The sequence below is a fragment of the Nocardioides sp. NPDC101246 genome, from assembly GCF_044767415.1.
In the GTDB taxonomy this organism is placed as follows: Bacteria; Actinomycetota; Actinomycetes; order Propionibacteriales; family Nocardioidaceae; genus Nocardioides.
Genome location: NZ_JBIWNX010000003.1, coordinates 387,825 through 444,653 on the forward strand (window position 1 = coordinate 387,825; position 56,829 = coordinate 444,653).

A 56,829-nucleotide genomic window follows, 5' to 3' on the forward strand; every position below is an offset into this window, starting at 1 on the left:
CCAGCAGCGCCAGGAGCGTGCGCGGGCGTCGTCCCGGGACCTCTACGGGCTCGCCTGCGCGCGTGACGATGAGCGGGCCCAGCAGACAGATGCTCACATCCGTCACCGAAGCACCCCCGCCGTCCCGAGCCGTATGCGCCTGAGAGCCACCCCCACACCATAGTCGGGGCGCTCCGGGCCCACGACGAGAATGCGCCCTTTCCGGTACACAATGGGCGCATGTCCCCCTTCGGCAGCACCGCCAACGGTTCGCCCCTGCCCCAGGAGTGCCCGTGCGGCAGCGGCCGACGCTATGCGCTGTGCTGCCACCGGCTGCACCGCGGCGGCGCCCTGGCCGAGACGCCGGAGGAGCTGATGCGCAGCCGCTATGCGGCGTACGCCCTCGGGGACTGGGACTACATCTTCCGCACCTGGCATCCGGGGACCCGCCCCGATGACCTGGGCGTGGCCGCACCCGACGCGCGGCTGACCTGGACGGGGCTGGAGATCGAGGGCTCCGGGCTCGACGACGACACCCACGGCTGGGTGGCGTTCCGGGCGTCCTACCAGGCACCGTCGGGTGACGGGGTGCTCGCCGAGCACAGCCGGTTCGAGGTGCGTGCCGGGCGGTGGCTCTACGTCGACGGCGACGTCGCGGATCAATGAGCAAACGCAAGCATTCGGGTGAGTTTGAGGCAGACAGTGGAGAAACTGTTGCCGATATGTGGACGCGACCGGGTCCGGCACGACAGACTCTGACAAGTGACCACTGACGCGACCGAGGACCTGACCGGTCTCGAGCCATCGGCGCGCTCGCTCTTGGACGCGGTCATCGCGATGTCGGGCGAGCTCGACCTGAACGCCATGCTCGAGAGAATCACCCGCTCCGCCTGCGAGCTGACCGGAGCGAGCTACGGCGCCCTCGGCGTCCTCGGCCTCGACGGTGAGCTGCAGAACCTGATCACCTACGGCAATCAGCAGGAGCCGACGCTGCAGGTCGTGGGCAGGACCCGGGGCCGCCGGGCTCGCGTCGACGTCGACGTCGAGGACGACGGCGAGCCGGAATCGACGACCCGGCCCCGGGGAGCCACCGCTCCCGAGCCTCTCCTGCTGGTCACACCCCGCACCTCTGAGGGCGGCGGCAACCACGCGCTGCGTACGGGCGACCCCGGCAAGCGCAGGTTCATCGAGGTGCCGCTGCGCATCGACAAGCACGACTTCGGCCACCTGCTGCTGTCCGAGAAGGTCGGCGGTGCCGACTTCACCAGCCACGACGAGCAGCTCGTCGTCGCCCTCGCCCGCGCCGCCGGCGCCCAGATCGACAGGGTGCGCGAGCTCGAGCTCAGCGAGCAGCGCCGCAAGTGGCTCGAGGCGAGCGCCGAGCTCAGCCGTGCCCTGACCCCGCCGCTGGACCACCTGGTCGCGCTCGAGCGGATGTGCGAGACCGCGCTTCCGCTGATGCGCGCGATCGGGGTCGGCGCCGGCACCCGCATCGAGCACGGTCTCGTCTCCGGTGTCGCTGCCGCACCCGGTCAGGAGGAGCGGGTCCGGGCGGTGACCGAGAAGGTCCCGCTGCTGATCGACCGACGCATCGTCGAGCCGCTCGACCTCGAGGTCGACGGGCTCCATGTCGTGGTCGCTCCGGTGCGCTCCTCGCTGGCGGGCCGCGGCGCCCTGCTGGCGATCTACGACAAGGCCTGTGCCGCTCACGACGAGCACGAGCGCGAGCTCTTCTTCGGCTTCGCCGGCCAGGCCGCTCTCGCCCTGGACCGCCTCCGTGCGGTCGAGGACCGGGCCGACCTCGCCGTCATCACCGACCGCGACCGGATCGCCCGCGACCTGCACGACGTGGTCATCCAGCGCCTCTTCGCGATCGGGCTCCAGCTCGAGACCCTGGGCCGCAACCCGCAGCGGGTCGAGGACCTGCCCAAGCGGCTCTCGGAGCAGGTCGACGCGCTGGACCAGACCATCAAGGACGTACGCGGCTCCATCTTCGACCTCAGCAACCACGACGCCTCCTCGCTGCGGGCCCAGGTGCGCGACGTCATCCGCGAGTACGCGGGCGTCATGGACTTCACCCCGGAGATCAAGATCACCGGGCCGGTCGACACCGCCGTGCCCGAGGCGGTCCGCAACCACCTGCTCCCGGTGCTGCGCGAGGCGGTCTCCAACCTCGCCCGGCACGCCCAGGCCCACAGCGCCCAGATCGAGCTCACCCTTGAGGACGACGAGATCAGGCTGGTCGTACGCGACGACGGCAGCGGCGTCCCCGACGAGGCCGAGGAGAGCGGGCTGAAGAACGCCCGCGTCCGCGCGGTCCAGCTCGGCGGTCAGCTCGAGATCGGCCCGCGCTCCCCCAGCGGCACCGAGCTGATCTGGCAGGTGCCGATCACCGCTGGGGTCTGAGCCTCAGTTGCCCTTGCGGGGGTGGAGGAGCTCCTTGGCCATCAGCGCCGCCTGCGTGCGCCGCTGCACACCGAGCTTGGCCAGGATGCTGGAGACGTAGTTCTTGACCGTCTTCTCGGCCAGGAACATCCGCCCGGCGATCTCCCGGTTGGTCAGGCCCTCGCCGATGAGCGCGAGCAGGCGCTTCTCCTGGGGCGTGAGCGCCTGCATCTGCGGCGACTCACCATCGGGGTTGCGCATCTTCTCCATGACCTTCGCGGTCATCAGCGGGTCGAGCAGCGAGCCGCCGCCGGAGACGGTGCGGATCGCCTCGACCAGGTCGTTGCCGCGGATGTCCTTGAGGACGTACCCCTTGGCCCCGGCCATGATCGCCGAGAAGAGCGCCTCGTCGTCGTCATAGGAGGTCAGGATGAGCGCGAGCATCTCGGGGTAGGCCGCACGGACCTCACGGCACACCTCGATCCCCGAGCCGTCGGGCAGGCGAGCGTCCAGGACGCATACGTCCGGCCGGAGACGGTCGATGTCCTCGCGTGCCTGGGCGGTGGTGCCGCCCTGGCCGACGACCGCGATGTCGTCATGACTGTCGAGCAGCGTCGTCAACCCTTGGCGCACGACCTCGTGGTCGTCGAGCAGGTAGACCCGGATCGTCCTTGTCTCGGTCAACACCGTCTCACTTCCCCCATTCGTTGAAGGGAGACCACGGTATCGGTCAGCCCCAGTCCGGTCGATGTGTGAGTCATCCACACTACGGCTTTCGTGCCGCCATGCGGACCAGGCTCTGCGCCTGGCTCTGCGCCAGCTGTCGCGCCATCCTCCCGCGCGAGCACCTCACGCGCCAGCGACGCGGCGGTCGCGGTGTCCAGATGAGCCAAAGGTTCATCCAGAACCAGGACCTTGTGCCCTGCCAGCAGGGACCTCGCCACCGCGAGCCTTGCTCGTTCACCTCCGGAGACCTCGGCGGCGCCGTCGCCGAGCCTGGTCCCCAGTCCGGCGGGAAGGGCATCGAGCCAGTCTCCGAGATGGGCGCGCCGGATCGCCTGCTCGACCTCGTCGTCGGTGGCCTCGGGCCGGGCCAGGCGCACGTTCTCGACGAGGCTGGAGGCGAACACGTGCGGGTCGTCGTCGACGAGACCGACGATCTTCCGTACGTCCTGTGGGGCCAGGTCGCGGGTCGACCGGCCGCCGAGCGTGATCGTGCCGGTGTCCGGGTCGAGGAAGCGCAGCAGCAGCGCGGCCAGGGTGCTCTTCCCGGAGCCGGAGGGACCGACGATGCCGATCCGCGCGCCCGGCTCGACGTGCAGGTCGGGGATCTCGACGGCCAGGCCGCCGCCGGGGTGGACGGTGACGTCGGTGACCGTGATCGTGGTGTCGTCGGCGGGCTGCTCGGGGTGCTCCGGGGCCTGGACCGCCGGCGGGCGGCTGGTGAGGTCGTCGAGACGGCGCTGCGCGGCACGGGTGCGGGCCCGGGCCGCGCCGGCGTCGGCGAGGGTCGCCGCGGGCTCGGCGAGCGCCAGCGGGACCAGGGTGAGCAGCGCGAGCATCGGGCCGTCGCCGACGGTCGCGTAGGCAGCGGTCGCGGCGACCGCCCCGCCGGCGGCGACGAGCACGACGGCCTTGGCCAGCGAGGAGGCCGACGCGGCTGTCATGGTCGCCCGGGTGGCGGTGCCGGCCAGGTCGTCGAGGGTCTTCAGCACGGGCTCACCGGCCTGCCACATCCGGCGCTCGGTCGCCGTCTGGGTCGCCTCGACCACCTGCTCGGACACCTGTGCCCGCACCGTGACCGAGATGTGCTCGGCGCGTGCCGCGCCTGCGTACGCGATCCCGAAGGCGGCGCCCGCCGCCAGCACCGTGGCCGTCGTGAAGGCCGCGGCGACCGGGTCGATGAGCAGGGTCGCCAAGACCGCGAGGGCCGCCACGACGGCGTACTCCCGGATCGGCAGCCGCACTCGCAGCTCTTCGTCGAGCACCGCGTCGACGTCGTCGACGACGCTGGCCAGGACGTCTCCCCGGCGACCGGGGAGCGCGCCGGGCACCAACGGCACCAGCGCGTCGTAGATCTCCACCCGTCGCCTGGCCAGCAGCCGCAGCGCGCTGTCGTGCGACCACAACCGTTCCAGGTAACGCAGCACCGGCCGCGCGATCCCGAACGTACGCACCCCCACCATCGCGGCGACCAGCGTCATGATCACCGGGTGGTAGGAGGCCTTGATGATCAGCCATCCCGCCAGCGCCGTCAGCGCCACCCCAGACGCCCAGCTCAGCCCACCGACCACCGCCGACCCCCACAGCGCCCTCCGCGCCGAGGCGTCACGTACGTCGGCCGAGGCGTCACGTACGTCGCTCGAAGCGTCAGGCGCGTCGGCCGAAGCGTCAGCGGTTGCCCTCTCGGCCGACGTACGCGACGCCTCGGCCAGCGCGGGCGACGCCTCGGCCAGCGCGAGTGACGCCTCGGCGGAGAGGGTGATGACCTGGTCGGCGATGTCGATGAGGGCCGGGCGATGGGCCACGAGGACGACGGCTCGGTCGCGGGCGAGGTCGGCGACGGTCTCGGCGATGATCCGCTCGGTGTCGGGGTCGAGGTGTGCGGTCGGCTCGTCGAGGAGGACCCAGGAACGATCGGAGAGTACGACGCGGGCCAGCGCCAGCCGGGCTCGCTCGCCGGCCGAGAGGGAGCGGCCGTCCTCGGCCAGGTCGGCACCGAGACCGCCGGGGAGCTCGGCGATCCGGTCGGCCAGGGCGACCCGCTTGAGTACGTGCCACAGGTCGCTCTCGCTCGCCTCCGGCGACCCCAGCCGGAGGTTGTCGGCGATGGTCCCGCTGACGAACACCGGACGCTGGGGCAGATAGGCGAACCGTCGCCGCCACTCGTCGCCCGCGGCCGGGGTCGCTCCGTCGAGCTCGACGGTGCCGGCGTACGTCTCGTGGAGGCCCGCGATCGTCGCCAGCAACGTGGACTTCCCGCAACCGCTCGGGCCGACGATCGCGGTGATCCCTCGATCGGGGACCGTCGCCGAGATCGGCGCCAGCGCGGGCCGCTCGCGGTCGCGATAGGTGACCGAGACGTCGACCAGACGGAGCGCCGCGGACCGTGTTGGTTTCGACACCGGCTCGCTGGCGCTCGCCGGGCTCAACCGACTCATACCGGCGGTGGCCTCGAGGGTGGCCGTACCCTCGGCGGCGGCGTGGAACTCCGAACCCATGCGCCGCAGCGGCCAGTAGGCCTCGGGGGCCAGCAGCAGGACCACGAGAGCCGTCTGCAGGTCGACCGAGCCGGCGGCGAGCCGGACGCCGATGATCACCGCCACCAGGGCGACGGAGATGGTGGCGACGAGCTCGAGCACGGCCGAGGAGGCGAACGCGATCTTCAGGGTCTCGAGGGTGCGGCGGCGGTAGCGGTCGGTGATCGTGGCGATGACCCGGGACTGCGCCGGCGCCCGCCCGAAGGCGACGAGCGTCGGCAGGCCCTTCATCACGTCGAGGAAGTGACCGGCCAGGGCCGACATCGCCCGCCACTGGCTGGCCGCCTGGTCACGCGTGGCCAGCCCGACCAGCACCCCGAAGATCGGGATCAGCGGCAACGTGAGCCCCACGATGAGACCGCTGAGCGGGTCGGTCCACGCGATCACCGCGAGCACCATGACGGGCAGCACGCACGCCAGCACCAGCGCCGGCACGTAGCGCGTCAGATACGGCTCGGCCGCGGAGACCCCGCGCGTGGCCAGCGCCGAGAGCGAGCCCGAGCTCCCCGACCGGCCACGCAGGATCGCCCCGACCACCCGGCGCCGCAGGTCCGCCCCGACGTCACCGGCCGCCCGGGCACCGGCCACGTCGGAGACGACCCCGACGACGGCCCGCCCGGCGAAGACGGCCACGACCACCAGGGCCCAGCCGCTCACCGACCCCGTGCCGCGGATCGCTGAGATGAGCAGTCCGGTGACGGCGTACGTCTGGACGATCAGCAGCACCGCCCCCAGCACCCCGGCGGCCACGACCACGGCCAGCGGCCGGCGGGCTACCGACAGCTGGGCGCGCAGTCGTGGGTCGTTCGGGCGCATGTCAATGAGCGGCGGGGATGTGATGGATCGAGATGCGCTTGCGGAAGATCCAGTACGTCCAGGCCTGGTAGGCCAGCACGAGCGGCGCGAACACGGCCGCGGTGATGGTCATCAGCTTCAGCGTGTAGGGCGTCGCCGCCGCGTTCGTCGTGGTCAGCGAGTTCGCGACGTCGGTGGACGAGGGCATCACGTCGGGGAAGAGCCCCACGAAGAGCCCCGCCACGGCCAGCCCGATCGCGAGGAAGGTGCCCGCGAAGGCGTACCCCTCGCGACCGACGTACGCGGCCGCCAGCCCACCCACGAGCGCGAGCGCCGCCACGACGAAGAGGACAGCGGTGCCGAGGTTGCCGGTCAGCACCTGGGTCCAGACCAGGAACACGACGGCCAGCACGGCCGCGACGACCCCGACCTTGAGCGCCAGCGCACGAGCCCGGCCGCGGATCTCGCCGTCGGTCTTGAGCGCGATGAACATCGCCCCGTGGGTCACGAAGAGCGACAAGGTCACCAGCCCACCCAACAGCCCGTAGGGGTTGAGCAGCGTCAGCACCGTCCCCGTGAACTCGAAGTCGGCGTCGATCGGCACCCCGCGCACGATATTGGCGAAGGCCACGCCCCACAGGAACGCCGGGACATAGGAGCCGAAGATCACCGCACGGTCCCACCAGCCGGCCCAGGTGACCGAGGGTCGCTGGTGGCGATACTCGAAGGCGACGCCACGCACGATCAGGGCGATCAGGATCACGAACAGCGGCAGGTAGAAGCCGGAGAACAGGGTGGCGTACCACTCCGGGAACGCCGCGAACGTTGCCGCGCCCGCTGTGATCAGCCAGACCTCGTTGCCGTCCCAGACCGGCCCGATCGTGTTGATCATGACGCGCCGCTCGCGGTCGTCGCGAGCCAGCACGGGGAGCAGCATCCCGACGCCGAAGTCGAAGCCCTCCAGGACGAAGTAGCCGATCCACATCACCGCGATGAGGCAGAACCAGACAGTCGTGAGTTCCATCAGTCGCTCCTCAGTACGCGAAGTTCATCGGCTCGTCGGCATCCGAGTCGGAGCCGCGCAGGGAGGGGTCGGGTGGCTCGACGAACGGGTCCGGACCCTTCTTCACATACTTGACGAGCAGCCCGACCTCGACGACCGCGAGCACGGCGTAGAGCAGCGTGAACCCGATCAAGGACATCCACACCTCCCACGGCTCGACGCCCGGCGAGACGCCGTTGGCGGTGGTCAGGACGCCGAAGACCACCCAGGGCTGACGCCCCATCTCGGTGAAGATCCAGCCCATCGAGTTGCCCAGCAGCACCATCACCGGCGCCGAGATCGCCAGCGCGGGCAGCACCCGTCCGACCAGCCCCGAAGGCGTACGTCCCCGGCGGGTCAGCCACAGGACCGCCAGCCCGACGAGACTGCCGACGACGCCGAGGCCCATCATCCAGCGGAAGGTCCAGTAGGTGACCGGGATGTTGGGGGTGTAGTCGCCGGGCGAGTAGTAGGTCGCGCCCGGGGTCGACCCGTACTTCTCGCGGTACTTCTCCTGCAGGTCGTAGATGCCCTCGACCTTGCCGTCGAAGGTGCCGGTGCCGAGGAAGGAGAGCACGCAGGGCACCTCGAGCGCCCACTTCTCGTGCTTCCCGTCGCGGGTGCCGATGGTGAGCACCGAGAACGGCGCGCACGAGTCGGAGGTCTCCCACAGCGCCTCCGCGGCCGCCATCTTCATCGGCTGCACCTCGGTCATGATCTTGCCCTGGATGTCACCCGAGACCGCCACACCGATGCCGGAGAAGACCATGATCCAGGCCGCCAGCACCATCCCGCGCCGGTACATCGGCCGCTCAGACCCGTCGCGTCCCGGGCGGCGCAGGTAGAGCCAGCCCAGGATGCCGAGCATGAAGGCGGCCGAGGTCAGGTACGCCGCGAGGATGACGTGCGGGAACGTGCCCAGCTGCACCTTGTTGAACATCACCGCCCAGAAGTCGGTGAGCTCGGCGCGGCCGGTGACCTCGTTGAACTTGTAGCCGACCGGGTGCTGCATCCAGGAGTTGGCCGCCAGGATGAACCACGACGACGCCAGGGTGCCAAGGTGCACGATCCACATGCACGCGTTGTGCAGCGCCCGCGGCAGCTTGTCCCAGCCGAAGATCCACAGGCCGAGGAAGGTCGACTCCAAGAAGAAGGCGAGCAGCGCCTCGATCGCCAGCGGAGCCCCGAAGACGTCCCCGACGAAGCGGGAGTAGTCCGACCAGGTCATCCCGAACTGGAACTCCTGCACGATCCCGGTGACCACACCGAGCGCGAAGTTGATCAGGAAGAGCTTCGCGAAGAACTTCGTCAGCCGAAGCCACTCAGGGTTCTTCGTACGCAGCCAGATCGTCTCCAGCACGGCGACGAGCATGGTGAGTCCCACCGTGAGCGGGACGAACAGGAAGTGGTAGACGGTCACGATGCCGAACTGCCACCTGGCTAACTCCAGGACGCTGTCCACGTCAGTCACTATGTCACTGCTGTCTCATGCACCTCAGCACCCCCTCCGACGGGGGTTCGTTTCTTGTGAGCCACCGCACCTCGGCCGGTAGCGGACACGAAGAAACCCGGCCGCCCTGGGCTCGAGGTCACGACCGCGGGGGGATGATCGCGACCTCGAGTCCGGGACGGCCGGGCTCTCTAGGTCTTCGTGTCACCAGGACCGCAAGCAGATGGGGGAGCTGTTGCGGCGACCTGGTGTCACTCAGTGGTGCACAGGCCTAGGTGAACCTCAGCCCGTGAGATCACTATCTCATCATCCGGGGCCAGACGTTGCGGTCTCGGGCGGACTGTTTACGTACTGTAAACAGGTAACCTGCGTATCAGTTGACCTAATACGCGGGCGATACAGCGCCTCCACAGAAAATCGGGTATGCATTTGGATGTACCTTGAGGTTGGGGGGTGAGCATGTCGGATCGCGAAGGTGTCCTCGCGCGGGTCGTCGACGAGGTCATCGACTACGTCGGTGCGGGCCTGAGCGTCCATCTGGTCGGACCCCGCGGATCCGGTCGCAGCGAGCTCTGCTCCCTGGTCGCCAACCGCCTCGAGGACGAGGGCCGGTCCGTGCTCCAGATCAGCGGCCACCGCGCCTGGCAGAACGAGCCGTTCGCCGCGCTGACCGCAGCCGGCATCGGCAGCGCGACCCCCACCGGCCCCCGCCGCACCGTCGGCGAGATGACCACGGCGCTGAGCAAACAACTCGGCAACGGCACTGTGCTGGTGGTCGATGACGCCGACGCGCTCGACACCTACTCGGTCGGCGCCCTGCGCAACATCCACCGCCAGCGACGACTCCTGGCCGTGACCAGCAGCCGCCATCAGCACCCCGTCGCCGAGAACACGCTGATGCTCGGCGTCGCCCCGTCGGTCCAGGTGCGCTCCCCCGCGCTCGAGGTCGACGAGGTGCACGAAGTGTGCCGGGAGATCCTCGGCGGCCCGGTGGAGGCTGGGTCCCTGGCCCGGATCGCGATGGCGACCGGCGGCCTACTCGGCCTGGTCCGGGCCATCGCCACGGTCGGGCCGCGGGCAGGGGTGCTGGAGCAGCTCGACGGGCTGTGGCGGCTGCCGCGGCGTACGGGCTGGGCTCCGGAGCTGGCCTCGGCCGTCGAGCCGCTCGTCGCCGGGCTCGACCAGGACGCCTGGGACGGCGCCACCGCGCTCGCGGTGACCGGGCCGGTGCCGCTGGACGAGGCGGAGAAGCTGCTCGAGCGCAACGTGCTCGACTCGCTCTTCGCCCACGGCCTGGCGCGACACAGCGAGGACGGCCCGGGCAGCGGGGTCGTGGGCCTCTACCCGCCGCTCATCGGCGACTACCTGATCACCGAGGGCTCGGCGTTCGGGCTGGTGATCGCCCGCAACCACCTCGCCGCCGAGCAACCGCTCCTCGACTACGCCACCCACCGGCCTCGAGGCGCCGACGCCGCCGTCCTCCACCAGCGCTCGCTGCGCCAGATGGCCGACGAGGTGACCCGCGCGCGCCGGTCCTGGACCGAGACGCCCTCGGCGGAGACGGCGCTGCCGCTGCTGGTCGCGCTCCGCAACACGGCCGCGCCCAGGGACCAGATCGAGGAGGTCGAGCGGCGCACGCAGCTGACCGACACCCAGGAGTCGGCCTGGATGCTGGCCTGGTTCGCCACCTGGAAGGCGGTCGAGCTGGGAGACCTGAACGCCGCCAAGGCGGTGCTCGACGACGGGCTGAAGCGGCTGCCCACCTTCGCCGCGACGCTCGAGGCCTCCCGCGCCCATCTGCAGTTCCAGACGGAGTACGTCCCCGAGGTACCCACGGTCGAGCCCGACCCGCGCGACACGGTCGGCCCGGAGATGCTCGGCGTCGTCGCCGCCGAGCGCCTCCTCGCCGCCGGGATGGTCGAGCAGGCGCGCAACCTGCTGGAGACCCAGCGCCCACAGAACCCGCAGCCCGCAGGGCTGCATGCCTTCCTCATCGGCCTCGCCGACATGCTCGGCGGCGACCTGGAGCGCGGCATCGACTTCGCCCGCGATCAGCTCGAGGCCGCCAACCAGAGCTCGAGCGCCATGCTCATCCAGGCGCACGCCTACCTCTGCGTACTCGGTCTGAGCATCGCTGGCCGACTGACCGAGGCGAGCCAGGCCGCGTTCCAGAGCCTCTCCTCCTCGAGCGTCGCCGCCTACCGCGACGTCGCCCACACCGGCATCCTGACCCTCGGCGCCGAGATCGCGATGGCGCAGGGCCGCCCGGAGTACGCCCGCAGCCTCGCCTCCCAGATCGGCGGCGCGAAGGTCGCCTTCGGTCCCTGGCCCGGGATGGTGGCCAGCATCATGGCGCCTGCCAGCGGCCGGATGCCGAGCCTCAAGGAGCTGTGCGAGCTCGTCGGCCAGCGACTCGACGCCGGCTACATCACCGGTGGCATCTTCCTCGCCGTGGAGGCGGTCGAGCGCGGCGCCAACGAGAACAAGCACATCACCCGGGCCGCCGGCCTCGCGGCCGGCACCGAGAGCCCGCTGCTGCAGGGCATGGGGGCGTACGCCGCGACCACCGCGGCCGGCGACATCGACGGCCTCCGCGAGGCGATCGTGAAGCTCGCCGATGCCGGCGCCCTCGTGTTCGTGACCAGGGCCGCGATCTCCCTGGCGATCCTGCAGCGTGAGGCCGGCGACCTGGCCGGCGCCGCCGAGACGCTCGACATCGCGTGGGAGCGCTCCGAGATCTCCGGCAGCCGAGCCGGAATGTTCCGTCGCGCGGCAACCCATATCGGGCTCTCCGGGCGGGAGAGCGAGGTGCTCCGGCTGCTGCCCGAGGGCCCCACCACCGCCTCGCTGGCCGCGGACCTCGAGATGAGCACCCGCACCGTGGAGACCCACCTGCACAACATCAGCCGCAAGACCGGGGTCTCCGGTCGCGAGGACCTCGCCCGGGTGGCCAACACCTGGCTACGACCGGCGCCGAACGGCGACTACTCAGCCGGCGACAGGCACTTCACCAGCGGCTCGTAGAGCTCCTTGCTGGCCTTCTGGTCCGCCTTCGAGAGATCCTCCGGGCTGATCGTGGAGACGTCCTCGGCCTCGACCAGAAGGCGTACCGCCTCGTCGGAGAGGTCCGACTCGTAGTAGGTCTTCGCCAGGCACGTGGCCTGCTTCTCGCTCACCTGGTCGCCGCTGCTCTGGGTGATCTGTCCCTCGATGTCGCCGATGCTCGGCCGATCGCTACCGCCGCTGCTCTCGCCGCCGCCACATGCGGTCAGGGAGAACACAGTGATCACAGAGGCCGCAGCAATCGTTGCAAGGCGCCCAGAAATTCCTCGGGCTCCACTTCGGCCGCAAGAAACGCCTCTGGCTCCGCTTCGGCGGTGGGGGTTCGCCATCATGACGACGAATCATGACGTACGCGGTCCCCCACCGCTACTCGGGCCTCAGGCGCTGGTCAGGAAGAAGAGCAGGTCCTGGCGGGTCAGGACACCGACGGGCTTGCCGTCCTCGTGCACCAGCAGCGCGTCGGAGGAGCCCAGGGTGTGGGCGGCGTCGTGCGCGTCGGCGCCGGAGCCGATCGAGGGCAGCGGCGGGGACATGTGCTCCTCGACGGAGTCGGTGAGCTTGGCCTTGCCGGTGAACAGGGCCTCCAGCAGGGTCCGCTCCGAGACCGAGCCCGCGACCTCGGCGGCCACGATCGGCGGCTCGGCGCGGACGACGGGCATCTGCGAGACGCCGTACTCCTGCAGGATGTGCACCGCCTCGGCGATCGTCTCGCCGGGGTGGGTGTGCACCAGGTCGGGCAGCCGGCCCGACTTGCCGCGCAGCACGTCGCCGACGGTCTGCTTGCCGACCTCACCGGTCGCGAAGCCGTACTGCGCCAGCCACTCGTCGTTGAACACCTTGGTCAGGTAACCGCGCCCGGAGTCGGGCAGCAGCACGACGATCACGGCGTTCTCGCCCTCCGGCGTGCCGGCCAGCTCCGCGGCGAGCTGCTTGGCGGCGTACGCAGCCATGCCGGCGCTGCCACCGACGAGCATCTGCTCCTCGCGGGCGAGCCTGCGGGTGTAGGCGAAGGAGTCGGCGTCGGAGACCTCGATGATCCGGTCGGCGACATCGCGGTCGTACGTCTCCGGCCAGAAGTCCTCACCGACACCCTCGACCAGGTAGGGCCGACCGCTGCCACCGGAGTAGACGCTCCCGGCGGGGTCGGCGCCGATCACCTGGACGTCCGGGTTCTGCTCCTTGAGGTAGCGGCCGATCCCGGAGATCGTGCCGCCGGTGCCGACACCGGCCACGAAGTGGGTGATCTTCCCCTCCGTCTGGCGCCAGATCTCGGGGCCGGTCTCCTCGTAGTGGGAGCGCGGGTTGTTGGGGTTGGCGTACTGGTTCGGCTTCCAGGCCCCGGGCTGCGAGGCGAGCCGGTCGGAGACGTTGTAGTAGGAGTCGGGGTGCTCCGGCGGCACGGCCGTGGGCGCGACGACGACCTCGGCGCCGTAGGCCTTGAGCACGTTGCGCTTGTCCTCGCTGACCTTGTCAGGGCAGACGAAGATGCACTTGTAACCCTTCTGCTGGGCGACCATCGCCAGGCCGACACCGGTGTTGCCGGAAGTGGGCTCGACGATCGTCCCGCCGGGCTTCAGCTCACCGGACGCCTCGGCCGCCTCGATCATCCGGGTGGCGATGCGGTCCTTCACCGAACCGCCCGGGTTGAGGTATTCCACCTTGGCCAGAACCAGCGGTCCAGCACCGGGCTTCGACGCCCCGGCGCCGTCCAGTGCACGCCCCAGCCGCACGAGCGGAGTGTTGCCGATAAGGTCGAGAAGCGAGTCCACGTACTCCATGCCGACAGCGTATGTCCACTAGGTGAGATCCCCTATATCCCGATACTGAGTGCCCGGTAGTGGGGCAAAGACTTTAGAGTGGTCCCCGTGGCGAAGAAGAGTCTGGCTCGCAAGACCGCGTACGCCGGCGGTGGAGTTCTGGCCGCGACGGCCGCGTTCGCCGGGGTCCTCGTCGCGGAAGCGGCGCTTGCCGTCCGGGCGACGCACCAGGTCAAGATGCCGGTGGCACCCTCCCCGACCGGGTGGTACGGAGCACGGCATCCGGGACGCCCCATCAGCATCGCGCTGCTCGGGGACTCGAGCGCCGCAGGCTATGGGATGACCGAGGTCGAGGACACGCCCGGCGCCGTCCTCGCCTCCGGGGTCTCCGAGAAGGCGCGCCGGCCGGTGCGTCTGCACGACCTCTCCGAGATCGGCGCCAAGTCGTCCGACCTGCACCCGCAGGTCGAGAAGGCGATCGCCGCCGACGCCGACATCGCGGTCATCCTGGTCGGCTCCAACGACGTGATCCGCCGGGTGCGCCCGCGGGTCGCGGTGAGCCACCTCGCCCAGGCCGTCATCCGGCTCCAGGAAGCAGGGGTGCCGGTCCTCGTCGGCACCGTTCCCGACCTCAGCACCGCCACTCCGATCCTGCCGCCGCTGCGGTCGATCATGCGGGCCTGGTCGATCCGCATCGCCGCCGGGCAGATCTTCCACGTCATCCGCGCCGGTGGCCACACCGTGTCGCTGGGTGACGTCCTCGGTCCGGCCTTCAAGGCCACCCCGGCGTTCTGGTTCGGCGCCGACCAGTTCCACCCCTCCGCCGCCGGCTACCACGCCCTCGGCGAGGTGCTGGTGCCGCCGACGCTCTCGGTGCTCGGCCTCGTCGGCGACGAGAACGCGATCCTGGAGACGTACAACGGCAAGCAGGTCATGCCGCTCGCGGCAGCCTCGCTCCGGGCCGTCATCCGGCCTGGAACCGAGATCGACCCCGCCCCGCGCCCCCGCGGCCGTGTCGGCCGCAACTGGGCTCGCGCCCGCTCCTTCGAGAACGAGCAGCGTGAGCCTCGCCGGGGCGAGCGCCCCGCCGAGACTCCCCCGGTGGCCGAGGCGCACCACGCTCGCTGACCCCCTCCCGCCGAGGTGTCACCTACGTCGGCCGAGACGTCACGTACGTCGGCCGAGTTGGCATCGGCGTGCCATCTCGACCGGCGTACGTGACGCCTCGGCAAATCTGAACCGCCCCGCACCAAAGAGGTGCGGGGCGGTTGTTGCTGGTCGATCAATCCTGCTGGAAGATCGCCAGCAGACGGAGCAGGTTGGTGTAGATCCACACCAGGCTGACGGTCAGGCCGAAGACCGCGCGCCACGACTCACGCTCAGGGAGCTGGGCGCGGACGCCCTGCTCGATCTGGTCGAAGTCGAGGATCAGCATGAACACACCGAGCGCGAGGCCGGCGATGGCGGTGATCATGCCGAGCGTGCCGAAGCCGAACAGGCCGAAGCTGGCACCGAACATGCCGAGCACGAGCTCCATCAGGCTCAGGCCCACCATGCCGAACATGGCGGCGATCACGAAGGTGCGGAACTTGCTGCCGACCTTGATGTTGAAGAACTTGTACGCAGCCAGGGTGCCCGCGAACGCGGCGAAGGTGCCGATCACGGCCTGGACGACGATGCCGCCGCCGAACACGGCGTCGAAGGTCTTGCTGAGCGCACCCAGGGCGATGCCCTCCGCGAGAGCGAAGGCCAGGACGAGCGCCGGGCTGACGATGCGCTTGAACGAGTTGACCAGCGACAGGATGAACGCCGCACCGGCACCGAGGGTCGCGGCCAGGTAGAGCGGCGCGAGGTTGGCGTCGGAGGTGATGTCGGGGGTCATGACCCACGTCGCGATGGCGGCCAGGAAGACCACGCCGAGCGTGATCGCGCCCTTCTGCACCACCGAGTCGATCGTCATGGGGGCGCCCGTGGTGGGAGCCGCGGGGCCGCCGGTCGACCACTGGCTCGGGTCCTGCCCGTAGCCGGCGTACGAAGCCCCGTTGCCACCGTAGGTCGCGTTGCCGTAGGCGTTCTGCGACGGCTGCCCGAAGCCCTCTGCCCTACGGAACACCGGGTTGTTGCTCTGCATCTGGGGGTCACTCCTCGAAAGCGACGTGAAAGGTTCCGCCACGGTGGCGGCTCCTGTGGCCAGCGTACCGGCCCTGTGTCTCACTCAACGTCCGGGACAACCCTGAGGTTCCATGGTCGGCCGTCCGCAGGTCGCAGCCAACGGCAGACGTTTTGGCGTGCCATACTGATTCGTATGCCGGGTCAAGCACGAGCATGGACGGCGAGCGATCTCGAACAGGCAGTTGCTGCATCCGTCTCCATCGCCCAAGTGCTCAGGCGACTCGGCCTACGGGTCGCCGGTGGCAACTACCCTGTAATCCGTAGGGCGATCGAGCAGGCGAACCTGGATACGTCCCATTTCAAAGGCCAGGCATGGAACAAGAACGTGCCTTTGGGCCCGAGGCGCCCGCTCGATGCGTACCTTTCAAACATGCATCCGATCAACTCCCACCGACTCAGGTTGCGCCTGATCGACGAGGGGGTTTTCGCTGCTACATGCAACCGGTGCGGTGGAACCGAATGGCTCGGCCAGCCGATCCCGTTGGAACTTGAACATCGAGACGGCAACTCCGCGAACAACAGTCTCGAGAACCTTGAGTTACTCTGTCCCAACTGTCACGCTCTGACCCCCACCTACCGCGGCAAGAACAAGAACCGCAAGCGGGCGTAGGCCAACGGCGAGCCGGGGACCTTAAAAGTCCTGTCGAACGTGTGGGTTCGAATCCCACCGCCCGCACCACCATCCGTCCGGCGCGCCGGCGCGACGCCTCGGCGTCACAGGTACGTCTGGCGCTGGTGGAGCGCGTGCGCGCCCGCGACGCGGTCGATGAAGAGCAGGCCGTTGGTGTGGTCGATCTCGTGCTGCAGGCAGCGGGCCTCGAAGGCGTCGGTGACGATCTCGACGGTCTCGCCGGTGACCGGGAGCTGGCCGCGTACCTTCAGCCGGGAGGCCCGCTTCACGTCACCGGTCAGATCGGGGACGGACATGCAGCCCTCGCGCGCCTTCTCGTTGCGGCTGGCCTCGACGACCTCCGCGTTGCACAGGACGTACGTCCCGTGGTGGGTCTTCGTCTTGACGTGGGTGGAGACGTCGACGCAGAAGACCCGTGCTGAGACGCCGACCTGGTCGGCGGCCAGACCGACGCAGCCGGGCGAGACCCGCATGGTGGCGATCAGGTCGGCGGCGAGCTGGACCGTCTCGGGGGCGGCGGGATCGACGTCCTTGCCCGGCACCGAGAGGACGTGCGCGGGGGCACGTACGACATCGAGGACCTTGCCCTCGACACCCAGCTCCGCCTCGGTCCAGGACGACACCCGCTCATTGACACCGCTCACAGGTCGTCGGCCTCGATCGGCCGCAGGGTGGCGTCGACGCCGAGCTCCAGGGTGACCCGCTTGATCGACGCCTCGAGCACTGCGACGTCAGCGTCCGCCGGCAGCTCGAGCTCGGCGACGACGACATAGAGGTCCCCGGAGAGACGGGTGGTCAGATCGGTGATGTTGCCGCCGACGGCGGCGATCTCGGCGGTCACCGTGGAGACGATGCCCGGGCGGTCACCGCCGTGGACGGAGAGTACGAAGAGCTGGCCGGCGCCGGCCGGCGCCTGCTCCTCGGGGAGCTCGTAGACGGTGACCGTCAAGGTGCCGTCGGCCGCGATCGGCCCGAGATCGGCCTGGATGGCCTCCGTGGTCGCCTCGCCCGCGCAGAGCAGCGTCATCGCGAAGTGACCGCGGAGCCGGGTCATCGTCGAGTCCTCGAGGTTGAGTCCGAGTCCGGCCAGACGGGCGGTGGTGTCGGCGATGATCCCCGGGTGGTCGTGTCCCAGGACGGTGATGGCGTGGATGGTCACCGATCCATTGTCACCCGCGGCCCGCCGATGGCGGACCGCGGGTGACTCAGATGGCCCCGCTATGACAGATCTGCTTCTTGGCGCAGCTCAGCCGCGGAACCACTTGTCCTTCTCCTCCTCGGAGGAGTCGACCGGCTCGGGAGCGAACTCGGGCGTGCCTTCCGAGGTGGGCTTGACCGCGGTGTCGCCACCGCCCAGGTCGTCGTAGGACGCCTGGTCGGGGTCGGCCGGCGGGGGCGGCGGGACCTCGGCGGCGTACGGGTCGGCCGGGGCGATCGGGTCGGTGAGCGGGTCACCGGTGACCCCGGCCTGCGGGGCGGACGGCACCGGCGGAGCCGGCGGGTAACCGCCGTACTCGCTGCTCGAGGACGAGCCCGTGGTCGACTCCGGAGCGGCGGGCTCCGAAGCGGCTTCTTGGGTGGACGCCGTGGTGGACTCCGACGTGGAGCCGTTGAGGTGCAGCTTCTCGGAGGCGACCCCGGCCGCGGCCGAGACCTTCTCCTTGGCCTGCTCCGCGTAGGGACCGGCCTTCTCCTTCACCGTGGCGGCGTAGGGACCGGCCTTGGCCTTGGCGGCCTCGGCATAGGGAGCAGCCTTCTCCTTGATGGGCGCCGCCTTCTCCGAGGCGGTCGCGAGGGCCGACTGGACGCGCGGGTCATGGGTGACCTTGTTCGCGCCGGCCTTCAGCTGCTCAGACTTGTTCTTGACCAGCACGCCGACACCAGCGGCAGCGATGGCAAGCAGGATGAGCTTTTTCACTTCTTGACCTTCCGAGAGACAGCATTTGGTTCGGTTTGATGGGATACGCCGGTGAACCAAACCTAGGCGTCAAACACAAGATCAAGTCCCCCGACATGCCTAGTCTCTAACGGACCAGGCGATTCCGTCGAGGATGTCGGACTCGGAGACCAGCAGAGACTCGACATGCGAGCGCCTCAGGATCCGGCTGAGGATCACCCCACCGGCCGCGATCACGTCGGCCCGGCCCGGATGCATCCAGGGCAGCGCCAGCCGCTCGTCGACGGTCATCGCCAGCAGGCGGTCGACGAGCCGGTAGACGTCGTCGGGGGCGACCTCGGCGTGGTCGGTGGCGGTGCGGTCGTACTCAGCCAGCTCGAGCAGCCCCATGGCCAGCTGGATCATGGTGCCGCCGACGGCGACCACTGTGTTGGCGGTGGCCGGATCGACGGGGCAGTCATCGAGGTGGGCGTCGATGTCGCGTACGCAGGCCTCGATCTCCTCCCGCGTGGGCGGGTCGGAGCGCAGGTGGCGCTCGTGGAGGCGCACCGACCCGATGTCCATGCTGTCGGCCTCGCCGACGCTCGGCGTAGGTCCGTCGCCGAGGATCAGCTCGGTCGACCCGCCGCCGATGTCGATGACCAGCACCGGCGGCTCGTGCGTGCCGCGGAGGTTGCGGACCGCGCCGCCGAAGGAGAGCGCCGCCTCCTCCGCCCCGGTCACGACCTCCGGGGTGACCCCGAGCCGAGCGCGTACGCCGTCGATGAAGGTCGCCGCGTTGGCAGCGTCCCGGGTGGCCGAGGTGGCCACGAAGCGGACCTTCTCGACACCGTGCTCGCGGATCAGCGCCGCGTATTCGTCGATGGCCCCGAAGGCGCGCTGCAGGGCCTCCTCCGCGAACAGGCCGGTGCGGTCGACACCCTGGCCGAGGCGGACCATGCGGGCATCGCGTACGTCCTCGTTCAGGCCCTCAGGAGTGACCGTCGCGATCAGGAGCTTGATGGTGTTGGTGCCACAGTCGATGGCAGCAACCCGCCGGGTCACTGTTCCTCATCCTCCAGCTCGAGGTCCACGCAGGGGCCGGACTTCCACCACTCACCGAGGCGCTCGAGCACCTCGTCGCCGAGCGGGTTGACGCCGGGGCCCTGAGCGAGCGCCTGGCCGGCGAGGACGTGCAGGCACTTGACCCGGTTCGGCATCCCACCTGCGGAGATGCCGTGGATCTCGGGCGGGTCGCCGAGCTCGTAGCGTGCCTCGAGATAGGCCTCGTGGGCCTTGGCGTAGGCGGCGGCGAGCTCCTCGTCGGTGGCCAGCCGCGCCTCCATGTCCTTCATCACGTGGGTGCCCTCGAGGGTGCCGATCTTCGAGGCGGCACGCGGGCAGGTGAGGTAGAAGGTCGTCGGGAACGGGGTGCCGTTGGGCAGCCGCGGCTCGGTGGTCACCACATCGGGCAGCGAGCACGGGCAGCGGTGCCCGACCTCGTGGATCCCCCGTGGCTCGCGTCCCAGCTGTGCCGTGATCGCGGACACGTCCTTGGGATCGATCGCCATGTCTTCAGTCTTTCTTCTGCTGTTCTTCTCGACCGGGCGGGTCGATCTCCGACTCCGGCCCGTTTCCTGTCTGCTCCGGCGGGTCACCGGCCAACAGCACGGAACCCCACGCATCGTCCCACCAAGCCTTCGGCTGCTCCGCACTGCCCACCTTGCCGGGGTCGGTGAGCTCCGGCTCGGTCTGGATGCGCTCGCCGTTCTCGTCGAGGGCGACGTACGCCGTCTCCCCCGGCATCACGAACCCGAACCGCTCCCGGGCCTGCTGCTGGACGTAGGCGGGGTCATCCCAGCGACGGGTCTGCTCCTCGAGCTGCTTGATGTGTTCCTTGCGCTCGGCGATCTCGGTCTGGAGGGCGTTGATGTCGTGGCGCTGCTGCAGGTAGGCGCGCAGCGAGGAGGCGTAGGAGATCACCATCACGGCGGCCACGACGATGATCATCATCGCCCGGCCGGTGAGCTTGGGCCGGCGCAGCCGCTTGCGTAGCGCATCGATGCCGCCGATGCCACCGATCGCCGCCGGGCGGGCCGGGATGGGGGCACGCGGCCGTCGCCCCGGCCCCTGCGGGGCCCGAGGACCGCGTACGCGCTTGCTCTGACCGGGTCCCTGCGTTGCCACGTCGCTCATCCTCCCATCCGAGACCAGCGAGTCGGCGCATCCTGACCTCGAACCTCGCCGAGTCGGCGCGTCATGACGCGCCGACTCGGCGGGAAATCGTGTCAGGATGCGCCGACTCGGCGCTGGATCAGGCCTGGTAGCGCGGGAAGGCGGAGGCGCCGGCGTAGCGGGCGGCCTCGCCGAGCTCGTCCTCGATGCGGAGGAGCTGGTTGTACTTCGCGACGCGCTCGGAGCGGGCCGGGGCGCCGGTCTTGATCTGGCCGGAGCCGACGGCGACGGCGAGGTCGGCGATGGTGGTGTCCTCGGTCTCGCCGGAGCGGTGGGACATCATCGTCTTGAAGCCGGCGCGGTGGGCCATGTCGACGGCGTCGAGGGTCTCGGTGAGCGTGCCGATCTGGTTGACCTTGACCAGCAGCGCGTTGCCCTGACCGCCCTCGATGCCGCGGGCGAGGCGCTCGACGTTGGTGACGAACAGGTCGTCGCCGACGAGCTGGGTCTTGTCGCCGATGGCGTCGGTGATCGCCTTCCAGCCGTCCCAGTCCTCCTCGTCGAGGGGGTCCTCGATGGAGACGATCGGGTAGGCCGCGACGAGCTCGGCGTAGTAGGCGGTCATCTCCTCGGCGGTCTTCTTGGCGCCCTCGAAGAGGTAGGCACCTGCCCCAGAATCCGACGCAGCGTAGAACTCGGAGGCAGCCACGTCCAGCGCCAGCACGACATCCTTGCCGAGCTCGTAACCGGCTTTGCCGATCGCCTCGGCGATCAGGTCGAGAGCGGCGCGGTTGGACTCGAGGTTGGGCGCGAAGCCACCCTCGTCGCCGAGGCCGGTGGCCAGGCCCTTCTCCTTCAGCACGGACTTGAGGGCGTGGTAGACCTCGGCGCCGGTGCGCAGCGCCTCGGCGAAGGTCGGGGCGCCGATCGGCGCGATCATGAACTCCTGGATGTCCACGTTGGAGTCCGCGTGGGAGCCACCGTTGAGGATGTTGAGCATCGGGACCGGGAGCACGTGGGCGTTGGGACCACCCACGTAGCGGAACAGCGAGAGGCCCGCCGAGTCGGCGGCGGCCTTCGCGACCGCCAGCGAGACGCCGAGGATCGCGTTGGCGCCGGCCTTGGCCTTGTTGGGGGTCGCGTCGGCCTCGATCATCGCCTGGTCGATGGCGCGCTGGTCGTCGGCGTCGAAGCCTTCGATCGCGGGCGCGAGGGTCTCCACGACGGCGGTGACGGCGTTCTGCACGCCCTTGCCGCCGTAGCGCTCACCGCCGTCACGCAGCTCGACGGCCTCGAAGGCCCCGGTAGAGGCGCCACTGGGAACCTGGGCGCGGGCGAAGGTGCCGTCGTCGAGGACGACCTCAACTTCGACAGTCGGGTTGCCTCGCGAATCGAGGATCTCGCGGGCGCCTACGGCGTCGATCGATGCCACTGAACTACTCCTGGGTCTCAGGGACGGGGTGTCGTCCGTCAGCCTATTACTCGGCCGGATGGGCCTGGCGATTGGAACGTTAACCGGACAGTAGGGGTGCGGACGGGGTTGCCCACCTGCTGTTCACCCGGGAGTCGGCCGGCCGCAACGTACGTGACGCCTCGGCGCGGAATGCCGCCGAGATCGTTCGTCCCGGTAATGATTTTCCGAGAGGAACCCCGACATGCAACTCCTGCACAACCGATTCACGCTGGCCGGCATCGGCGTCCTGGCCATCGGGGGCCTGGGCGTCTCGATGGTGACCGTCCTCGGCGGCACCGCCGCCGCCGGCCCTGACCGGCACGGCGAGTTCAGCCGGCTCGCGACCTACCCGGTCTTCCAGAACGTACCTGCCGGGGTGGACCCGGCCGACCCCACCGTCGCCGAGATCTCATCGGTCTCCGAGGACGGGAAGACGCTGGCCTACACCGACGCGCTCGGCGGCCGGATCGGCTTCCTGGACATCACCAAGCCCTCGGCGCCGAAGGGGCTCGGCAGCCACGACGTCTCCGGCGGCAAGGGCGGGTCGCCGACGTCGGTCTCGATCGTGGGCGACTACGCGCTCGTCGTCGTCGACGAGTCGACCTACCCGGGTCTCGAGGACACCGAGTGGGAGGACGAGGAGCCGGCCGTCGGCACCCGCGACGGGCGGATCGACGTGATCTCGCTGGCCGCCCCGCACGACGAGGTCGCCTCGTACGACCTGGGCGGGCAGCCCGACTCGATCGCGGTCAGCCCCGACGGGACGTACGCCGCGATCGCGATGGAGAACCAGCGCAACGAGGCCGTCACGCCTGCCGGTGGCGAGGAGGGCGACCTGCCCCAGGCGCCGGCCGGATCGGTCACGATCGTCGGCCTCGACGGCGGGCCGACCGAGTGGTCGATCACCGACGTGGCGCTGCCCGCCTCGTTGCTCGACGGGTTGGACACGCCGGAGGATGCGGAGCCGGAGTACGTCGACATCAACGCCGACAACCAGCTCGCGCTCACGCTGCAGGAGAACAACGGCGTCGCGATCATCGACCTTCCGTCCGCGACCGTCGAGACGGTGTGGAGCGCCGGGAACGCGGTCGTCTCCGGGGTGGACACGAGCAAGAACGGGCTCTTCGACCCGGTCGACACCATCGACGTGCCCCGCGAGCCCGACGCAATCCAATGGGTCGGCCGCGGTCTCGTGGCGACCGCCAACGAGGGCGACTGGAAGGGCGGCAGCCGCGGCTGGACCGTCTTCCGCGCCGCGACCGGCAAGGTCGTCTGGGACGCCGGGTCCTCCTTCGAGGACCTCGCCACGAAGTACGGCCTGCACAACGACGACCGCGCCGCCAAGAAGGGCGCGGAGCCCGAGGGGCTCGCCTTCGAGACGTTCGGCGGCGTCCCGTACGCCTTCGTGGGCTCCGAGCGCAGCAACTTCGTGGCCGTCTACGACATGCGTACGCCCTCGTCCCCGAAGTTCAAGCAGGTGCTGCCGGCGACCAACGGGCCGGAGGGGCTGCTGCCGATCCCGTCGCGCAACCTGCTGGCGATCTCCTCGGAGGAGGACTCGGCCGAGGACCTGGTCCGGGCGTCGGTCTCGCTCTACGGGTTCGGGCGGAAGGCCTCCTCGTTCCCGACCGTCGAGTCGGCCTCGACGAAGGGCAAGCCGATCGGCTGGGGTGCGCTGGGTGCGCTCTCGAAGGCGCCCGGCGAGCCCGGCAAGCTCTACGCGGCCAGCGACGCGGCGTACGCGACCGGCCGGATCTACACCCTGTCGATCGCTTCGGGCTCCGCTTCAGCAGGTGACGTCCGCCGCTCCCCGGCCGTGATCCGCAACGTGCTCGAGGTCACCGACTCCTCCGGGGCGGTTGCCGACGGGCTGGACATCGAGGGCCTGGCAGCTCGCCGCGGCGGTGGCTTCTGGGTCGCGAACGAAGGCGCCACCGGCGCCGGGAACGCGCTGCTCCGCCTCGACCGCGACGGCCGGATCGCCGAGACGGTGCCGCTGCCCACGGAGATCGCCGAGAAGGTCGGCAAGTGGGGCCTCGAGGGCGTCACCGTGACCGGTGAGCGCCGCTCTGAGAAGGTGTACGTCGCGCTCCAGCGCCCGCTGTGGGCCGACTCGACCGCGAAGCAGCCCGGTGTGGACGGCGCGAGCACCGCTCGGATCGGTCGCTACACCCCGGCGACGGGCGAGTGGGAGTGGTTCGGCTACGGCCTGGAGACGTCTGCCGTGAAGGGTGACTGGCTCGGGCTCTCCGAGATCACCGCCGTCGACGAGGACACTCTCGCCGTCATCGAGCGCGACAAGCAGAACGGCACCACCGCCGCGATCAAGCGGGTCTACACGGTCGACGTCCCCCGTCACGGCACCACCGGGCTCGGTCCGGTGACCCCGCTGCGCAAGCGCTTGGCGTACGACCTGCTGCCTGCGCTGCGGGACACCAACGGATGGACCCAGGAGAAGCTCGAGGGGTTCACCATCGGCGCCGACGGGCACGCCTACGCGGTCACCGACAACGACGGCCTCGCGGACGCCACCGGGGAGACGGTCTTCCTCGACCTCGGTCGGGCAGCCAAGCGCTGAGGATCACCATCAGCTCGGCCCGCCACCGTCTGGGTGGCGGGCCGAGCTGATTTCACGGACCGGTTCAGTCCTCGGAGCAGCGGTCGACCGGAAGATGCGTGCCCGCCCACTCGGTGAGCGCACCGAGGGTCGGCGCGAGCGCGGCACCGGATCCGGTGAGCGCGTAGCGGACAGCCACCGGCGGGCCGGGGTCGACCTCGCGGGCGAGCAGGCCCAGACCGGCCAGCTCGCTGAGCCGCTCGGAGAGCATCGAGTCGCTGATGCCCGCCACCGCCCGCTTGAGCTCCGCGAAGCCGAGCGGGCCCTGGGTCAAGCTGCCGAGGATCACGCCGTTCCAGCGCTTGCCGAGGAAGTCGAAGGCCCGCACGAGCGCTGCATTGCACACCTGCGGATCGTGGGCGGGCTTCGTCGCGGGCATGCCTCCCAGCGTACAGGAGTTGCCTGAATCCTGAGGAACTACTATTTTCGAAGTAACCGGAATATCCCTAGTAGCCACGGAGTTCAGAGCGACATGACCGAGACCACTGCCCTTGAGACCACCACCCTCGAGAAGTTGGACGACCGCGGCCGCCAGATCGTCTTCACCGGTGCCCGGACGTCCAACACCTTCGCCGAGACGCCTGTCACCGACGATGAGCTCGCCGACGTCTGGGAGCTCACCCGCTGGACCCCGACGATGGCCAACACCCAGCCGTTGCGGGTCGTGTTCGTGCGCACGGGCGAGGGCAAGGAGCGCCTCCTCCCGCACATCGCCGAGGGCAACCTCGAGAAGACCAAGGCCGCCCCGGCGACCGCGATCGTCGCCTACGACAACAACTGGCACGAGGAGATCCCGAACGTCTTCCCGATCCGCCCGGAGATGAAGGACTACTTCGAGGGCGACGAGACCGCCCGCCATGGTGCCGGCGGCTGGTCCGCGGGCCTGCAGGCCGGTGCCTTCATCCTCGCCGTCCGCGCGGCCGGCCTGGCCGCCGGCCCGATCGCGGGCTACGACACCGCGGGCGTCGACAAGGAGTTCTTCCCCGACGGTGACTGGACCGCCAAGATGATCGTCAACATCGGTCACCCGGGCGAGAACCCGTGGTTCGACCGGCTCCCCCGAGTCGAGACCGAGGCCGCCGTCAAGTGGGCCTGACCCACTGAGCCACGCGTACGAAGCGCTCGCCTGCCGACGAGACAGGCGAGCGCTTCTGCCTTCCGTGATCACGTGGCGGCCATCACGGGCGAAATGATTCAGAGAATACAGTTAGCCAAGCTAAACTTTGTCTCGATGCCCACGACCCACGCCAGCCCCCGCCTCACCTTCGCGATCGTCGCCATCGGCGTCTGCTCCTACTCGCTGCTGCAGTCGGTCTCCGTGCCGACGATGCCGCTGATCCAGACCGAGCTGGAGACCGACCAGGCGACCGCGTCCTGGATCCTGACCGCGTTCCTGCTCTCGGCCTCGGTCGCGACCCCGATCATCGGCAGGATGGGCGACTCCTTCGGCAAGCGCCGGATGTACGTGTGGAGCCTGGCCGCCCTCACCGCCGGCGCCCTCCTCGCCGCCGCGGCCCCCAGCATCGAGGTCATGATCGGCGCCCGGGTCCTGCAGGGGCTGGGCGGGGGCACCTTGCCGCTGGCCTTCGCGATCCTGCGTGACGAGCTGCCCAAGGAGCGCGTCGCCGGTGCGATCGCGGTGACCTCGTCGCTGCTCTCGATGGGCTTCGCGGCCGGGATCGTGCTGGCAGGCCCGGTCGCCGCGACGCTCGGGTTCCGGGCGCTGTTCCTGCTGCCCGCGCTGGTCGCGGCCGGCGCCGCGATCGCCGCGCTGCGGATGGTGCCCGAGTCCCCGGTGCTCACCCGTGAGCGGATCCCCCTGCTCCCCGCCCTACTCCTCGCCGGCTGGCTGGTCGCACTCCTCCTCGGCGTCAGCCGGGCACCGTCATGGGGCTGGACCTCACCCGCCACCATCGGTCTGCTCGGTGCCGCCGTCGTGCTCCTGGCCACCTGGATCCGGGTCGAGTGGACCGCGCGGCAGCCGCTGGTCGACCTGCGTCTGATGGGCCGCCGCGGCGTATGGACCGCCAATCTGGTCGCCCTGCTGATCGGCATCGCAATGTATGCGTCCTTCGGCTTCATCCCGCAGCTCACCCAGACCCCGACGTCGGCCGGCTACGGGTTCGGCGCATCGGTCACCGTCGCCGGCTACCTGATGCTCCCCACGGCCATCACCTCGTTCCTGTGCGGTCTGGTCAGTGCCCGGCTCGCCGAGCTCATCGGGATGCGCCGCATCCTGGTCATCGGCGGACTGCTCACCGCGGTCTCCCTGGCCATGGTCGCCTTCGTCCACGACGAGCCGTGGCAGATGTGCGTCGCCGCGGGGCTCTCCGGCTTCGGCACCGGCCTGGTCTTCGCCAACCTCGCCAACGCCGTCGTGGCCGCGGTGCCGCCGGAGCACACCGGCGTGGCCACCGGGATGAACGCCAACATCCGCACCGTCGGCGGCACCATCGGAACCGCGGTCATGACCTCCCTGGTCACCGCCCACACCCTGCCGTCGGGCTACCCCACCGAGCACGGGTACGTCACCGGCTTCGGCTTCCTCACCATCGTCGCTCTGGGTGCAGCCCTCGCGGCCATGCTCATCCCCTCGGCTCCGCGAAAGGTCACCCCCGCCGGCCGAGAAGTCACCTACGCGAGCCGAGGCGTCGCTCCCGTCGGCCGAGACGGCACCGAGATGCCGTGTCGACCGACGTAAGTGACGTCTCGGCCGACGCAACTGCCGTCTCGGCCGACGCAACCGCCATCTCGGCCGACGCAACCGCCATCTCGGCCGACGCAACCGCCATCTCGGCCGACGTAACTGCCGTCTCGGCCGACGCAACTGCCGACTCGGCCGACGCAACTGCCGACTCGGCCGACGTAAGTGCCAACTCGGCCGACGTAAGTGACGTCTCGGCCGACGTGGGTGCCTATTCGGCGGGGTGGGGGCGTTCGGCGGCCTTGGCGGCCGACCAGAGCTGCTCGACCTCGTCGAGGGTGTAGCGGTGGCCGGTGCGTACCGCCTCGTCGGCCTCGGGGCCGAAGACGTGCGGGTTGCGGCGCTTCATCTTGGCGGTGAGGCCGGCGATGACGTCGTCCATGGTGAACTCGCCGGCCTCCTCCGCGATGGCGGCGTGGAAGTAGACCTGGAGCAGCAGGTCGCCGAGCTCCTCCTTGAGGTGCTCGGGGTCGGCCTCGTCGATGGCCTCGAGCACCTCGTCGGACTCCTCGCGCAGATACTGCGCCAACGACGCGTGGGTCTGCGACGACTTCCACACGCAGCGCTCACGCATCAGCCGCATCAGGTCGAGGAACTCGACGAGCCCCTCCCCCGATGCGTACGTCCTGCCCTCGTCGTCGGCTGGGCTCAATCCAGGGCCCCGAACGCGCTCAGGCACTGCCGCAGCAGTGCGCCCCGACCGCCCTCCATGTCGCCGACGACGGCGTCGGAGGCGGCCTCGGTCGGGGTCATCCAGGACAGCTCCAGGGCGTCCTGACGCGGCTCGCACTCGCCGGTCACGGGGATGACGTAGACCAGCGAGACCGCGTGCTGGCGCGGGTCCTGGTAGCGCTCGCCGGGCCACGGGAAGTATTCGGCGACCGTCACCGGGACCGTGGTCAGCGGCAGGGTCGGGAAGGCGACCGGGCCGAGGTCCTTCTCCAGGTTGCGCATCAGCGCGTCGCGGATCCGCTCACCGTGCAGCACACGGCCGGAGACCAGCGACCGGGTGATCGTCCCGGTCGTGGGCGAGCCGCGCAGCAGCAGCCCGACCTCGGTGACCCGGCCGTCAGGGTCGACCCGCACCGGGACCGCCTCCACGTAGAGGATGGGCACGCGCCCGCGGGTCTCGCCCAGCTCCTCCTCGGAGAGCCACCCGGGCTCGGTGTCCCACTCGTTGCCGAAGGGCTCCTCAGGGAAGGACTGCTCGCCGAAAGCCTCCATCGTCATGCGTCGATCCTGCCAGACACGGGCGTACGTCATGGAGCAACGGCACCGCAGTGTGGACTCTCACCGACGCAGGAGTAGGAAGCTGTCGGCCTTGAACGCCTTCTCGACCATCCACCAGGAGAAGCTGTCGTAGTAAGGACGGGCCTCGTCGCGGCCGAGGATCCGCGGCTGGGTGGCGGCGTGGTCGCGGCCCTTCCAGGTGATCGTGCACTCCCCGGCCGCCAGCACGTTGCGGACCCAGTTGGTGCCGGCACCCCATGGGAGCGTGATCACGAACTCGTCCTCGGTGTGCAGCAGTGCGACCGGAAGGCTCAGGTCGCGTCCGGTCTTGCGGCCGCGGTGGTGCACCACGGCCCAGAGCGGGAACAGGCGGCGTCCGGCCATGGTCCGCATCATCGGCGCCGTCGCCTTCGCCATCCGCCAGGAGTCGTTGCTGGGAGTGATCGTCGTCGTCATGTTCCCCACTGTGCCGTGGGTCGCGGGGCCGTCGCTTCCCGGACAGTGGGCAGTCGATGTGACGGGTTCCCGTCAGTCAGTCGGCGCCGTTGCGGATCGCCCAGGCGGTGGCCTCGGCGCGGCTGCGTACGCCGAGCTTGCGGTAGAGGTTCGCGGCGTGTCGCTCGACGGTGTGCTCGGTGATGCCGAGGTCTCGGGCGACCGAGGCATTGGTACGTCCCGTGGCGATCAGCCGCAGCACGTCGTGCTCGCGCGTGGTCAGCGCCGTCGCCGGGGCCGGCGCGGACCCGCGGTGCACCTCACCGGTCAGGAACCAGCGGCTCGCCATCGCGAGATCCTGGGCACCGCCCTCGACGAAGAGCGTCGGCGTACTTCCCTCGAGCTCGACCAGCGTTCCGTTCCGGAGGCCGTCGGCCAGGCGCCGGGAAACCTCGACCGGGATCTGGCTCGCCGCCTGCCGGTGCAGCACCAGCGTCGGCGCCACCACCTGGTCGAGCAGGTCGCTGACGTCCATCCGGGCGGCCTCCGCGAACCAGTCGCGGGCAACCGCGGGGGTCGCGGCGGTGCGGAACGCCTCGGCGACCCGACCGGCGTTCTCCCCCGACCCCCACCCCAGCCAGGCGGTCGCGGCGGCATCGGCGAAGAGGTCCCAGTCCTGCTCGACCAGCGACAGCAGCGCCTGGGTCTGCGCCGGGCTCATCGCCTCGCGCATCCGCGCCGCACCGCCGAACAGGAGCATCCGGGCGACGCGGTGCGGGTTGGCCGCTGCGTACGCCACCGCGGTCGTGACCGCGTGGTAGTAGCCGAGCAGGTTGACCCGGTCGGCGCCGACCGCCTCGATGACGGCCTCCAGGTCGCGGACGTGCGCGTCGAGGCCGAGGTCGCCGGCCCGGCGGTCGGAGGAGCCGGTGCCGCGGCCGTCGTAGAGGACGAGCGTCAGATCCTGGCTCAGCCGCTCGTAGGCCATCCGCAGCGCCGGCACCCGCCACTGCGCCCGGATGTTGCTGAGCGAGGGCATCCAGATCGTCACCGGCCCGCTCCCGGTGACCTGATAGGCGATCGCGATGTCGTCGCTGGTCTGCGCGTAGCGCACCTCTGGCTCGCCGGTCACAGGCTCATTCTTGCGCGTGGGTGGTCCCAGTAGCGTCGTTGCCATGAACCGAGTCCTCCTCGTCGGGCTGGCGCCCGAGGCCGTCGACCTCTCCGACGCACCGATCGACCTGGCCACGCTGAAGGAGCGGATCGCGGTCGGCAACGCGCAGGTCGCCGACGCCGGCTACGACGCGCTCTCCTGCGAGATCGGCACGGACGTCGACGAAGCGGTGGCGCAGGTGCGCGAGGCGCTCGGGCAGCAGGCCTGGGACATCGTCATGATCGGAGGCGGCGTCCGGGCGATGCCGGCCCACACCGAGCTCTTCGAGGCCCTCGTCAACCTGGTCCACGAGCTCGCCCCAGGGACCCGGTTCGCCTTCAACGCCGGGCCCGACACCACCCTGGCGGCGCTGCGGCGCGCGGCCGACGGTCGGCGCTGACCCGGCCTCAGGTCGCGAGCCGCTCCACCGCGGCGTCGTAGAGCGTCCGGGCCGCCTCGGCGGCAGCGTCGGCAGCAGCGATGGTCACCGGCTTGCCGAGGTAGTTGTTGGCGTTGCGGTCCAGGCGCATCACGTCGTAGTGCGCGGCCGCGTCTCGCGGCGGCGGGGTGTCGAAGATGGCGGCCAGGAACCTGCCGACCTTCACATGGCCACCGGCGCCGTACGTCGTCTTGTAGCCGTAGCCCGCGAGCACCGCCTCGCCGACGTCGTGGGCGGCCTTGTAGGCGAGGTTGTAGCGGTTCTCGGTCCGGGTGACGTTGGGTACGTCGGCGAGGGCCGCCTCCGCGCCGGCGAGGAAGGCCCGGGCCTTCTTCTCGTCGGGCCTCACGGCGCGCAGTGCGCCGGAGCGTACGAGTGCGTCAACCGTCTTCTGCTGTGCCGGTGTCAGCGGCAGGGCCATCCGGTCCTCCTCCGTAGATCTCGATCACCGGGCTGGCCCGGACCTCCTCGAGGAACCCGGTCTGCTCCTCGGCCTCCTCCGGGCTCAGGATGGTCGGGTTGACGATCCGCCCGACGCTGTCGGAGACCTCCCGGCAGACCCGGTAGACCGCCCGTGCGTCGGGCCGGCCGATCACCATCAGGTCGATGTCGTTCGGCGGCGGCCCGGGCTCGCCCTTCGCTCTGGCCGCGAACGAGCCGAAGAGGAACGCCCGCTCGATCCCGTCGATGTCCTCGAGGGCCTCCCGGAGCAGCACCGCCGGTCCCGTCACCGTCAGCAGGATCTCCCGCGTCGGCGCGAGCAGCGGGCTCTGCTCGTTTCCCCTGATGAGCCGGGTCCGGCCCACCCGACGGTCGACGAGCAGACCCGCCTCGAGCAGCCGCGCGACCTCGCGATGGACCGTCGGATAGGGCAGCCCGGCCCGCTCGGCGAGGTCGGTCATGCTCATCTCCTCGGCCGGGAGCAACAGCTCCGAGAGCAGCAGCGCCTGCGCCTCCGACCGGAACAGAGGCGCGAGCACCGGAGCCTGGGTTCTCACAAAATGGATAATAACCTCCATTTTGTGGATATGTAACCCGGTGGCCGCGCAGACTTCTCATGAACTGACGAGCACCTCGAGGCTCATCCGGTCGTGAACTCCTCGAGCTCGACAGCGGAGAAGTAGTTCTGCGTCATCCCGTCGATGCGAACCAGGTACTTGCCGCGCTTCTCGTCGTGGTGGACGACCGTGCCCACGTTGCCCGTCATCGTCTCGCCGGTGATGCGAACGGTCTGCCCGATGCTGAAGGTCCCCATTCCTGAAACACTAACCGGCATACGCCTGGTGGGGGCGGACCCGAGACCTCGACGCCGAGTCGGCTCGTCATGACGAGCCGACTCGGAGGCGTACGCGGTCAGGACGCGCCGACTCGGCGGACGGATCAGGTGAGCGGGTCGACGATCGCGTCGATGACGACCCGGGCCCAGTCGAGGAGATCCGGGCCGTCGAGGGGCTTGGCGGGGAAGCCCGAGGAGACCGGGCGCGGGACCATGATGGTGTCCAGCTGCGGCTTGACCAGGGACTTCGGGTACATCCGGTTCAGCCGGACGACTCGGGAGTCGGGCAGCGAGACCGGGTGGAAGCGTACGTTCTTGCCGGCCAGGGTGACCTCGGAGACGCCGGCCTGGCGGGCCCGGGCGCGGAAGCGGGCGACCTGGAGCAGCGAGGAGACCTCCGCGGGCGGCTTGCCGTAGCGGTCGAGCAGCTCGGCCGCCACGGCCTCCACGTCCTCGTCGGAGCGGACCTCGGCCAGGCGCTTGTAGATCTCCAGCCGCAGGCGCTCGGAGGGGATGTAGTCGTGGGGCAGGTGGGCGTCGACGGGGAGCTCGATGCGTACCTCGTTGAGCTCCTCGGCGGCGCCGTCGGGACCGGCCTTGAACTCGGCGACGGCCTCGCCGACGAGGCGTACGTAGAGGTCGAAGCCGACGTCGGCGATGTGGCCGGACTGCTCGCCACCGAGCAGGTTGCCGGCGCCGCGGATCTCGAGGTCCTTCATCGCGATCGCCATGCCGCCGCCGAGGTCGGAGTGCTGCGCCAGGGTCGCGAGCCGCTCGTGTGCGGTCTCGGTCAGCGGCTTCTCGCCGGGGTAGAGGAAGTAGGCGTAGGCGCGCTCGCGGGAGCGGCCGACGCGACCACGGAGCTGGTGGAGCTGGGACAACCCCAGCGTGTCGGCGCGCTCGATGATCATCGTGTTGGCGTTGGAGACGTCCAGGCCGGACTCGACCAGCGTGGTGCAGACCAGCACGTCGAACTCCTTCTCCCAGAAGTCGACCATCACCTGCTCGAGCTGCTTCTCGTTCATCTGGCCGTGGGCGACCGCGACCCGTGCCTCGGGCACCAGCTCGCGGATCCGCGCGGCCGCCTTCTCGATCGAGTTGACCCGGTTGTGGATGTAGAAGACCTGACCCTCGCGGAGCAGCTCACGGCGCACCGCGGCGACGATCTGGCGGTCCTCGTAGGCACCGACGTACGTCAGGACCGGGTGGCGCTCCTCGGGCGGTGTGGTGATCGTGGACATCTCCCGGATGCCGGTGATCGACATCTCCAGGGTGCGTGGGATCGGGGTCGCGGACATGGACAGGAAGTCGACGGAGGTGCGCAGGCGCTTCATCGCCTCCTTGTGCTCGACACCGAAACGCTGCTCCTCGTCGACGATGATCATGCCGAGGTCCTTGAACCGGATGTCCTTGTTGAACAGACGGTGGGTGCCGACCACGATGTCGATGGTGCCCTCGGCGAGGCCGGCCATGACCTCGGCGGCCTCCTTGTCGGTCTGGAACCGGGACAGGCCACGTACGTTGACCGGGAACCCGGACATCCGCTCCATGAAGGTCGAGAGGTGCTGGGAGACCAGCAGCGTCGTCGGCACCAGCACAGCGACCTGCTTGCCGTCCTGGACAGCCTTGAACGCCGCCCGCACCGCGATCTCGGTCTTGCCGTAGCCGACGTCGCCGCAGACCAGCCGGTCCATCGGCACCGGCCGCATCATGTCCTGCTTGACCTCGTCGATGACGGCGAGCTGGTCGGCGGTCTCCTGGAACGGGAAGGCGTCCTCGAGCTCGCGCTGCCAGGGGTTGTCGGGGCCGTACTGGAAGCCCTTGGTGGCCTGCCGGGCGGCGTAGAGCTTGATCAGCTCGGCGGCGATCTCACGGACCGCCTTGCGGGCTCGGGCCTTGCGCTTCTGCCAGTCGGCGCCGCCGAGCCGGTCGAGGCTGGGCTGCTCGCCACCGACGTAGCGGGTCACCTGGTCGAGGGCGTCGGCCGGGACGTAGAGGCGGTCGGCGGGCCCGCCCCGCTTGGAGGCGCCGTACTCGAGGACGAGGTATTCGCGGGTCGCGCCCTGCACCTCGCGCTGCTTCATCTCGATGAACTGGCCGACGCCGTGCTGCTCGTGGACGACGTAGTCGCCGGGCTTGAGCTCGAGCGGGTCGATCTGCTTCTTGCGCCGCGCCGGCATCTTGACCATGTCGCGCGTGGACGACTTCTGCCCGGAGATGTCCTCACCGGTGAGCACCACCAGCTGGCTGGCCTCGTCGAGGAAGCCGTGGGTCAGGCGGGCGTGGACGACGGTGACGGTCTTGTGGACGGGCTTGGCGGCCTCCGGGTCCTCCTCCGCCAGGCGGGCCGGGATGTCGCGCTCGCCGAGAGACTCGACCGTACGCTGCGCCGTGCCGTGGGCGGGCTGGACGACGACCACGCGGTAGCTGTCGTCGCGCCACCGCTCGATGTCGGCCAGCGCCACGGAGGTGTCGCCGCGGTAGGCCTTCGCGGGCTGCCAGTCGATCTTGCGGGCGGGGACGCCGACGACGTCCGGATCGGCGAGATCGGCATCCGCGTCATCGAGGCCGAACGGGCTGACCGACCACCACGGCTTGCCCTGCGAGATCGCGTGGGCGCGCACGTCGGCGAGGTCGCGGTAGGAGGCCGCGGAGAGGTCGATCGGGGCGACTCCCCCGCTGGCCGCGGCGGCCCAGGAGGCACCGAGGAACTCCTCGGCGGTGGCGACCAGGTCGTGGGCACGGCTGCGGATCCGCTCGGGGTCGAGCAGCAGGACGTGGCTGTCCTCCGGGATCAGGTCGAGCAGCAGCTCCATGTCGTCGACGAGCGCGGGCGCGAGCGACTCCATGCCGTCGACCGCGATCCCGGCGGCGATCTTGTCGGTGAGCTCGATCAGGGTCGGATGGGCCTCACCGAGGGCCTTGGCTCGCGCCCGGACCTCCGGGGTGAGCAGGAGCTCGCGACACGGTGGCGCCCAGAGTCGTTCGGTGGCCCCGCCGTGCTCCTCGGAGATGGCGCGCTGGTCGGCGACCGCGAAGTGGCGGATCGAGTCGACCTCGTCGCCCCAGAACTCCACACGGACCGGGTGCTCCTCGGTCGGCGGGAAGACGTCGACGATGCCGCCGCGGACCGCGAACTCGCCACGCTTCTCGACCAGGTCGACGCGGGAGTACGCCGCGTCGGCGAGCTTCACGACGACGTCGTCGAGACTCGCCTCCTGACCCTTGGTCAGCTCCACGGGCTCCAGGTCGCCGAGGCCCTTGACCTGCGGCTGGAGCACGCTGCGGACCGGGGCGACGACCACCTTCAGCGGACCGTGCACACCGTCAGCGTCGGGGTGACGCAGCCGCCGCAGAACGGCGAGCCGGCGTCCGACGGTGTCGCTGCGCGGCGAGAGCCGCTCGTGCGGCAGCGTCTCCCAGCTCGGGTAGTAGGCGACCGTGTCGGGAGGCAGCAGGTCGGTCAGGTCGTTGACCAGGTCCTCGGCCTCTCGCGAGGTCGCGGTGACCGCGAGGACGGTGCGCTCCTGGCGTACGAGACCGGTGACCACGAACGGGCGCAGCGCCTCGGGGCCGGTGACGTCGAGCGCGAGCATCCGGCCGCCCTTGGCCTCCGCCATCACCTCGCTCAGGGCGGCATCGCGCAGGACGAGATCGGCGAGCGGGGCGAGGATCACGGTGACTCCAAAATGGCAGGCAAGCACGAGAGCCCCCGGCCGGGAAGACAGGGGGTGCTGGGATCAGTCTAGGAGACGTGCGTAAAGACGTTTGACTTCGAGCGCGCACGAGGCCGGAGCGTGGATCGCATGAGATACACGACCATCGGATCAGGCGCCGGCTCCCGGCGCGTCAGCAAGCTCGCGCTCGGCGTGATGCGGTTCGGGACGGACACCGACGTCTCGACCTCCTATGACATCCTCGACCGCTTCGTCGAGGCCGGCGGCACCTTCGTCGACACCTCCAACAACTACGCCTACTGGGCCAACGGCACCCAGGGCGGCGAGAGCGAGACCGTGCTCGGGCAGTGGCGCCGCGACCGCGGGATCGGCGAGGAGCTCGTCATCTCCACCAAGGTCGGCGCCCGCCCCACGGACGTCGTCGAGCGCGTCGAGAACGGCTGGGAGAACCAGCGGACCCGGCGCTGGGAGGGGCTCGCGCCCGAGAACGTACGCGAGCAGGCCGACCGCTCCCGCGAACGCCTCGGCGTCGATCGCCTCGACCTCTACTACGCGCACGTGCCGGACATGAACGGCGTGCCGCTGGAGGAGTACGCCGCCGGCTTCGCCGCCCTCGTCAAGGACGGTGTCATCGGGCAGTTCGGGCTGAGCAACCACTGGTCCTGGCAGGTCGAGCGGGCGCGGGCGGTCAACCCGGAGGAGGCCCGGCCGAGCGTGCTGCAGTACCACCACACCTACCTGCGTCCGCGGACGGACATCCCCGACCCGCGGCTCTCGGTCGACGGCGAGATCGGGGTCGCCGACGCCTCGCTGCTGGCCTACCTGCGGGCGACGCCGGGGCTGACGCTGGTGGCCTACACGCCGCTGCTCACCGGGGCTTACACGAATCCTTCGAAGCCGCTCGATCGGGCCTATGACCACCCGGGGACGACCGCGCGGCTCGCGGTGCTCGACGAGGTGGCAGCCGAGACCGGTGCGACCCGCAACCAGGTCGTGCTGGCCTGGATGCTCGGCGACGCCCTTCCGGTGATCCCGCTGGTCGGGGCCTCCTCGGTGGCTCAGCTCGAGGAGAGCCTGGCGGCGGTCGATCTCGAGCTCAGCGAGGAGCAGAGGGCGCGGCTCGACGCTGCTGGGCGATGAGCTCGGCGTCCGGGTCGGTCTCCCCCACGGCGGCGGCGTAGTAGGCGACCTTGAACTCGATCGCGTCCAGATGGGCGGCCGTCTCCTCCAGCTGCGCGCGCACCCGGTCGCGGTGGGCGCGCAGCAGCTCGAGGCGGGTCTCCTCGTTGCCCTCGCCGGCCCGGACCATCTCGGCGTAGCGCCGGATCTCCCGGATCGGCATCCCGGTCGAGCGAAGCCTGGTGATCAGCGTGATCCAGCCGAGGTCGCCCTCGGTGTAGGCGCGGTGGCCCGACCCGTTGCGGCCGACCCCGAGCATCAGGCCGTCGCGCTCGTAGTAGCGCAGCGTGTGCGCGGTCAGACCGGTCCGATCGGCCACCTCGGCGATGCTGAGCCCATCGTTGAGCCCGTTGCTCTGTGCCTGCGACGTCATGGTTCCAGTGTCCTGGTTCGAGTGCACTCGAAGTCAAGCGGGTTCGGCTACGTTGGAGAGGTGAAGAGGACGTACGCCGCGGGGTCGGCCGTCGCTGCGCTGGGCGTGATCGCGTTGGTGCTGAGCGGGTGCGGCGGGGCGCCCGAGGCCGGCTCGGGTCCCTCGGCATCGTCCTCGGTATCGTCCTCGGCTTCTTCCTCCGCGGAGCCGTCACCCAGCGACGTACCTTCGTCTTCTCCGGCTGCCCCGAAGCCCGGGTCGGTGCCGCCACCGTGGCTGGGGACCCGGGTGCTGAAGGAGGACTCGGAGGGATACGGGATCGCCGGGCCGACACCGAAGGAGCTGCGCCACCGGGCATGGACGCTGCCGGACGTGATGCCGATGCTGCCCGGTGACGGCTTCACGGCCGAGGTCGACATCGCACCGGACGACGTGATCGCGCGCTCGACCTGGGTTCCGGGATGCCCGGTCTCTCGCCGGGAGCTGGCCTGGGTACGGATGACGTTCTGGGGCTTCGACGGCGAGCGTCATACCGGCGAGATGCTGATCAACGCCCGGGTCGCCGAGGACGTCGTCGGCGTCTTCCGGAAGCTCTACGAGGCGAGGTTCCCGATCGAGCAGATGGACATCGCCACGAAGGCGTCCCTGGACGCTCCGCCGACCGGCGACGGCAACGGCACCGGCGGCTTCGTCTGCCGCCCCACGGTCGGCCAGACCTCGTTCTCCCAGCACGCCTACGGCCTGGCGATCGACATCAACACCTTCCAGAACCCGTACGTCAAGGGCGACCGCGTCATCCCCGAGCTCGCCCGCTGGTATCTCGACCGTGACCGGAAGGCGCCCGGGATGATCCACGCCGACGACGTCGTCGTCCAGGCCTTCGCCGACATCGGCTGGGGCTGGGGTGGCGACTGGAACTCGCTGAAGGACTACCAGCACTTCAGCGAGAACGGCACCTGAGGCCCGGCACCGCTGGTCGAGCCGCCGGAGCCGCTAGGCGGAGGCGTGTCGAGACCAACACGGTGAGGTCCGCGCTTGATCGCACCGTGTTGGTCTCGACACGCTCGGCCGCAGGCGGCCTCGCGGCTCGACCAGCGGGGATGGCGGCTCGGGTCAGGCGGACTCGGCTTCGGCGAGCTGGCGCTTCCAGTCGCGGAAGGTCTCCTCGGTGCGGCCGCGGCGCCAGTAACCGGAGATGGAGACGTCGGCCTTCGGGACGCCGCGCTCCTTGAGGAGGTAGGGGCGGATGCCGTGCATGGTGACCGCGGCCTCCCCGTGGACGAAGGCGTGGACGCGGCCGTCGAGCCACTTCAGGTCGCGGATGGCGGTGACGAGCGGCTGCTCGTGGCCCTCGGCGTCCTCGGCGGCGTGGTGGGTGTGGCCGCCGGTGACCAGCCAGGTCACCTCGACGCCGTCGGGGTGGTCGAGGGGCTGCTCGTGGCCGGGCGCCGGGATGTCGATGACGGCGTAGCCGCGGGCGTCGGCGGGCAATGCGGCCAGGGCAGCGCGGATGGCGGGCAGGGCGGTCTCGTCGCCGGCGATCAGGTGCCAGTCGGCCTCGGGGGCGGGCGAGTAGGCGCCCCCCGGGCCGCGAGCCGCGAGGGTGTCGCCGGGCTGGGCCGCGGCGGCCCAGGGACCGGCGTACCCCTCGGTGCCGTGGACGACGAAGTCGATGTCGAGGGTGCCTTCCTCGACCGAGGGGTTGAGCGCGGTGTAGGTGCGCACCACCAGGTCATCGTCCTTCTGAGGAAAGACCAGCTTGACGTAGCGGTCGGTGAAGACGCTCGAGGAGAAGGCGCTCAGGTCCTCGGAGCGGAAGCTCACCCGGATCATCGTCGGACTGAGCCGCTCGGTGGCGGTGACGACGAGGATGGTCTCAGGTTTGGCGGGACGGCTCATGTAGGCAACCCTAACTTGCGCTCAAATGGACCGCAGCAAACCCGGAGGCGTCAACCCGCCGACCGGGTGGAGTGCGTGGACCGGGGCTGGGTGGACTCGGCAGGGGGCGCGGGGATGGCGGGAGCGGGGCGCTGGGGCTTGGCTACCAGCGACAGGCTCGGCTCGAGCACCCGCAGCAGCGTCTCGACGTGGCCGCGGGCCTCGGTCACCAGCCGCCGGGCCTCGCGCGGGGACCGCTTCCGCAGGTCCTGGAGGTCGTCGTCGGCCGGCCGCCGGACCCGCCGCCGGGCCTTCTCCAGGGGCGCGAGCTGGACGAGCGTACGCAGCCGGGTGGCCGCATCCGCCTCCGAACCCGCGGGGCCACCCAGGGCCGTACGTCCCAGCAGGTCGCCGAGCGCGGCGATCTCGATGAGCGTGAACGTGCGCTTGACCGCGGAGGGCACCAGCCGGGCGACCTCGCTGCGGTGGGAGCGTTCGGCGGTGATGATCAGGTCGGCGCTCTCGATGTCGTCTTCGTTGAGCGGGTAGGCCTGGTGCCTGGTCAGCCGGACCCCGGCGAGCGCGACCTCGGAGGCGATCATCGGGTCCATGTCGTAGCCCTCGAGCGCCTCGCTGCCGGCCGAGATCACCGTGATGCCGTGGCGCGCGAGCCCACCGACCTGGCCGACGCCCTCACGGAGCATCGCCTCGACGGCCGGCGATCGTCGTACGTTCCCGGTGCAGACGACCAGGATCGTCGCGGTGTCCATCCCTGCCTACCTTCGAACAGTTGCCTGCCGATTCTCGAGCGTGGATCTCACATCCACGCGGCCAACCCCCCGAACGTGACGGACAGACATTACGCAATCGACGTGCGGGTCCAGAAACCGACGGCAGATCAATCCCCCATTTGGGGGAACGAGGCGGCCGCTCGGCCCTGTCATCCCCACAATCGGGTGAGGATGTGCGATGGCCCCGTGGACCTGCCCTGACGGCGGCATGCACCGCCTCGGGCTCCGCTTCGGCGGATGAGTCACGGACGAGCAGCCTGGCAAAGACATCGGATGGAGTGACCTGTTGGACCTGCGCGACTATGTCGCTGCCCTGCGAAAGCGCTGGTACATCGTCGCGGTGCTCGCGATCATCGGCGCCGGCGCGGCCTTCGCGCAGGCGCACGCGAGCCCGCCGCAGTACCGCGCGCAGAGCACCGTCTTCGTCTCGATCGCGCGCGGCGCGACGACCCAGGAGCTGGTCCAGGGCTCGACGTTCACCCAGGACATCGTCCAGTCGTACGCCAAGCTGGCGACGATGCCGGTCGTGCTCGACCAGGTCATCTACGACCTCGACCTCGACACGACCCCGAAGGCGCTGGCCGAGGAGATCACCGCCGAGAACCCGCTCGACACCGTGATCATCGAGATCGACGCGGTGGCCACCACGAGCACCGGCGCCTCCGACCTCTCCAACGCGGTCGCCGACGAGCTCACCACCACGATCACCAACCTCTCCCCCAGCTCCAACAAGAAGTCCGCGGTCGAGGTGACCGTGGTCGCCCGCGCCGACCCGCCGCAGGAGGCGTTCGCACCGCGTACGCGACTGGCCGCTCTGGTCGGCTTCGCCGGCGGCTTCGGCCTCGGCGTCGCCATCGCCGTGGTCCGCGCCCTCCTCGACACCCGGGTCAGGACCGCGGCCGAGCTCGAGCAGCTCACCGACATGGGGCTCCTGGGGGCGATCCCCCGGCGCCGGGGCCAGCGGCGCTCGCGCGGCGCGGTGACCGCCATCGATCCGCACAACGTCGCGGCAGAGGCCTATCGGAGGCTGCAGACCAATCTGCAGTTCCTCGACGCCTCCTCGAGGGTCCGCTCGATGGTCGTGACCTCCTCGATCGGCGGCGAGGGCAAGTCGACCACCTCGATCAACCTGGCGCTGGCGATCGCGGAGCAGGGTCAGCGCGTGCTGCTGGTCGACGCCGACATGCGTCGCCCCGCGGTCGCCGACTACTGCGGTCTGGAGGGTGCGGCCGGGCTGACGACGGTGCTGATCGGGAAGGCGGAGCTCGGCGACGTCGTCCAGGTCTGGGGCGATGCCAACCTGCACGTGCTCACCATGGGTGAGATCCCGCCCAACCCCGCGCAGCTGATCGGCTCGCCTCGGATGATCGACCTGCTCGCGGAGGCTCGGGACGCCTACGACGTGGTCATCCTCGACTCCCCGCCGCTGCTCCCGGTGGCCGACGGCGCGATCCTGTCCCGGCTGACCGACGGTGCCCTGGTGGTCGCCAACTGCCGTACGATCCACCGCCCGCAGGTGCTCGAGGCCATCGACAGCCTCGAGGCCGTCGACGCCCGGTGCCTCGGCATCGTCGCCAACCAGGTCCGGGACACCGCCGCCCACACCTACTACGGCCAGCCCGAGCAGGGCTGGTTCGCCCGCCTCCTCTCCGGTCTCGTACGCCCCCGGGAGCCGCGCCAGCACGGCTACCCCGCCGCCGGAAGCTGAGCGTGGCCGTCGCGACGGCGGTCCGGGTCCGCGCTGGGCGCTCCGGTCGCTCCGGGCGCACTCAGCGCGCCGAGCGCACCGGCTGGGAGGTGCTCACTGCGCTCCTGGCTGGGGCTGCGGCGTTCCTGGCCGGCACCGACTTCGACCTCGTCCGGGGCCTGACCGTGGGCGGACTGATGGGTGCGGCGCTGGCGCCGGTCTGGATCCGGGAGGCGAGCCGCTATCGCGGCGCGGCCCTGGGCGGCGTACTTCTTCTCGCCTGCCTCGTCTCCGCACTGGCGCTCGCCACCTGGCGCTCAGCGACCCACCCGCCGACCGAGGCCGGGGTGCTGTTCGAGCTGCTGCCGGTGGTCTCGGCCGCGATGTGCGTCGGGGCGCTGCTGTGGGCGCAGCGGGTGCTGTCGCCCGGGGTCGTGGTGTGCCTCTACGCCGTCGGCTCGTTCCTGACCGCGACGATGAACTCCCGGTTCGCCGAGGACCCATGGCGGTTCGGGTTCTCGATGCCCGCGACGATGTTGCTGCTGGGAGCCTGCCTGCTGATCCGCCGGCGTCCCCGCAAGAGGCTCCTCGCCGACATGACCGCCCTCGGGATCCTCACCGCGGTCACCGCACTGTCCGGGGCCAGGTCGATGAGCGCGTTCCTGATCATGACCGCGGTGCTGCTGCTGTGGCAGCACCGGCCGCGGACGGCCAAGCGGACCACCTCGGCGCTGCTCTCGCTGGTGCTGGTGGGCGCGCTGGGGCTCGGGCTCTACCGATCGCTGGAGGGCGCCGCGCTGGACGGCTACCTCGGCCAGTCGGCCCAGCAGCGCACCGAGGAGCAGACCCAGGCGGCCGGGTCACTCATCCTCGGCGGCCGGCCCGAGATCGGCGCCGCGGTCGCGCTGATGCTGCACGAGCCGCTCGGCTACGGCGCCGGCGTCATGGCCACCTCGACCGATATGCAGGTCGCGAAGCAGGGGATGTCTCGCCTGGGCTATGACCCGGACAACGGCTACGTCGAGCACTACATGTTCGGCACCCGGATCGAGGTGCACTCGCTGATCGGCGACCTGTGGATCTGGTTCGGGCTGGCCGGGCTGGTGCTGTCCGGGTGGCTGCTGTGGCTCGCCACCGCTTATCTGGGCCGGAGCATGGCCCACCGCACCGGCACCGCACTCGGCATCTTCCTCGCCCTGCAGCTCGGCTGGAACCTCTTCTTCGGTCCGATCATCAGCTCGCTCCCGCCGCTCGCGCTCGCCCTCGGGGTGTTTCTGCTGCAGCGCAAGGAGGCGGCCACCGATCCGGTGCCGCCCGGGCCGAAGCCGGCGATGCGAAGGCCGCGCCAGGCTCGTCGTGACCAGCGCGCTCGCCGCCGCTACCTCGCCGGAGGTCCGCAGCGTGCGTGAAGGCTGGATCGACTCCGCGCGCGGCCTGGCGATCATCCTCGTGGTGCTCTTCCACGCGGTGATCAACCTCGATCTGGTCGGCCTCGCCGGCCCCTGGTCGCGGCTGGCCTACCCGCTCGACACGTTCCGGATGCCGCTGTTCTTCTTCCTCGCCGGCCTCCTCGCCCCCTCGTTGCTCGCCCGCCCGCTGCGGGAGGTGCTGCGCACCCGGTGCCTGAACCTGATCTATCTGTACGTCCTGTGGTGCCTGCTCCTCGGCGCCTTCCGCGCGCTCCTGCCGCACTCACCGCCCGACGCCTTCGCCTCCATCGCCCGCATCCTGGTCGAGCCCAACGTCTACCTCTGGTTCCTCTACACGCTGTGCCTGTTCACCCTCGTGGGGTGGTTGACCCGGCGGCTGCCGGCCTGGCTCGTCGTCGGGACCGCGCTGCTCTGCTCCGCCGTCTTCGCCGCCGGGCTCGTCTCCACCGACGACGTCCCGTGGGACAAGACGTTCCGCTACTGGTTCTTCTTCGTGCTGGCCTCCCGCACAGCACCCACGGTGCGCTCGCTCGTACCGCGGATGCGGCCGGTCCACGTGGTCGGGGCGGTGGTGGCGTACGTCCTGACGTTGGGGTTCTTCCTCTACGTCGCCGACGACCGGATCGTCTTCGTCCGGCCGATGCTCGGACTGCTCGCGGTCGCCGCCGGCTGCGGGCTCGGGGTGTTGATCGCCCGGATTCCGACACTCGGCTTCGTACGCCACCTCGGCACCCGCACGCTGCCGATCTACGTCGTCCACGCCTTCCCGATCACCGCCGCCACAGCCCTGCTCACCGGCCGCGACATCGCTTGGCCCCCGGGCGCCGGCCTCGTGGCCGTGCCCCTGCTGACCCTCGTCGCGATCCTGCTCGCGCTGGGTCTCGACCGCCTCGTGACCGGAACCGTCCACGGCATCTTCGATGCTCCGCTGGTCGACCAGCGGACTGGTCAGCGGGCGTACTCGGTGACGTAGGAGCCCCAGGCACCGCGGAGCATGCCCACGCCCCGAAGCAGGGTGCGGGTGCCGCGGGCGTGGTGGGTCGGTGAGCCGGCGAGGCGGCCGAGGAGGAGGCGGGCGGAGCCGCCCAGGACGCGGACGAGGCCGCGGACGGTGGCGCGCAGCCGGGCGATCGGGCGGCGGCCGGCAGGCGCGAGGTAGACCTGCACGCGGGAGTCGGAGTTGCCGATGCGGGAGGCGCGGGCGCGTACCCAGGTCCGGGTCGCCCGGTCGGCGGGCACCAGGTCGTGGACGGGCGCCTCGTCGCACCACACGATCCGGCCGCCGGCGGCCGACAGCGTGCGGGTGAAGACGGTGTCGGAGCCGCCGGAGAGGCCGAAGCCGAGGTCGAAGCGGAGCTCGCCGACCCGGGTCAGGTCGAGCAGCAGATTGTTGGTGGCCGCGGTGGTGACGACGGTGCCGGTGGCGTGCCGCAGCCGCTGGAAGAAGCCACCCGCGGTGATCCAGGGATCCGGGTCATCGTCGAACGTGGAGAGGACCGGGCCGACGACGGCAGCGGCACCGGTCTCCTCCCAGCACGCCAGCAGCGTCGGCAACCACATCTGCGAGGGCTGCTCGTCGTCGTCGATGAAGACGACGACCGCCTCGGGCCCGGCCTCGGCCAGAGCCCGGTTGCGGGCAGCGGCGATGCCGGGGGTCGGCTCGTGGACGTAGACGACGCGTACGTCCCCTCCGGCCGCCTCCGCGACCGCGGACGCAGCGCTCGGATGCTCGTCGTTGTCCACGACGAGCAGCCGAGCGCCAGGAACCAGATCGAGCTGGGCCCGGAGCATGCCCACCGCCTCGGCCAGCCCCTCGGGGCGCCGATAAGTGAGCATGCCCACCCAGACCGGCTGGGTCATCGGATCTTGACCGTCACCCAGTCAGACCGAGAGATGTTGCCGAGCGGGTCCACTGCCTCGATCTTGTACTTCTGCGACGAGCCGCTGGTGCGGCCGGTGTCGGTGAAGGTCATCGCGGTGTGCTTCCAGAACGGGGCCGAGACCTTGACGGTCTTGATGGGCGTCGAGTCCAAGGTCCCGCGGTAGAGCTTGTAGGTGACGGTCGCGTTGTCCTTGTCGGGGTTGCCCGGCCACTTCAGCGTCGCCTTGCCCGCCGACGGCGAGGAGCCGGTCAGCGCCCACGCGGCGCCCTTCAGCGTCGGACCGACCTTGTTGGCCGCGATGTCCTTGACGGCGAACCGCACCAGACCCTGCTGGGCGACGCCGTTGACCTTGAGGAACTCACCGCCGTAGATCACGTAGTTCGAGTTGGCGGTCACGGTCCAGGTCGACTGCTGGGCACTGGTGTAGGTGCCGTTGGTCCACTTGGGGTACCACTCCAGGAACTCCGGGCGCGGGGTGCCGGGGTGGTCGGGGTAGTCGTACTTGTCGTCGGCGATGTTGGTGCCGCGTACGTCCTGGGTGACCGCGGTGGCGTGGTACCAGCTGCGCGGCTTGGTCTCCGGGAATCCGCCGGAGGTGCCGCAGTGGTGCTTGTGGCTGGCCTGGTAGACCGCGTCGGCGGTCGGCCAGATGGCGTAGGTGTCGCCGTGGCAGTCCTCGAGCCAGGTCAGCTTGCCGGTGGCCCAGTCGGACTTGAACGAGCCCTCGGAGTTGCCGCCGCTGCCGTAGTTGTAGCCGGTGCCGTAGAAGCTGGTGCCGTCGGACTCCAGGGAGAGGATCGCCGCCTCGGTGCCGCCGTTGCGGATCTCGTCGTTGACCGGCAGCGCCAGCGAGCTGCCCGAGGAGACCTCGAGACGAGCCAGGCCGTAGCCCGGCTTCGAGGAGCCGTTGACGCTGGTGAACGCGCCGCCGATGACGATCTTGGTGCCGTCGGAGGAGACCACGAGGTCGTTGACGTTGCCGCCGGCGACCTTCGGGTTCAACGGCAGCAGCTGCGTGCCGGTGTCGCCGGGCTTGACCGCGGCGACCTTCGTACGTGCCGTGTTGTCGGCCGAGGTGAACACGCCGCCGTAGAAGACCGCGCTGGAGGTGGCCGCGACCGCGTTGGTGGTCGAGTTGAAGATCGGCCGGAAGCTCGTCGCCTTCCCGGTGGCGAGGTCGATCGCCGCGCCCCGGTAGCGGTTGACGCCGTCGACCTGGGTGAAGCCACCCGCGACGTAGAGCAGCTTCTTGTCGGGCGAGAGCGCCATGTCCTTGACCTGGCCGTTGAACTTCGGCGCGAAGGTGGTGATCAGGTTCCCGGTCGAGAGCCGGTAGGCGAGCATGTTCGACCGCGCCGTCTCGCTGGTGCCGGCCGCGGCACCCGCCGGACGGGCGGAGGTGAAGCTGCCGCCGACGTAGACGATGTCACCGACGATCACCTGCTTCCAGGCGACGCCGTTGATCTGCACGGTGGGAAGAACGTCGGCGGAGACCGTCTTCGGAAGGTCGGTATCGGTCGGCGCGGTGTCCGCGGATGCGGAGGTCGTCGCCAGGGTCAGACTCGTGGTTGCCACGAGCGCCAGCACAGCCAGGATCGGCTTCATCACATCTCTCATCGTGGGGGACGGTTATCGCTGGGGTCGGCCCTTGAAGACCACCACGTCGGCGCCGTTGCCCAGATCGAGCTCGACGCGTACGGGGCGGGCTTCCTCGGGGATCTGGAAGACATAGACGCCCTTGGCCGACTGGCCGTCGCCGACCGAGGCCGGGAACGGCACCTCGCCGTCGGAGGCGACGCTGACCGCGGGGGTGCGCTCGGGACCGTAGTAGGCGTTGACCACGCCGAGCGCCAGGTCGAGCTTCTTCCCGGTCTGGTTCTTCACCTTCACGGTGATCGCGAGCGCCGGGCCACCGATCTCACCGGGCAGGCTCGCGGTGGCCTGGACCGAGTCGATCCTGGCCAGCCGGGCCGTCACGCCCGGGGACGTGGTCGCCACGGCCTTCAGACCGAGCGCGCGGTTGGCGTCCGACTTCCCCGTCTCATCGTCCTCAGAGTCGGAGGACGACGTGGACTCCTTCTCCGACGGGGTCGCCGTCGGAGAGGGGGCGGCGGCCACCGTCGAGTCCGACCCGGCAGCGTCCGGGACGAACGGGTTGCGCAGGACGAGCACGACCGCGACGCTCACCAGGACGACGGCAGCGATGGCTGCCGCGACGTACATCCTCGTACGCGGGACTTGACTGAGCATGGGGGATCTTCCGCGGGCGGATCGGACAAAGACATTGAGTTGAGACGGTGCATTCAAGCCCAAGTCGGCCGCCCGTGGGTGGATCCGAACACCCACTCCCCAAGATCGGGTATGCCTTCTACTCCTCCGTCACCGAAAGGTCGTCGTAGCCGACCCGGACCGGTGTGGTGCCGATCGTCGAGGAGCCGAAGCTGCGCAGCATCACTCCACCGGCGATCTGGTTGGCCGGCGTCGAGTCGGAGAGCTCGTACGTCCATCCCGACGGCTCCGCGGAGCCGGCCGGCCACACCTTGGTGCGCACGGTCGCCGGCGAGGTGCCGGTGACCTGGAGGCGGACCATCAGCCGGTCGCCGGGTGTGACGCTCAGGCCCGCGACGACGTTGGCGCCGACGACCGGGGTGCCGCTGCGGACGAGGTGGAGGCCGACGGTGCCGTCCGGGTTGAACCGGAGCCGCGAGGCGTAGTGGTCGGTGGCGGTGACCCGGGCGCCGAGGATCGACCAGACGTAGCCCGCGTCGGGGAGTCGGGAGACCCCGACGCTGACGGTGGCGTCGACATCGGTCGCGGAGACCTCGCCGAGCCTTGACTCGGTGGTGCCGCCGGGAGTGACCGAGTGCCAGCCGCGGCCCTCGGAGACCGAGAAGTTGCCGGCGGTGCCGGTGCTGCGGGTCCAGGCGCCGCCGGCGTCGGCGGTGCCCCAGCCGCTGGTCTCGGCTCGCTGGAAGGTGTCCTCCGCGATGGTGCCCTCGGCCGGCGGGACGGGCTCGCCGTCGACGTCGACGGAGACCCATTCGGTGGGCGACTGGTTGCCGAACGCGTCCTCGGCGACGACCCGGTAGCTCTGGGTGGTGCCCGGCGGCGCCTCGGTGTCGAGGAAGCTCTGCGAGGTCTGCTTCCAGAACGCCGCGGTGACCGGCTTGGTATGGATCGGCGCGACGTCGGTCGAGCCGCGGTAGACCTTGTAGGTCACGGTCGCGTTGTCCTTGTCCGCGTTGCCCGGCCAGGTCAGCCGGACCTGGCCGTCGGCGGGCGAGGTCGCGGTGAGGCCGAACTCCGCGCCGACCAGGCCCGGGCCGACCTCGTTGGGCGCGATGTCCTTGACGGCGAAGCGCACCAGCCCCTGCTGGGCCACCCCGTCGACCTTGAGGAACTCGCCGCCGTAGACGACGTAGTCGTCGTTGGCCGCCACGGTCCACGGCGCCTGGTTGGCGCCGGTGAAGGTGCCGGGGGTCCACTTCGGGTACCACTCCAGGAACTCCGGTCGCGGGGTGCCGGGGTGGTCCGGGTAGCCGTAGATGTCACGCGTGTTGGTGCCGCGTACGTCCTGGGTGACCGCGGTCGAGTGCTGGAAGCTGCGCGGGTTGGTCTCCGGGAAGCCGCCGGAGTTGCCGCAGTAGTGCTTGTGGCTGGCCTGGTAGACGACGTCGTCGGTCGGCCAGACGGCGTAGGTGTCGCCATGGCAGTCCTCGAGCCAGGTCAGCTTCCCGGCAGCCCAGTCGGCCTTGAAGGTGCCCTCGACGTTGCCGCCGCTGCCGTAGTGGTAGCCGGTGCCGTAGAAGCTGGTCCCGTCGCTCTCCAGGGAGAGGATCGCGGAGTTGGATCCGCCGTTGCGGACCTCGGAGTTGACCGGCAGCGCCATCGAGGCACCGGTCGCGACATTGATCCGGGCCAGACCGTAGCCCGGGTTCCCGGAGCCGTTGACCTTGGTGAAGTTGCCGCCGATCACGATGTCGGCGCCGTCGGGCGAGACCACCAGGTCCTGCACGTTGCCGTTGGAAACCGTCGGGTTCATCGACAGCAGCTGAGTCCCGGTGTCGTTCGGCCGGACGGCGGCCACCTTCGTACGCGCGGTGTTGTCGGCGGAGGTGAACACGCCGCCGTAGAAGACCGCGTCGGCGGTGGCCGCGACCGCGTTGGTGGTCGAGTTGAAGATCGGCCGGAAGCTCGTCAGCGCGCCGGTGGCCAGGTTGATCGCCGCGCCGCGGTAGCGGTTGACGCCGTTGACCTGGGTGAAGCTGCCGGCGAGGTAGAGCAGGGATCCGTCGGGCGAGAGCGCCATGTCCTTGACCTGGCCGTTGAGCGTCGGCGCGAAGCCGTCGATCAGCTCACCGGTGGAGAGCCGATAGGCGAGCAGATGCGTCCGCGGCGTCTCGTCAGTGCCGGCCGCTGCGCCCGCCGGGCGAGCCGAGGTGAAGCTGCCCCCGACATAGACGACGTCGCCGACGATCACCTGCTTCCAGGCGACCCCGTCGATCTGCACCGTCGGAAGTACGTCCGCCGAGACCGTCTCCGGCAGCTCCGGGTCGACCGGAGCCGTGTCCGCCGTCGCCCCTCCCGACATGACCAGGCTGCTCACCCCGAGAACAGCTGCGACCGCCCCGGCCGCCAGCAGACGCCAAACGTGTATCCGCGTCATCATCCATCCCTGCACAAGGCGGCCACCTCGGCCGCGACACGGCAGTGTCGCGGACACCTGTGGTCATCCGCCCGTCAATCGCACACTCCATCCCCTGAATCGGGTATGTCTTGGACCAAGGAGCCCAACCCGCGCAAACTGCCTGGTGCAGACTCCGGCACCGTCAGTAGGCTGCCCAGCCCACAGGAAGGCGTACGTCTTTGACCGTCCCGTCCCCGATCCGCCTCGGCATCTCCGCGGTCCTCACCGTGGTCGCGCTGGGTTCGACCTACGCGTTGACCACAGGTGCCGCTGAGGACCGCACGCCGCGTGCGGAGAGGAGCTACGGCGATCTGCCGCCCGACGACTTCGGCGGCCCGGCGACCCCGTCGTCGTCGCCGTCGGTCTCCCCATCCGCCTCCTCGACGCGCATCCCGAGCCCGTCGGCGAGCCCGAAGCCCAGGAAGCGGTCGACCGAGTCGGCGCAGCCGAACCGCTCCGGGGACCGTCCGGACGAGCCCGTCGAGGCCGAGCCGCTGGCCGCGACTCCGGGGGCCGGCGTACCTGCGAACAAGAAGCTGCGCGTCCACCGGGGCGATCTGGTGATCCGGACCGCGGGGAAGGTCGTCGACGGGCTGGAGGTGCACGGGCGGGTCAGCGTCGAGGCGCCGAACGTGACCATCCGCAACACCCGGGTGATCGTGCCGACCGGGTCCGAGACGGCCGGGATCTCCAACAACAACGACAGCGGCGCGGGGATGCTGGTCAGCAACGTCGAGGTGCTCGCCGCGAACGCCGCGCCGGGCGTCAACGGCGTGGTCGGCCACGACTTCACCTTGCAGAGCTCCGAGATCCACCACGTCACCGACCAGGTGCACATCACCGGCAGCAACGTGACGGTGCGCGACAACTGGTTTCACGACAACTACCACTTCGGGAGCGACCCCTACCAGGGCGGCGGCGCCTCGCACGACGACTCGATCCAGATCATCGGCGGCGGCAACATCACGATCGCGGGCAACCGCTTCACCGGCGCCTACAACGCCGGCGTCATGATCACCCAGAGCATCAGCGACGTCGACGGGGTCACGATCCGCGACAACCGCCTAGGCGGGGGCGGCTGCACCGTGAACATCTCCGAGAAGGGCCGCGGCCCGGTCGACGGCCTCGTGATCCGCGACAACCGGTTCCTCAGCGACCAGCGGATCGACGGCTGCGCGATCATCCACCCGTCCTCGACGAACATCACCCACTCGGGCAACGTCTGGGACGACACCGGCCGCCCGGTCGCGCTCAGCCGCGGCTGAGGCGATCCTCGATCGCGCCTCGCACGGTCTCCGCCAGGGAGATCACGTCGCGGCGGATCGAGGGGACCAGCAGCAGGACCGCGTACGCCGCGATCCCGGCCAGCACGCAGACCGGCACCGTCACCGCGGGGTTCTGCCCGTGGAGAGCGGCGGCGGTGGCGTAGGCGGCCGCGGCGACCGATCCCGCGACCAGCAGGATGCGGGCCGCGCCCAGGTAGAGCCGGCCGACGTGGAGCTGGGTGCGGCGGGAGAGCCACCACAGCGACAGCGGCCACTCCAGGAGATGCGCGATCGCGTAGCCGGCCGCGACGCCGGTGATCCCGTAGCGCACTCCGACCAGGATGCAGATGACCTTCAGCGCCGAGGCGACCAGGGTGTAGTGCCGCAGCTCGGTGGTCAGCCCGTGGGCGAGATAGACCCAGTAGCCGACGTAGGCCAGGGTCTGGAACAGACCCCCGCAGGCGAGCAGCGCGAAGACCCCGGCGACGTCCCAGCCGGGACCGAGGAAGAGTGCGCAGACCGGGACCGCGGCGCCGGCGACCAGACCCAGCCCGGCGCCGAGGCTGTAGCCGAGCGCGAGCTGTCCGCGTTCGACGAAGCGCTGGGTGAGCGCAGCGTTGTCGCGGATCCGGCTCAGCACCGGCAGCGCGACCGTCGTGGTGGGGCTGCGCAGCTGACCCAGCGGCGTCATCAGCAGCTGCCAGGCGCGGTTGTAGGTGCCGAGCTGGTGGGCGCCAAGGCGGGTGCCGATCAGCACGGAGTCGATGTTGTTGGCGGCGTAGTTGATCAGCTGCGTACTCGCCAAGGACCAGCCGAACCTCAAGAACCCGCCGATCTCGCCGCCGCGCCGCGGCCATCCGGGGAGCCAGCCGGCGCAGGCCCCGGCGACGACCAGCCCGGCCGCGCTCTGGACGAGCTGCTGGACGACCAGGGCCCAGTAGCCGGCGCCGTTGGCGGCCGCGTACGCCGCGACACCCAGCGCCAGCAGCGGTCCGGCGGTGTCGGCCGCGACCAGTCGGGTGAAGAGCATCCGGCGGGTGAGGTCCGCGCGATACTGCGCGGCCATGCCGTTGAGCCAGAACATGCCCGCCATCGCGATGGTCAGCGAGGTCAGGGCGGGTTCGTCGTAGAGGGCGGCGATGAGGGGTGCGACCGCGACCGCGATCAGCGCGAGCGCGGCGCCGATGCCGGTGTTGAGCCACCACAGGTTCGACTGCTGTACGCGGGTGAGCACCTTCGCCTGGACGGCGGCCGTCGAGAGCCCGAGGTCACGGAAGATCTCGGCGAAGGCGATGACCGCCAGCACCATCGCGACCAGGCCGTAGTCGCGGGGGCTGAGCAGCCGGGACAGGACGACCACGGAGGCGACCTGGACCAGGATGCGTACGCCCTGACCTCCGAGGACGACCAGACCGCCGCGCGTCGCGCTTCTGCCGAGTCCGGAATGGGGGTTGTCGATCACCTTCACCCGAGGACCTCGGCGGCGATCTCGTCACGGTAGCGCTCGGCGCCGAAGCGCTCCTCGGCGTCCTTGCGGCCGGCGGAGGCGAGCTCGGCGGCGAGGGCGGGGTCGGCGGCGAGGCGCTGGATCGCGGTCGCCAGCTCGTGCGCGTCGCCGGGGGTCACGAGCAGTCCGGTCTCAGCGTCGGTCACGATTTCGGCCAGGCCCTGGACGCGGCTCGCGACCAGCGGCCGCTCGGCGAGCAGCGCCTCGACCGCGACGTTGCCGAACGGCTCGACCCGCGAGGGCACCAGCACGACGTCGGCCTGCTCGAGCTCGCGCGCGGGCTCGGCGACGTAGCCCAGGAACTCGACGCTGCCGGTCAGGTCGTCGGCGTCGGCCCGGTCGCGGAGCTCCTGCTCGAACCACTCATAGCCCGCGAACACCGACCCGCACACCCGCAGCCGCGCGTCGATTCCCTGCCGGCGCACCTCGGCGAGCGCCTCGAGCGCCACGTCGGTCCCCTTGCGCGGCGAGAGCCGTCCGACCAGCACCAGCCGCAGCGGGCCGTTCGGGATCCGGGTGCGCGCCGCCGCGACGGACTCAGGCCCCGGCACCCCGTTGTAGACGACTGTCGTACGCCGTCCGAGCGCGGGCAGCGTCCGGGCGAGGACGTCGCGGGAGGCCCGCGAGTTGGCCACCACGCGGGTGGCCAGCAGGAGCGGAGCGGTCAGGGCGAGGCGTACGGGCTTGGGCTGGTCGTCCTCGGCCTCGTGCACGTGGCAGACCACGGGGACGCGGGCCGCGCGGGCGACGACGATCCACCACGGGATCGTGACCGTGTTGACCAGCAGCCGGCTCGGGCGGACCCGCCGCCACAGCCGCGCCGCGCGCACCCAGAAGACCGTCAGCGCCGCGACCAGCCGGACCAGGCCGGTCGGGCTGAGGTAGGCCTTGCGCAGCACCGGGAACGTCATCACCTCGACGCTCGCACCGGCGGCCTCGAGCAGCGGGAGCAGCGGTCCACGCTCGGGTACGACGACGGTGACCCGCTGTCCTGCCTGGTGCAGCCCACGCACCGTCTCGACCAGCTGAAGATCGGAGCCGTAGACGTCCGGCGACGGGTGGGCGACCAACAAACGCATGATGGGCAACCGTATGTCACCGGGACGGCCCGGGCCGAAGGTCCTGGCAAAGTCCTACCCAGATCTGGGGAGCGGACGGTCTCGGCGACCTCGAACGATCGCGGGTCGTCTAGGGTCCCGATGTCACTCCCCTCCCCCACGTATGCACGTATGAGCAAAGCAGGATCGAGCATGGCCGCGACCGGCGCCGAACGCGCCCCAGCCGGGTTCCGTGCACATCTGGAGGCGCTGGCTCAGGCACAGAAGCCCTCGCTCAACACCGCGGCCTACTCGCGGCTCGTGAACCGGCCCGCCGGCCGGGTCGTCGCCGCGGCCGCGCACACCCTCGGGGCGAGCCCCAACCAGGTGACCGCGCTGAGCGCGACGCTCTCGGCGGCCGGGCTGGCGGTGCTCGCGCTGGTCGAGCCGCGCTGGTGGAGCGGGGTCCTGGTCGCGGTGCTGCTGGCCGCGGGCTACGTGCTCGACTCCTCCGACGGCCAGCTCGCCCGGCTGCGTGGTGGCGGGTCGCGCTCGGGTGAGTGGCTCGACCACACCATCGACTGCTTCAAGACGGCCAGCCTGCATCTGGCGGTCCTCGTGTCCTGGTATCGCTTCGGTCCGGTCACCGACGGCTGGCTGCTGGTGCCGCTGGGCTTCGAGGTGGTTGCTGTGGTGACGTACTTCGGGCTGATCCTGATGCCCACCCTGCGCCCGGCTCCGACGACCGAGCCTCCCGGGTCGCCCGCGGCGGTCCACGAGAACCCGCTGCGCAAGTGGGCGCTGCTGCCGATGGACTACGGCGCGCAGTGCTGGATGTTCGTGCTGCTCGGCTTCGGGATGGTCTTCTCCTGGATCTACGCCCTGGTCTTCGTCTGCAACGCCGCCGCGCTGGCCATCGCGCTGCGCAAGTGGTGGCGTGAGCTGCGCGTCCTCGACGGCGCGGTCGAGGTCCCGTCGTGAGCGAGTTCTCCCGGCTTGCCGTGGTGGTGGTCAGCTATGGCGATCCAGCACTGCTGGAGCGGCACACGACCGAGGTCGCCGCCGCGCTCCGGCCCGCCCGGATCGTCGTGGTCGACAACCACTCGACCGACGCCCACCGGAGCGCCGTACGACGGCTCTGTGAGCGCGAGGGCTGGACCGGTGTCTTCCCCGGCACCAACACCGGTTTCGGCGCCGGCTGCAACCTCGGTGCCGCGGCCGCGCTGGCCGAGGGTGCCGACGTACTGCTCTTCCTCAACCCGGACGCGACGATCGACGCCGAGTCGGCCGTACGCCTCATGGCCGCCGTCGAGGCCGAGCCGCTCCTGCTCGCCGGTCCGACGGTGCTCGACCCGGACGGGTCGGTCGCCTCCGCGGGCATCGATCTCGACCTGGACACCGGCGCGATGCGCCCGTGGCGGCGCCGCGCCCCACACTCCAGGTCACAGCACCCGGGCGCCGAGACGCTGCCCTGGGTCACCGGCGCCTGCTTCGCGGTCACGCGTGAGCTGTGGGAGCGGCTGGCCGGCTTCGACGAGCGCTACTTCCTCTACTGGGAGGACGTCGACCTGTGCGCCCGGGTCCGGGCGTTCGGCGGCCGGGTCGCGGTCGTCGACGGGGCCACGGCGGTCCATGCCGGCGGCGGCACCCAGCGCGCCGAGGGGTCCCGCGCCAAGTCGCCGGCCTATTACTACTTCAACATCCGCAACCGCGCCCTCTTCGCCCGGACCTGGCTCAGCCAGGAGCGGGAGCAGGCCTGGCGACGCGGGGCGGTCGGGGCTGCGTACGAGATCCTGATGCGGGGTGGCCGCCGCCAGCTCCTGCACCCGGTACGACCGGTCTCCGCGGTCCTCCGTGGGCTGCGCGACGGGCGCCGTGACCGGCCGGTCCGGGTCCTGGCGTCGGTCCGGGAGCTGCGCGCGACGACCAACCCCTACATCGTCCAGCTCGTCGAGACCCTGGGACGGCGGGACGACACCGAGGTCGTGCTGTTCGGCTTCGCCCGGGCCGTCGCGGGCCGCTACGACGTCTTCCACGTGCACTGGCCCGAGCTGCTGCTGACGTCGGCGCGTACGCCGCTGCGCCGGCTGGCCCGCCGCCTGCTCACCACCGCGTTCATCATCCGGCTCCGGCTGACCCGGACCCCGGTCGTACGCACCTGGCACAACCTCGCCCGACCCGACGGTCTGAGTCGCTGGGACCACCGGCTCCTCGACGCCCTCGAGCGCCGCACCAGGCACGTCATCCGACTCACCGACCAGACCGCTCCCCCTCTCGACGTGCCGACCTCGACGATCGTCCACGCCCACTACCGCGACTGGTTCGAGCCGGTGATCGAGGCGTTCGCCGAGCCCGTCGAGACCGTCGACAGGCGGGTGCTCTACTTCGGTCTGATCAAGCCCTACAAGGGTGTCGAGCAGCTCGTGGAGGCGGTCACCGACAGCCCCGAGGCAGACCTGGACGTACGCCTCGTCGGCTCCCCCTCCGACCCCGCCCTCGCCGACCAGGTCCGTGCTGCTGCCGCCGCCGACGCACGGATCAGTGCCGACCTGAGCTACGCCGACGACGCCACCCTGGCCGCCGAGATCGCCGCTGCCGCATTGGTGGTGCTGCCCTACCGGGCGATGCACAACTCCGGGGCCCTGCTGCTGGCCCTCTCCCTCGACACCCCGGTCCTGGCCCCCGACAACGAGGTCAACCGTCGCCTGGCCGAAGAGGTCGGCGAAGGTTGGCTCCACCTCTTCGAGGGCACCATCACCATCGAAGACCTGGAACGTGCCCTGAAGGCGGTCGCCACCGCCCCGGCGGCCGGCCGGCCCGACCTCTCCGCTCGGGAGTGGCCGGAGTCCGGGGCGTTGCACGCTGCGGCCTTCCGGGCTGCGTTGCTGCCCTGAGGCCGGTCTCTCTCCTGCTGACTGTTGCTTCGTGGGACTGTTTGCCGCCGACCCTTTCTTGGAGGGTGTTCTCGGTCTCGCCCGGAGTCAAGGACGGCCTTCGGCCGCCGGCTTCGCCGGTCGCCTTCGGCGATCCTTGACACCGGGCGACCCCGAGAATTTTGGCTGTATACAGGGTCGGCGGCGGGGTTTGGCGCGGAGGCTTTGGTTGGGCACGGGCTTGGGAGCTGTGGTCGGTGACGTCTCCGGGTCGGCTCGTGCTTCGTCGGTGCCTAGGACAGAGGGTCCGGCCTTGTGAACCGTTCACATGGCCGGACCTCTTGCGTGCTCGATCGGTTGGGTTCGGGTCGCTGTACTAGCCGATGACACCTTGTGAAGGGCTTCACGATCTCCTGCGTTGAGTCGATCCGAGCCAGACAACTGCCCGTGATCAGGCCCCAAGAAGGGCCATCATGCACTCCACGCTCCGCCCGGGAGGGCCCGATCACTGGGGTTGAGGGTCGGCCGCACCGACTCGGAGTGGGCGCGCGGGGATGCGGCCTCGGCCGGGGCCGAAGCTGGGGAGTCAGTTCCAACCGCAGCGTGGTGGGCCGGTCATGGTGCGTCGCTGGATCTAGGGGCGGCGGGTGAAGCGGATGGTGCCGTCCGG

Annotated in this window: 51 protein-coding genes and 1 tRNA gene (2 of these 52 running past the window's edge); 18 read left to right on the forward strand and 34 right to left on the reverse strand. The window is 70.4% G+C overall.

Features of this window, described 5'->3' with window-relative positions:
* Positions 1-106 carry the 5' portion of a BTAD domain-containing putative transcriptional regulator gene (locus ACIRON_RS07395; protein WP_402990955.1) on the reverse strand. The gene continues 2,747 nt to the left of window position 1, outside the view, so the window shows 106 of its 2,853 coding nt (coding positions 1-106); its start codon is at positions 104-106; its stop codon lies beyond the left edge, outside the window.
* Positions 107-219: 113 nt separating this feature from the next.
* Here ACIRON_RS07395 and ACIRON_RS07400 point away from each other — a divergent pair, with 113 nt between their 5' ends.
* The gene (locus ACIRON_RS07400; RefSeq protein WP_402990958.1) at positions 220-645 is read left to right on the forward strand and encodes a YchJ family protein; all 426 of its coding nucleotides are present in this window, start codon (positions 220-222) and stop codon (positions 643-645) included.
* Between the two features lie 96 nt (positions 646-741).
* Positions 742-2,385 carry a sensor histidine kinase gene (locus tag ACIRON_RS07405; protein ID WP_402990961.1) on the forward strand — a complete coding sequence of 548 codons (1,644 nt, stop codon included), beginning with the start codon at positions 742-744 and terminating at the stop codon, positions 2,383-2,385.
* A gap of 3 nt (positions 2,386-2,388) precedes the next feature.
* On the opposite strand, the gene ACIRON_RS07410 is transcribed toward ACIRON_RS07405, so the two are convergent.
* Genes ACIRON_RS07410 through ACIRON_RS07425 form a run of 4 tightly spaced genes read right to left on the reverse strand, consistent with a single transcriptional unit; the run spans position 2,389 to position 8,923 of the window.
* Positions 2,389-3,051, reverse strand: coding sequence for a response regulator transcription factor (locus ACIRON_RS07410; RefSeq protein ID WP_091050516.1), 663 nt, complete (start codon positions 3,049-3,051; stop codon positions 2,389-2,391).
* Complete coding sequence (gene cydD / locus ACIRON_RS07415; protein WP_402990965.1) at positions 3,045-6,440, reverse strand: thiol reductant ABC exporter subunit CydD; 3,396 nt, start codon at positions 6,438-6,440, stop codon at positions 3,045-3,047. The genes ACIRON_RS07410 and cydD overlap by 7 nt, the downstream gene beginning before the upstream one ends.
* A 1-nt stretch (position 6,441) precedes the next feature.
* Positions 6,442-7,443 (reverse strand): cytochrome d ubiquinol oxidase subunit II, encoded by a 1,002-nt coding sequence (gene cydB / locus ACIRON_RS07420; RefSeq protein WP_402990968.1) that lies wholly within the window; start codon positions 7,441-7,443, stop codon positions 6,442-6,444.
* Between the two features lie 10 nt (positions 7,444-7,453).
* Positions 7,454-8,923, reverse strand: a complete 1,470-nt coding sequence (locus tag ACIRON_RS07425) for a cytochrome ubiquinol oxidase subunit I (protein ID WP_402990971.1) — start codon at positions 8,921-8,923, stop codon at positions 7,454-7,456.
* Between the two features lie 447 nt (positions 8,924-9,370).
* On the opposite strand from ACIRON_RS07425, the gene ACIRON_RS07430 reads away from it, so the two are divergent.
* Positions 9,371-11,935 (forward strand): LuxR C-terminal-related transcriptional regulator, encoded by a 2,565-nt coding sequence (locus ACIRON_RS07430; protein ID WP_402990974.1) that lies wholly within the window; start codon positions 9,371-9,373, stop codon positions 11,933-11,935.
* Here the strand turns inward: ACIRON_RS07430 and ACIRON_RS07435 are convergent.
* Both ACIRON_RS07435 and ACIRON_RS07440 read right to left on the reverse strand, forming a co-directional pair.
* Positions 11,896-12,201 carry a hypothetical protein gene (locus ACIRON_RS07435; protein WP_402990977.1) on the reverse strand — a complete coding sequence of 102 codons (306 nt, stop codon included), beginning with the start codon at positions 12,199-12,201 and terminating at the stop codon, positions 11,896-11,898. The two genes, ACIRON_RS07430 and ACIRON_RS07435, sit on opposite strands and share 40 nt — an antisense overlap.
* A 150-nt stretch (positions 12,202-12,351) precedes the next feature.
* Positions 12,352-13,752 (reverse strand): cystathionine beta-synthase, encoded by a 1,401-nt coding sequence (locus tag ACIRON_RS07440; RefSeq protein ID WP_402990980.1) that lies wholly within the window; start codon positions 13,750-13,752, stop codon positions 12,352-12,354.
* 87 nt (positions 13,753-13,839) lie between these two features.
* Here ACIRON_RS07440 and ACIRON_RS07445 point away from each other — a divergent pair, with 87 nt between their 5' ends.
* On the forward strand, positions 13,840-14,859 hold the full coding sequence (locus tag ACIRON_RS07445; RefSeq protein ID WP_402990983.1) for an SGNH/GDSL hydrolase family protein: 1,020 nt from the start codon (positions 13,840-13,842) through the stop codon (positions 14,857-14,859).
* Positions 14,860-15,013: 154 nt separating this feature from the next.
* On the opposite strand, the gene ACIRON_RS07450 is transcribed toward ACIRON_RS07445, so the two are convergent.
* Complete coding sequence (locus ACIRON_RS07450) at positions 15,014-15,862, reverse strand: Bax inhibitor-1/YccA family protein (RefSeq protein WP_402990986.1); 849 nt, start codon at positions 15,860-15,862, stop codon at positions 15,014-15,016.
* A gap of 174 nt (positions 15,863-16,036) precedes the next feature.
* On the opposite strand from ACIRON_RS07450, the gene ACIRON_RS07455 reads away from it, so the two are divergent.
* Together ACIRON_RS07455 and ACIRON_RS07460 are read left to right on the forward strand one after the other, a co-directional pair.
* Positions 16,037-16,513 (forward strand): HNH endonuclease signature motif containing protein, encoded by a 477-nt coding sequence (locus ACIRON_RS07455; protein WP_402990989.1) that lies wholly within the window; start codon positions 16,037-16,039, stop codon positions 16,511-16,513.
* Positions 16,504-16,582: transfer RNA gene (locus ACIRON_RS07460), tRNA-Leu, on the forward strand. Before ACIRON_RS07455 ends, ACIRON_RS07460 begins: the two co-directional genes overlap by 10 nt.
* A gap of 35 nt (positions 16,583-16,617) precedes the next feature.
* On the opposite strand, the gene def is transcribed toward ACIRON_RS07460, so the two are convergent.
* The 7 genes from def to eno all read right to left on the reverse strand — a co-directional run bounded on the left by def (position 16,618) and on the right by eno (position 22,017).
* On the reverse strand, positions 16,618-17,178 hold the full coding sequence (gene def / locus ACIRON_RS07465) for a peptide deformylase (protein ID WP_402990992.1): 561 nt from the start codon (positions 17,176-17,178) through the stop codon (positions 16,618-16,620).
* Positions 17,175-17,693, reverse strand: a complete 519-nt coding sequence (locus tag ACIRON_RS07470) for a glycine cleavage system protein R (RefSeq protein ID WP_402990995.1) — start codon at positions 17,691-17,693, stop codon at positions 17,175-17,177. Before ACIRON_RS07470 ends, def begins: the two co-directional genes overlap by 4 nt.
* An 87-nt stretch (positions 17,694-17,780) precedes the next feature.
* Positions 17,781-18,452, reverse strand: a complete 672-nt coding sequence (locus ACIRON_RS07475) for a hypothetical protein (RefSeq protein ID WP_402990998.1) — start codon at positions 18,450-18,452, stop codon at positions 17,781-17,783.
* 99 nt (positions 18,453-18,551) lie between these two features.
* Positions 18,552-19,475, reverse strand: coding sequence for an exopolyphosphatase (locus ACIRON_RS07480; protein ID WP_402991001.1), 924 nt, complete (start codon positions 19,473-19,475; stop codon positions 18,552-18,554).
* Positions 19,472-19,981 carry a DUF501 domain-containing protein gene (locus tag ACIRON_RS07485; protein ID WP_402991004.1) on the reverse strand — a complete coding sequence of 170 codons (510 nt, stop codon included), beginning with the start codon at positions 19,979-19,981 and terminating at the stop codon, positions 19,472-19,474. The genes ACIRON_RS07480 and ACIRON_RS07485 overlap by 4 nt, the downstream gene beginning before the upstream one ends.
* Positions 19,982-19,985: 4 nt before the next feature.
* Positions 19,986-20,597 carry a septum formation initiator family protein gene (locus ACIRON_RS07490; protein ID WP_402991007.1) on the reverse strand — a complete coding sequence of 204 codons (612 nt, stop codon included), beginning with the start codon at positions 20,595-20,597 and terminating at the stop codon, positions 19,986-19,988.
* A 127-nt stretch (positions 20,598-20,724) separates the two neighbouring features.
* Positions 20,725-22,017 (reverse strand): phosphopyruvate hydratase, encoded by a 1,293-nt coding sequence (eno, locus tag ACIRON_RS07495; RefSeq protein ID WP_402991010.1) that lies wholly within the window; start codon positions 22,015-22,017, stop codon positions 20,725-20,727.
* A gap of 223 nt (positions 22,018-22,240) precedes the next feature.
* Between eno and ACIRON_RS07500 the strand changes: the two genes are divergently transcribed.
* Positions 22,241-24,616, forward strand: coding sequence for an esterase-like activity of phytase family protein (locus ACIRON_RS07500; protein ID WP_402991013.1), 2,376 nt, complete (start codon positions 22,241-22,243; stop codon positions 24,614-24,616).
* 64 nt (positions 24,617-24,680) lie between these two features.
* Here the strand turns inward: ACIRON_RS07500 and ACIRON_RS07505 are convergent, their stop codons facing one another.
* Positions 24,681-25,034 (reverse strand): winged helix-turn-helix transcriptional regulator, encoded by a 354-nt coding sequence (locus tag ACIRON_RS07505; RefSeq protein ID WP_402991016.1) that lies wholly within the window; start codon positions 25,032-25,034, stop codon positions 24,681-24,683.
* Between the two features lie 93 nt (positions 25,035-25,127).
* Here ACIRON_RS07505 and ACIRON_RS07510 point away from each other — a divergent pair, with 93 nt between their 5' ends.
* On the forward strand, positions 25,128-25,751 hold the full coding sequence (locus tag ACIRON_RS07510) for a malonic semialdehyde reductase (protein ID WP_402991018.1): 624 nt from the start codon (positions 25,128-25,130) through the stop codon (positions 25,749-25,751).
* A 135-nt stretch (positions 25,752-25,886) separates the two neighbouring features.
* Positions 25,887-27,356 carry an MFS transporter gene (locus ACIRON_RS07515; RefSeq protein WP_402991021.1) on the forward strand — a complete coding sequence of 490 codons (1,470 nt, stop codon included), beginning with the start codon at positions 25,887-25,889 and terminating at the stop codon, positions 27,354-27,356.
* Between the two features lie 214 nt (positions 27,357-27,570).
* On the opposite strand, the gene ACIRON_RS07520 is transcribed toward ACIRON_RS07515, so the two are convergent.
* The 4 genes from ACIRON_RS07520 to ACIRON_RS07535 form a co-directional block, all read right to left on the reverse strand.
* The gene (locus ACIRON_RS07520) at positions 27,571-28,011 is read right to left on the reverse strand and encodes a MazG nucleotide pyrophosphohydrolase domain-containing protein (protein WP_402991023.1); all 441 of its coding nucleotides are present in this window, start codon (positions 28,009-28,011) and stop codon (positions 27,571-27,573) included.
* On the reverse strand, positions 28,008-28,589 hold the full coding sequence (locus tag ACIRON_RS07525; RefSeq protein WP_400461023.1) for an NUDIX hydrolase family protein: 582 nt from the start codon (positions 28,587-28,589) through the stop codon (positions 28,008-28,010). The genes ACIRON_RS07520 and ACIRON_RS07525 overlap by 4 nt, the downstream gene beginning before the upstream one ends.
* A 60-nt stretch (positions 28,590-28,649) precedes the next feature.
* Positions 28,650-29,045 carry a hypothetical protein gene (locus ACIRON_RS07530; RefSeq protein WP_402991026.1) on the reverse strand — a complete coding sequence of 132 codons (396 nt, stop codon included), beginning with the start codon at positions 29,043-29,045 and terminating at the stop codon, positions 28,650-28,652.
* Between the two features lie 76 nt (positions 29,046-29,121).
* Complete coding sequence (locus ACIRON_RS07535; RefSeq protein ID WP_402991029.1) at positions 29,122-30,156, reverse strand: alpha/beta fold hydrolase; 1,035 nt, start codon at positions 30,154-30,156, stop codon at positions 29,122-29,124.
* A gap of 43 nt (positions 30,157-30,199) precedes the next feature.
* Between ACIRON_RS07535 and ACIRON_RS07540 the strand changes: the two genes are divergently transcribed.
* Positions 30,200-30,577, forward strand: coding sequence for a hypothetical protein (locus tag ACIRON_RS07540; protein ID WP_402991032.1), 378 nt, complete (start codon positions 30,200-30,202; stop codon positions 30,575-30,577).
* Positions 30,578-30,584: 7 nt separating this feature from the next.
* On the opposite strand, the gene ACIRON_RS07545 is transcribed toward ACIRON_RS07540, so the two are convergent.
* The 4 genes from ACIRON_RS07545 to mfd all read right to left on the reverse strand — a co-directional run bounded on the left by ACIRON_RS07545 (position 30,585) and on the right by mfd (position 35,512).
* Positions 30,585-31,037 (reverse strand): hypothetical protein, encoded by a 453-nt coding sequence (locus ACIRON_RS07545; protein ID WP_402991035.1) that lies wholly within the window; start codon positions 31,035-31,037, stop codon positions 30,585-30,587.
* Positions 30,997-31,614, reverse strand: coding sequence for a MarR family transcriptional regulator (locus tag ACIRON_RS07550; protein WP_402991038.1), 618 nt, complete (start codon positions 31,612-31,614; stop codon positions 30,997-30,999). Before ACIRON_RS07550 ends, ACIRON_RS07545 begins: the two co-directional genes overlap by 41 nt.
* 83 nt (positions 31,615-31,697) lie before the next feature.
* Entirely contained in the window at positions 31,698-31,871 is a 174-nt protein-coding gene (locus tag ACIRON_RS07555) for a hypothetical protein (protein ID WP_402991041.1), read from the reverse strand.
* Positions 31,872-31,996: 125 nt separating this feature from the next.
* Positions 31,997-35,512 (reverse strand): transcription-repair coupling factor, encoded by a 3,516-nt coding sequence (mfd, locus tag ACIRON_RS07560; protein WP_402991200.1) that lies wholly within the window; start codon positions 35,510-35,512, stop codon positions 31,997-31,999.
* 186 nt (positions 35,513-35,698) lie between these two features.
* Here mfd and ACIRON_RS07565 point away from each other — a divergent pair, with 186 nt between their 5' ends.
* Complete coding sequence (locus ACIRON_RS07565; RefSeq protein ID WP_402991044.1) at positions 35,699-36,709, forward strand: aldo/keto reductase; 1,011 nt, start codon at positions 35,699-35,701, stop codon at positions 36,707-36,709.
* On the opposite strand, the gene ACIRON_RS07570 is transcribed toward ACIRON_RS07565, so the two are convergent.
* Positions 36,666-37,121 (reverse strand): MerR family transcriptional regulator, encoded by a 456-nt coding sequence (locus tag ACIRON_RS07570; RefSeq protein WP_402991046.1) that lies wholly within the window; start codon positions 37,119-37,121, stop codon positions 36,666-36,668. The genes ACIRON_RS07565 and ACIRON_RS07570 overlap by 44 nt on opposite strands.
* A 60-nt stretch (positions 37,122-37,181) precedes the next feature.
* On the opposite strand from ACIRON_RS07570, the gene ACIRON_RS07575 reads away from it, so the two are divergent.
* Positions 37,182-38,081, forward strand: a complete 900-nt coding sequence (locus ACIRON_RS07575) for a M15 family metallopeptidase (protein WP_402991049.1) — start codon at positions 37,182-37,184, stop codon at positions 38,079-38,081.
* Between the two features lie 153 nt (positions 38,082-38,234).
* Here ACIRON_RS07575 and ACIRON_RS07580 read toward each other — a convergent pair whose 3' ends face one another.
* A complete protein-coding gene (locus ACIRON_RS07580) occupies positions 38,235-39,020 on the reverse strand; it encodes a siderophore-interacting protein (RefSeq protein ID WP_402991051.1) in 786 nt (261 codons plus the stop codon).
* 50 nt (positions 39,021-39,070) lie between these two features.
* Positions 39,071-39,769 carry a hypothetical protein gene (locus tag ACIRON_RS07585; protein WP_402991054.1) on the reverse strand — a complete coding sequence of 233 codons (699 nt, stop codon included), beginning with the start codon at positions 39,767-39,769 and terminating at the stop codon, positions 39,071-39,073.
* A gap of 307 nt (positions 39,770-40,076) precedes the next feature.
* Here ACIRON_RS07585 and ACIRON_RS07590 point away from each other — a divergent pair, with 307 nt between their 5' ends.
* The 3 genes from ACIRON_RS07590 to ACIRON_RS07600 are packed head-to-tail and all read left to right on the forward strand — an operon-like array spanning position 40,077 to position 43,880.
* On the forward strand, positions 40,077-41,498 hold the full coding sequence (locus ACIRON_RS07590; protein ID WP_402991057.1) for a polysaccharide biosynthesis tyrosine autokinase: 1,422 nt from the start codon (positions 40,077-40,079) through the stop codon (positions 41,496-41,498).
* A 2-nt stretch (positions 41,499-41,500) separates the two neighbouring features.
* Complete coding sequence (locus tag ACIRON_RS07595) at positions 41,501-42,886, forward strand: O-antigen ligase family protein (RefSeq protein WP_402991059.1); 1,386 nt, start codon at positions 41,501-41,503, stop codon at positions 42,884-42,886.
* Positions 42,834-43,880, forward strand: a complete 1,047-nt coding sequence (locus tag ACIRON_RS07600; protein ID WP_402991062.1) for an acyltransferase family protein — start codon at positions 42,834-42,836, stop codon at positions 43,878-43,880. The genes ACIRON_RS07595 and ACIRON_RS07600 overlap by 53 nt, the downstream gene beginning before the upstream one ends.
* Here the strand turns inward: ACIRON_RS07600 and ACIRON_RS07605 are convergent.
* The 4 genes from ACIRON_RS07605 to ACIRON_RS07620 form a co-directional block, all read right to left on the reverse strand.
* Entirely contained in the window at positions 43,856-44,767 is a 912-nt protein-coding gene (locus tag ACIRON_RS07605; RefSeq protein ID WP_402991065.1) for a glycosyltransferase family 2 protein, read from the reverse strand. The two genes, ACIRON_RS07600 and ACIRON_RS07605, sit on opposite strands and share 25 nt — an antisense overlap.
* Positions 44,764-46,407: a hypothetical protein gene (locus ACIRON_RS07610; RefSeq protein ID WP_402991067.1), complete on the reverse strand. Its 1,644-nt coding sequence runs from the start codon at positions 46,405-46,407 to the stop codon at positions 44,764-44,766. The genes ACIRON_RS07605 and ACIRON_RS07610 overlap by 4 nt, the downstream gene beginning before the upstream one ends.
* Before the next feature lie 12 nt (positions 46,408-46,419).
* Positions 46,420-47,040 carry a hypothetical protein gene (locus ACIRON_RS07615; protein WP_402991070.1) on the reverse strand — a complete coding sequence of 207 codons (621 nt, stop codon included), beginning with the start codon at positions 47,038-47,040 and terminating at the stop codon, positions 46,420-46,422.
* A 118-nt stretch (positions 47,041-47,158) separates the two neighbouring features.
* Complete coding sequence (locus tag ACIRON_RS07620; RefSeq protein WP_402991073.1) at positions 47,159-49,456, reverse strand: hypothetical protein; 2,298 nt, start codon at positions 49,454-49,456, stop codon at positions 47,159-47,161.
* Between the two features lie 200 nt (positions 49,457-49,656).
* Here ACIRON_RS07620 and ACIRON_RS07625 point away from each other — a divergent pair, with 200 nt between their 5' ends.
* Positions 49,657-50,742, forward strand: coding sequence for a right-handed parallel beta-helix repeat-containing protein (locus tag ACIRON_RS07625; protein WP_402991076.1), 1,086 nt, complete (start codon positions 49,657-49,659; stop codon positions 50,740-50,742).
* Here ACIRON_RS07625 and ACIRON_RS07630 read toward each other — a convergent pair.
* Complete coding sequence (locus ACIRON_RS07630) at positions 50,729-52,210, reverse strand: lipopolysaccharide biosynthesis protein (protein WP_402991079.1); 1,482 nt, start codon at positions 52,208-52,210, stop codon at positions 50,729-50,731. The two genes, ACIRON_RS07625 and ACIRON_RS07630, sit on opposite strands and share 14 nt — an antisense overlap.
* Positions 52,207-53,328 carry a glycosyltransferase family 4 protein gene (locus ACIRON_RS07635; RefSeq protein ID WP_402991082.1) on the reverse strand — a complete coding sequence of 374 codons (1,122 nt, stop codon included), beginning with the start codon at positions 53,326-53,328 and terminating at the stop codon, positions 52,207-52,209. The genes ACIRON_RS07630 and ACIRON_RS07635 overlap by 4 nt, the downstream gene beginning before the upstream one ends.
* 171 nt (positions 53,329-53,499) lie before the next feature.
* Between ACIRON_RS07635 and ACIRON_RS07640 the strand changes: the two genes are divergently transcribed.
* Together ACIRON_RS07640 and ACIRON_RS07645 are read left to right on the forward strand one after the other, a co-directional pair.
* Entirely contained in the window at positions 53,500-54,267 is a 768-nt protein-coding gene (locus ACIRON_RS07640; protein WP_402991085.1) for a CDP-alcohol phosphatidyltransferase family protein, read from the forward strand.
* The gene (locus ACIRON_RS07645) at positions 54,264-56,180 is read left to right on the forward strand and encodes a glycosyltransferase (RefSeq protein WP_402991088.1); all 1,917 of its coding nucleotides are present in this window, start codon (positions 54,264-54,266) and stop codon (positions 56,178-56,180) included. The genes ACIRON_RS07640 and ACIRON_RS07645 overlap by 4 nt, the downstream gene beginning before the upstream one ends.
* A gap of 613 nt (positions 56,181-56,793) precedes the next feature.
* Here the strand turns inward: ACIRON_RS07645 and ACIRON_RS07650 are convergent.
* On the reverse strand, positions 56,794-56,829 hold the 3' end of the coding sequence (locus tag ACIRON_RS07650) for a DUF222 domain-containing protein (protein WP_402991090.1). 1,239 nt of this gene lie beyond the right edge of the window; only the last 36 of its 1,275 coding nucleotides appear in the window; its start codon lies off the right edge, out of view — the gene reads right to left on this strand; its stop codon occupies positions 56,794-56,796.

Excerpts from the sequence above, each read along its gene's own strand:
- ACIRON_RS07400 (WP_402990958.1), top strand. The coding sequence starts at position 220 with ATGTCCCCCTTCGGCAGCACCGCCAACGGTTCGCCCCTGCCCCAGGAG.
- cydD (WP_402990965.1), bottom strand. The coding sequence starts at position 6,440 with ATGCGCCCGAACGACCCACGACTGCGCGCCCAGCTGTCGGTAGCCCGC.
- cydB (WP_402990968.1), bottom strand. The coding sequence starts at position 7,443 with ATGGAACTCACGACTGTCTGGTTCTGCCTCATCGCGGTGATGTGGATC.
- ACIRON_RS07430 (WP_402990974.1), top strand. The coding sequence starts at position 9,371 with ATGTCGGATCGCGAAGGTGTCCTCGCGCGGGTCGTCGACGAGGTCATC.
- ACIRON_RS07440 (WP_402990980.1), bottom strand. The coding sequence starts at position 13,752 with ATGGAGTACGTGGACTCGCTTCTCGACCTTATCGGCAACACTCCGCTC.
- ACIRON_RS07450 (WP_402990986.1), bottom strand. The coding sequence starts at position 15,862 with ATGCAGAGCAACAACCCGGTGTTCCGTAGGGCAGAGGGCTTCGGGCAG.
- ACIRON_RS07455 (WP_402990989.1), top strand. The coding sequence starts at position 16,037 with ATGCCGGGTCAAGCACGAGCATGGACGGCGAGCGATCTCGAACAGGCA.
- ACIRON_RS07485 (WP_402991004.1), bottom strand. The coding sequence starts at position 19,981 with ATGGCGATCGATCCCAAGGACGTGTCCGCGATCACGGCACAGCTGGGA.
- ACIRON_RS07500 (WP_402991013.1), top strand. The coding sequence starts at position 22,241 with ATGCAACTCCTGCACAACCGATTCACGCTGGCCGGCATCGGCGTCCTG.
- ACIRON_RS07505 (WP_402991016.1), bottom strand. The coding sequence starts at position 25,034 with ATGCCCGCGACGAAGCCCGCCCACGATCCGCAGGTGTGCAATGCAGCG.
- ACIRON_RS07510 (WP_402991018.1), top strand. The coding sequence starts at position 25,128 with ATGACCGAGACCACTGCCCTTGAGACCACCACCCTCGAGAAGTTGGAC.
- ACIRON_RS07515 (WP_402991021.1), top strand. The coding sequence starts at position 25,887 with ATGCCCACGACCCACGCCAGCCCCCGCCTCACCTTCGCGATCGTCGCC.
- ACIRON_RS07525 (WP_400461023.1), bottom strand. The coding sequence starts at position 28,589 with ATGACGATGGAGGCTTTCGGCGAGCAGTCCTTCCCTGAGGAGCCCTTC.
- ACIRON_RS07530 (WP_402991026.1), bottom strand. The coding sequence starts at position 29,045 with ATGACGACGACGATCACTCCCAGCAACGACTCCTGGCGGATGGCGAAG.
- ACIRON_RS07540 (WP_402991032.1), top strand. The coding sequence starts at position 30,200 with ATGAACCGAGTCCTCCTCGTCGGGCTGGCGCCCGAGGCCGTCGACCTC.
- ACIRON_RS07545 (WP_402991035.1), bottom strand. The coding sequence starts at position 31,037 with ATGGCCCTGCCGCTGACACCGGCACAGCAGAAGACGGTTGACGCACTC.
- ACIRON_RS07555 (WP_402991041.1), bottom strand. The coding sequence starts at position 31,871 with ATGGGGACCTTCAGCATCGGGCAGACCGTTCGCATCACCGGCGAGACG.
- mfd (WP_402991200.1), bottom strand. The coding sequence starts at position 35,512 with ATGGCGGAGGCCAAGGGCGGCCGGATGCTCGCGCTCGACGTCACCGGC.
- ACIRON_RS07565 (WP_402991044.1), top strand. The coding sequence starts at position 35,699 with ATGAGATACACGACCATCGGATCAGGCGCCGGCTCCCGGCGCGTCAGC.
- ACIRON_RS07570 (WP_402991046.1), bottom strand. The coding sequence starts at position 37,121 with ATGACGTCGCAGGCACAGAGCAACGGGCTCAACGATGGGCTCAGCATC.
- ACIRON_RS07580 (WP_402991051.1), bottom strand. The coding sequence starts at position 39,020 with ATGAGCCGTCCCGCCAAACCTGAGACCATCCTCGTCGTCACCGCCACC.
- ACIRON_RS07585 (WP_402991054.1), bottom strand. The coding sequence starts at position 39,769 with ATGGACACCGCGACGATCCTGGTCGTCTGCACCGGGAACGTACGACGA.
- ACIRON_RS07605 (WP_402991065.1), bottom strand. The coding sequence starts at position 44,767 with ATGACCCAGCCGGTCTGGGTGGGCATGCTCACTTATCGGCGCCCCGAG.
- ACIRON_RS07610 (WP_402991067.1), bottom strand. The coding sequence starts at position 46,407 with ATGAGAGATGTGATGAAGCCGATCCTGGCTGTGCTGGCGCTCGTGGCA.
- ACIRON_RS07615 (WP_402991070.1), bottom strand. The coding sequence starts at position 47,040 with ATGCTCAGTCAAGTCCCGCGTACGAGGATGTACGTCGCGGCAGCCATC.
- ACIRON_RS07620 (WP_402991073.1), bottom strand. The coding sequence starts at position 49,456 with ATGACGCGGATACACGTTTGGCGTCTGCTGGCGGCCGGGGCGGTCGCA.
- ACIRON_RS07635 (WP_402991082.1), bottom strand. The coding sequence starts at position 53,328 with ATGCGTTTGTTGGTCGCCCACCCGTCGCCGGACGTCTACGGCTCCGAT.
- ACIRON_RS07640 (WP_402991085.1), top strand. The coding sequence starts at position 53,500 with ATGGCCGCGACCGGCGCCGAACGCGCCCCAGCCGGGTTCCGTGCACAT.